Origin of the sequence: Streptomyces sp. NPDC093260 (genome assembly GCF_040683715.1) — a bacterium.
Lineage (GTDB): Bacteria > Actinomycetota > Actinomycetes > Streptomycetales > Streptomycetaceae > Streptomyces > Streptomyces sennicomposti.
This window is the reverse complement of record NZ_JBFBEK010000038.1, coordinates 1-56020: the sequence shown is the minus strand read 5'-3', so window position 1 is coordinate 56020 and position 56020 is coordinate 1. Positions and strand designations below refer to the sequence as shown.

Genomic DNA, 56020 nt, shown 5'->3' with positions numbered 1-56020 from the left:
CGACTTCGAAACCGACCGGGACCCCGACGGCGCCCTTCCCTTCGCGTGCCTGCTCTACCTCGCCGACCGGGCAGAAGGGGCCCGGTTCTGGTGGCACTACGCCGCCGGCGCCGGGAACGTCACCGCCGCCCTGTGCATCTACCTCCTGCATCTCCATCACGGAGACGTGCGGGACGCCCAGCACTGGGCCTCCCAGATCGACCTTCTCAACGACCAAGGGTGGGACAGCTACACGCCGGTGGCGCATCAAGCCCACGCCGGACACCGCGAAGCCCCGCCCGGCCCCAGTGTCCGCTACCGCCTTCCGGCCCCCTGCCCGACCGTCTCAGCACACGCGCTGAAAGACGCCGTCGACAATCTGCACACGCCGCACAACGCCGATCTCGGTCCAGTCCCCCAACCCATCCCAGCCCTGGCCAGCCACTGGGCGGGCCTCGTCACCTCATAGACGCCAGCCGAAGCAAACGCTCGTTTCCTCGTGACGCTCTGGCTGCCAGCCGGCGATGTCGCGCAGCAGGCTGCCCCACGGGCCGCCGACCAGGGCGGCATAGGCCCAGTGCGGGAGCAGGCCGGGGTTGGGGTCGCGGCCACCCCCTCTGTTCTTCGCCGCCTGCGCCCGCTTGATCACCTCGCGCTGCGCCCTACCGGACCGCGATTTCGGCTGGTTCCGGCGTCCAACCAGGCGGAGACGGGGCCGTCAGGACAGATGCTCCAGCTGGAGAACACCCGTTTCCCGCCCCGCCCGGAAAACGAGGCCGTACGTTCGGGCGAACCGGTTGGCCTCCGCCACTGAACCTCCCACCGAGCGCAGGTAGAGGGCGTAGGCCACCGACTCGATCTGCTCCGCGGTCAAGAACAGCGACCAGCGGTTGCCGGAGCGGTCGAACGCCGCGCCGCGTACCCGTTGCGCCAGGCCGTCAGCCGGCCGAACACGCAGCCGCTCACCGACCTGCACATATCGGCGCACCGCGTCCATCTCCGCCGGGCGAAGCTCGACCAGCTGCTCGCCGTCCGCGGGGCCGTCAGGGTTCGGTTCGGGGGCCTGGCCGGCGTCCGTGTAGGTGAGTACGTCGTGGCCGACAGCAGACAGCCGTGCCGCCCACCGGACAGGCCGGCCCTCGCGTGCGGAAAGCTCCGCGCGCATCTCCCGGTCGGCCAGCTCGACCAGCCCCTGCCCGGCCGCCGCGCCCACCGCCTGCTGGAGATTCGGCATCAGGTCGCCCAACAGCACCCAGCCCCACCGGGCCTCCCGCTCCCTCTCCCGCACTGCCCGCAGCGCGTCGATCCAAGCCTTCCGCTCCCGCACAGCCCACCCCCGCCTTTGCTTCTCCGACGCCTCCGCTGAACCGACGTTAGAAGCCGAACCCTGCTCGGCGCGTGGAAACACCGCAAAGACCACCGGCCCGGTGTGCACCTCACGACCGAGGTGCGCGGCCCGGCTCCCCGACAGCCCTACCGCGTCCTCGGCAATGGGCTCCATCTCAAGAACACGGCCGCTACAGCTGTGGTAGACGTGGTGCCGCGCACTCGCACTGAGGGAGGCCGCCGCTCACGGGCAGCAAGGCCGCCAGCGCGGCGCACTCGCCAGGGCCGACGTCCATGAGAGGCCGCCACGGCGCAACAGCCGCTCGGCGCGCGCCTCCGAGGCGGCCCGCTCCTGCGGTGCTAACCCGCCCGGTACTGCCGTTCCTACACCACTCGCCCGGGCGCCGGCGATGGGCACGTCAGGAGGCGCGGGGAAAAACGGCGGCAGGCCCGATGACGCCGGGCCCAAACTTGTCGCGGATGCGGTCCACGGCCTCTTCGGCGACCAGACGGGCTTCGCGGGCATGGTCGAGGCTGATCTGCTGGGCCACCTGGCCGGCGTCGACGGGGTCCCCGCCCTTCAACGTGATGCCGGTAAGGCGGCCGCGCTGCAGTCCGGCCGCGTCCATCAGCTGGTAAGCGATGGTCCGCAGGTCTTCGTCGTGGCCGGACGCTTCGGGCAGGCGGCGGGTCTTCTCCCACGTGGCGCCGCCGGCGAACCGCAGCGTCAGGGTCAGGGATCGGGCGGCCTGGCCGCGGCGGCGCAGCAGTCGGCCGAGCTGGACGACGAGGTCGAGGAGGGCGGCGCGGACGGCGGCGCCGTCCAGGGTGTGCTGGGTGAAGGCGTGGCGGACGCTGGCGGCCGGGGGCAGGGCGCGGGGGACGACCGGGCGGGGGTCGGTGCCGCGGGCGCGGTCGGCGGCCAGGCGTCCGGCTCTGCCTCCGAGGAGGCGTTGCACGGTGGCGGTGGGGACGGCGGCGAGCAGGCCGACGGTGTGGATGCCGTAGTCGTGCAGGGCTTCGGCCTGGCGCGGGCCGATCCCGTGCAGGGCCTCGACCGGCAGCGGCGCGAGCCACGCGTGGGCCTGGTCGGGGTCGACCGTGAGGACGCCGCCGGGCGGGGAGACCTGGGCGGAGGCGGTGGCGGCGACCGTGACGGTGGGGCCGATGCCGACCCGCACGTCGACCCCGAGACGAGACAGAGTGCGGATCCGCAGCACCTCCCCCAGCCTGCAGGCGTCCGTGCCGTGATAGCGCAGGGCGCCCTTCAGCTCCACCAGGGCCGCCGTCGGTGGCAGCGCCTGCACCACCGGGGACAGGTCCGCCAGCTGTTCCAGCACCTGGCGGTAGGTCTCCTCGGGCAGGCGGTCCGGGCAGCGCACATGCATCACCGTCGACGCTCCGCGCGCCGGTCCTGTCTCTACTGCCATCACGACCACCACCTCCCCCACTACGTTATCGAACAGAAAATCGAACACGCGAGATGAGGCCCAAGGTGGCACCGTTCGCCAGATAGGTGCTCAGAGCCTCAGAAAGGCCACGCGGACCTCCGGACGCTCTGGCCTTTCTGAGTACGAGACTGAGTAGGGCGACGGTGCCGTCGGCCTGGGTGACGGTGTTCGGATGGCTTCATGACACTGACTCCCTCCGCGGCTCCCGCGGCGTCCGCTTTCCGCCGCCGGTTCAGGGGCCTGGGGCTGTCCGTTGCCGGGGCCGTGGTGGTGTTCCTGCTCGCGGGGTCCGTCACTGGCTGCACCGCCATGGCCGGTGGTCCCGTCCGTTCCGAGGCGCAGTTTCTGCAGCACGTACGCGACACGCAGGCCGCCGGCGAGGACACGGTTCTCTTCCTGGGCTCGGATCCGGAGTCCGCGTTCCTGAGAAAGTCAACGGCCAGCTCATCCTGCGTGGACGACCTCGGTTTCGACGGGGATGGCACCTACCGGCATCAGCCGTCCGTCTCCTGGGCCCCGGATTTCAAGGGCGGCGACGCCGGGTACCGTGCGGCGGTCGCCAACCTTCGCAGGCAGTGGTCCGAGCGGGGCTGGAAGGTGACGACGGAGCCGGGGACCGACCCGGTCACCGGCAGAGCGACCGGCTTGCAAGAGATCCACACGACCGACGACCACGGCGTCGCGCTGTCGCTGGGCCCCGGCCGGCGTGCCGGCGAGGGACTGGTCGTCGCCGACGGCGGCTGCGTCCGCCACGACGGCTACTGGGACGCCTACGCCTGGAGCAGCTCCTGATGGGCCCGACCGCTCCGGTGACGTGTACACCGCTCTTCTCGCCGACGGTGTCCTGCGCGCCCGCTGGTGACCCCATCCGCACAGGGCGGACAGCCGGTGCTGTGCATAGAAGTCGTCCACCCAGGCCAAGCGTCGCGCTCAGCCACAGTTGATCGGGCAGCCGGATCACAGCTGCTTGTCATGGGCGCAGTTGCCCGCCCGGCCTGGAGCACCTGCGGGCGCGCCATGTGGCCGGCTCGCGCCGACCGCAAGATCGCCACCCTGCGCACACGGCAGGCCGAGGAAGACCACGCCCGCCGACTCCGGCCGCAACCGCTGGAGTGGATCGTCGGACTCTCGCCCCAGGGTCAGTTCTCCGAAGGAACCCGGGCGGCGATCTCCTTGGCCAGCCTGTCGGCCTCCTCCGACAGCGGCCCACCCTCAGCAGAGACCGTCACCAGCAGCCGCAGAAGATCATGCGCCTCCTCGAGAGTGAGCACGGCCAGCCGCTGCCCGGTGGTCCGCACCGGCGCGAAGTCCAGCTCCTGGAGCGCGAAGAGGTCGTCGTCTTCCATGACCGGGCAACGTACCCGGACCACCTACGGTCACGCACACGTCAGCCCCACGACGGCACGAACCCCTCCCGGCGAAGCGACCGGGAAGGGAGCACACTCGGCGACCGCGCCGCACCGGGGCACCGATGCCCGCCCGGAGGCTGTTTCCCACCGACGAACGACGATCAAAGCGCCTCAGCAGCCCCGCCGACCCCTGCCACGTCTGCACGGCCACCAGATCCCAGAGCACGGCGCCGGCCCTGAGGAGCTACGGGCTGGGGCCCGAGCACTCCACGGGTGCGCAGCTCGTCCAGGTCGGGGAGACGGATCTGCGGCAGGGCGGCGATGAGGTCGGCCTGAGCGGCGCTGATGGTGTGAGTGGGAGCTCCGGGGCCGGTGCCCAGGGAACGGCGGGCAGTCACGGTGATCATGGTAGGGGCAGCGGTTCTGCATGGGGGAGCTGATCGCCATCTCGGCTGCCCCCGGTTTCCGCGGTGGACAGCAGCGTCGCCTCGCCGGTGGGCGGTCATGGGTTTCCCGGTCGGTCGGCGGGTGCAGGCTCTCGGCCGCCGGGGCGGAGGCACTGCACGCAGGAGTTCCCACAGCGGGCGTGATCCCGCGGCCCATTGGCCGAGGACGCGTCCGGCTCGGACAGCGGGCGGCGGCATCACAGGCGAATAACGCGGTGAGCCCGTCTACCGGACAGCAGTGCGGACAGCAGCGCACCGGCGAGTGACTTTGTTCACCAGAACGGGTTCTGGCACGACTTCCGTGAAGCGGTCACGACTAGTGATCAGAGGGTGTTTCGAGTGCTTGGAGGATCTGTCGCACTTCCTGGCGCCACTGGTCGGCGTCGGCGCTGTCCACCCAGCCGGTTGCCATTTCAGATCCGTCCTGGAGAACCCGGTGCAGTGCGAGTCTCGCCGACGCCCGAAGGGAGGCCGGGAGTGCGGGCAGCGGTTGCCTGGGGCCGTCATCGGGGTCAATCACGATGGGGCTGTCCGGGAGGGTGCTGGCGACGAGGGCGCCAGCGGCAATGGCTTCGGCCCCGTCTCCGCCATCGACGCGTTCTCCCGAGTCGGTGACTCGGTGGAATGCCCGCTCCAGCACGTCAATGACCTGCTGGTGGGTGAGCCCCTCAAGTCCATCGACGAAGTCTGCGGCGAGGTCGCTGTCGAACGGGCCGGTTCCCCACGTTCCCATGCATGGCTCCTGATATGGCTGTCTCGGACGAAGACATGGTTCCAGGAGCCACTGACATCGGTCACGGTGCGAGGAGAACCCGCTTGCGGAGCAGTGCGAAGCCGGCGCGACCGAACATCTGTCGCTTGAGCATCTTGATCCGGTTGACGTGTCCTTCGACGACGCCGGAGTTCCAGGGCAGGGTCAGGCCGGCGATGACTGCGTTGCGGTCTCGGTCGATGCCAGCCGCGAGAGTGTGGAGGCTGGGAAGGTCGTCCTGGCGGACGGCGTCGAGCCACTGCGGAAGTCGTTCCCCCTGCCGCTCGGTGAGCATGTGGGCGAAGGACCGGACGTGACCGGTCAGGGCGTCGAGTTCAGGGCAGTTGGCAAGGACGGCCTTCAGCCGGAGCTGCTCGATCTCGGTCAGCGTCTCGGGTCGGCTGAGGATCCATCTCGTCACCACGCGGGGTGCCGGCGGTTGCGCGGTGACCGGCCGTGGCGAGGTGCGCTTCTCTCGCAGGTAGGCGCTGACCCGGCCGTAGCTGCCCCGATAGCCCAAGGGAACGATCTCCTCCCAGAGCTTCCAGGCGTTGGTGCAGCCCTCGTCCCAACGTTCGTCCAGGTAGGGCTTGTACTCGTCGAGAACGGAGGTCCTGTTGTGCTGCCACTGGCCGCAAAAGAGGTCTTCCGGCTTCGCAGCGTCGGCGAGGCTTTTGACGGTGCGGTGGGTCATGTTCAGCTGACGCCCGATGGAGCGGCGGCTGTGGCCGGCTTCCAGTAGCGCGTGGACCGTGGCGTGCCTGGCTCGGACACGGTTGGCGAACCGCTCACTCCGCCATGGAGAGTCCGCCTTCTCCCCTGGCGGCGCCGGTTCGTCGGCCTTCCCCTCGCGATCGGGGACCAGGACGCGAAGGCAATGGCGGTGGCGGGCGACAGCCCGCTCAGCGGCCTCCCCGAGGTTGTGCCACAGATGCCAGCGGTCGGCGACCTGCGTCGCCTGGGGTGCCCCGGCTGTGGCGCCTTCCGCGAAAAACGGCGCGCGGTCCCGGCAGACGATCTCGATCCCCGGTCGCTTCTCCAGCCATGCGGCCAGGCTGGACGCCTCCCGGTCAGGCAGCAGATCCACCGGCCGACGGGTTTCGACGTCGACGAGCACCGTGCCGTAGACCCGTCCTTTGCGCGTGGCGTACTCATCAACACCAACCACCCGCGGGGCCGGGACTTCGGGTTCGGGCAATCCATCGAGCAGCCGCAACACCGCGCTGCGGCTGATGGACACCCCGAAGGCCCGTGCCATCCGGGCGCCAGCCCGGCCGGCGAGGGCGAGACCTACCGCGGCGAGAGTCGACCGCAACCGCTCCGTCCACCTGCTGTGCCGCCGGGTCAGTCCCGGCATCTGCTCAGCGAACGTCCGCCGAGCACACGAAGAATCCGGACAGAAGAACCGCCGAACTCGCAGTTGTAGAACCACCAGACGTCCCCCACTCGGCACGTCCGCAGGAAACCGCAGGTAAGAGCTGTGCACCCGGGACGACTCGCTCCCACAGTCCGGGCATGCCGCCCCGGCCGCCGTACTGCAGACGTCGATGCGTAGCGCCTCGTGGCTCACGTCTAACGACAGCACGGACACGTCCGCGATGGACGGTAACAGCAGGCCCTCCAGACGGGGCGACATCTCTTCCACGACGCCGCACTGTCGACCACATCAAGATCGGCCCTGGTCATTTTCAGGCAACTTCCCGGGGCCTGACTGGAGCGTCAGCCGTCACTCAGCGTGCGCGCATCACGGAAAGCGAGCCAGAACCCGTTCTGGTGAACAAAGCCAGGCGAGCGCTCCTGGGACTGTAAGACGTTCGGTGTAACTCCCGATCATGGAAGATGCATCGATGACCAGTGAGAACGTGTCCGAGTCCAAGGCCGTGGAGCCCACCAAGGCTGCGTCGCCGAAGACCGTGGACGACCAGCTGATCGACCAGCTGGTGGGCCGCGCCCAGGCCGAGGGTCTGCAACTGACCGGCGAGGGCGGGCTGCTGCAGCAGCTGACCAAACGGCTGCTGGAGTCCGCCCTGGAGGGCGAGATCACCGACCACCTCGGCTATGACAAGCACGATCCGGCGGGCAAGAACGGCGGCAACTCCCGCAACGGCAAACGCTCCAAGACCGTGCTGACCGACGTGGGCCCGGTGGAGATAACCGTGCCCCGCGACCGCGACGGTTCCTTCGAACCGAAGATCGTCAAGAAGCGGCAGAAGCGCCTGACCGGCGTCGACGAGATGGTCATCTCACTCGCCGCGAAGGGCCTGACCACGGGCGAGGTCCAGGCCCACCTGGCCGAGGTCTATGGCGCCGAAGTCTCCCGCCAGACCATCTCCACCATCACCGACAAGGTCTTGGAGGGCATGGCCGAATGGCAGAGCCGCCCCCTCGACGCCGTCTACCCGGTGGTCTTCATCGACGCCATCCACGTGAAGATCCGCGACGGCGCGGTCGCCAACCGGCCCATCTATGTCGCCCTGGCCGTCACGGTCGAGGGCCGGCGGGAAATCCTCGGACTGTGGGCCGGTGACGGCGGCGAGGGCGCCAAGCACTGGCTGCACATCCTCACCGAGATCAGGAACCGCGGCGTCAGCGACGTGCTCATGCTGGTCTGCGACGGGCTCAAGGGCCTGCCCGAAGCGGTGGAGACCGTCTGGCCCCGGACGATCGTGCAGACCTGTGTCGTGCATCTGCTGCGGAACTCCTTCCGCTATGCCGCCCGCCAGGACTGGGACAAGATTGCCCGGCTTCTCAAGCCCGTCTACACGGCGCCGACCGAGGAGGCCGCCCTGGACCGGTTCGCCGAGTTCGCCGACGCCTGGGGCAGGAAGTATCCGGCGATCGTGAAGCTGTGGGAGAACGCCTGGGAGGAGTTCACCCCGTTCCTGCGGTTCGACACCGAGATCCGCCGCATCGTCTGCACGACGAACGCGATCGAATCGGTGAATGCGCGGATCCGACGGGCGGTCAAGGCCCGCGGGCACTTCCCCAACGAGCAGGCCGCCCTGAAGTGCGTCTACATGGCGATCATGTCCCTCGATCCCACCGGCAAGGGGCAGGCCCGCTGGACCATGCGCTGGAAGACCGCACTGAACGCCTTCGACATCACCTTCGACGGCCGCCTATCGGCGGCCCGTCAGTAACCTCACCTGCACCGATTACACCGCTCGTTTGACAGACCCGCGCTCCTGCAGCGCTCGCATACGTCAGTAGTGCTGCCCTCGGTAGACGCCGTCGGTGCCGGCGCCGCGGCTCCAGTCGCCGAAGCTCGTGTTGCCCAGCTCGAGGTTGGTGATGAAGGAGCCCGCTGCGGCGAGCGTGATCCTGAACGGGGCGTCGTCCTCGTCGGGCAGGTTGTTCACGGCCAGCAGCGGAAACTCCGGGGAGGTCAGGGTCTGTTCGTCGGCGATGAGGAGGAAGGGGCTGTCGGGCCAGTCCTCGTCGTCACGTGCGATCTGTGCCTGGAGCCGGCCGGGCGTGGAGCCGGTGTAGAGGGGGTTGTCGATGACGGTGAGCGACTCGTAGTGCTCCGAGCCGCCCTCGAGGGTTTGGAGCAGGCGCGCCCAGGATTCTGGCTGGCCGAAGGAGGTGCGGATCAGGAGTGGGCCGGCACTCTCCTCGATCGTGGGGGCGGCCGGCTGGGGTTCGGTGCCGGTGCGGTCGCCGGGGATGACCTGGATGAGGAAGCGGGGCTTTTTGCCGTCCGTCGAGCGGTCGGCGGCGTGGACGCGGACCAGGTAGGGGCCCGGTCCTGCGGTGGCGAGGTTCTCCTTGCGCACGGGTGTGTATCCGCTGTCGCACAGGGCGAGGAAGCCGGTCGAGGAGACCACGGTGGTCTCCTCGACCTCGTCCCAGCCGTCCTCGGCTCCGGGGTCTTCTCCGGCGTAGAGGGTGACGACGGGGTTCTCCAGGGTGCTGCCGGCGTCGATGTGCAGCCAGTCCTTCCCCGCCGACAGGAGTCCTCGGCCGTGCGGCTGGGGGCCGCCGGTGTCGGGGTCCGTGACGGTGAGGTCGCCCCACTCCTTCATCTTCAAGGGGCGGGTGCGGCCCTGCAGGTGGGGCCAGGTCGGGCGTGGCATGGAGATCCCCCGTCGTCTGTGCGGTGCCTGCCGGTCAGGTGGTGCCTGGGATCAGTGTGGCAGGCGCTGGTGCGGTGCCGGGTCTACTTGATGTGGACGTAGTAGGCGTCGCCGTTCAGGACGCGCTGGCTCTTGTAGAAGCCGCCGAGGCGGGCGCCGGCGCTGCGGTTGTCGCCGGCGGAGATGATGCGGGTGCTGCCGCGGCGGGGGTTGCCGCCTTCCTTGCTGGCGGCGAAGGGGTACTCGTCGCAGTCGTACTTCTGGGGGTTGGGGTTGTGGACCTTGGCGCACATGGCCTTGCGGTGGGCGGCGATGGTCTTGGCGTCGGTGATGCGGTGCAGGGGTGTGGAGGCGCCCGGGTGGCCGGTGATCTTGCGCTGGGCGTCGTAGATGTGGCTCGCGGACTGCTTCACCTGGGCGTCGGTGCGGGAGAGGGTGAAGGTGGGGGCGAAGGAGGGGAAGACGCAGCCGGGGTTCTTGGTGCGCTTGGTGGGGCCCCAGAACGTGTCGTCGCAGCGGTACTTGGCGGAGTTGTAGGTGAAGCCGCCGGGGGTGTAGCCGGGCTTGGTGAACGTGAACCGGTAGGAGGCCGGGCTGGTGAGCTGCTTCTTCTTCGCGACGCTCGCGGCGTAGCCGACGGTGCCCTTATGGGCGGGGCCGAGGGTGGAGCCCTGGGGGAACTTGACCGCGGTCTTGAAGCCCTTGCCGCCCCCGACCGACACGCTCATGCGGACGCCGCCGGCGTTGACGAGCGTGGCCTTGCCGACGGTGAAGCTCTCGCCCCACTTGAGCTTGCTGGTCTGCAAGGTCATGGAGTGTTTGATGTCGAAGGTCGCGGAGCCGACTGTCGGCGTACACGTGAACGTGCATAGCCGCGTACGGATGAACGTGCAGAGTTCTTGATGTGCTGAGCGCTGCGGTTCGGCACTCTGCTGCCTGTAGTTCGAGGTCGCAGAAAGGGGTGGCCCGTGGTCCTGGATCCGGAACGCTGGCTGGAACTGCGGCGCTTTCGCGGCCTGGTCGAGTCCGGAGCCATGAGCCTGTCGGAGGTCGCCAAGGAGACCGGTCTCAACTGGCGAACGGTCAGCAAATACTTGTCCGCCGACGGGCCCGTGTCGCCGCCACGCCGGTCGCCGAACGGGCGGTCGCGGACGAGGGTGATCGACGAGTTTGCGCCGCTGGTCGACTCGATGCTGCGGGCGGAGATCCTGATGAAGGCCGCGGTGATCCACGAGCGGCTCGCAGGCGAGTACGGCTTCACCGGCAACTACCAGCGGACCAAGCTCTACGTTCAGGAAGCCCGCCCGAGGATCGCCGAGGAACTCGGCATCTCGCCGAAGGAACTGGCGGGCATGCACCGCCGCTTCGAAGTGATCCCGGGCGCCCAGGCTCAGGTGGACTGGGGCGACGAGGGCAAGATCCTCGCCCACATGGGCATCGCGAAGGTCTACTCCTTCCACATGACGCTGTCGTACTCCCGCGACCCGTTCTGCTGCTTCACCACCGGTCAGGATCTGCAGACCTTCTTCGACTGCCACCGCCGGGCGTTTGCCCATTTCGGCGGGGTGCCGATGACGATCGTTTACGACCGGACCAAGACCGTCGTGCGCCGGCACGTCGCCCCGGGCGAGGCGGTCCCGCTGCACCCGGAGGCGGTCGGCTTCGCCGGCCACTACGACTTCGACATCGACGTGCTGGCCGCCTACCGGCCCACCGGCAAGGGCCGCGTCGAATGCCAAGTGCTGATCGTCCGCGACCACGTCCTGTCCGGCCGGGCCTTTTCCTCCGTGGAGGAGATGGACGCCGCCTTCGCCGCCTGGGTGCCGCAGCGGCGGGCCCAGATCCACAAGACGCACCGGGAGGTCATCGGCGAGCGGGCGGCCCGCGACCACGCCGCTCTCAAGCCGCTGCCGCCGACCCCGTATCTGGTGGCCGAGCGGCATCTGCGGCCGGTCGGCAAGGACTGCCTGGTCGCCTTCGGCGGCAACCTCTACTCGGTGCCCGCCCGCAAGGTCCGCCCCCGGCAGCTGGTCGAGGTCCGGTCCACAAAGTCGCAGGTCATGCTGCACTCCACCGCCCCAGACGCCGGCGGCGAGACGCTGCTGGCCACACACCCCCGCGCGGTCGGCCGCGGTGTCCGCGTCGTCGAGGAGATGCACTGGGACGGCCTGCCCACCGGCAAGGGCCGCCGCACCACCACCGGCGATGTCCCACCCCAGCCCCGCCGCGAACAGCCGCTGGGCGAGGAAGCCGGACCGCTCCAGGCCCTGCTGAACCGGGCCGCGGCAACCCGCGTCGAGGTCGGCCGCCGTCCGCTGTCGGTCTATGACGAGCTGACCGGCACCCGCCCCTTCACCACCCACCCGAGCACGAGGGAAACGTCTTGAGCGAGCTGGTCAGCACCCGCATCCGCACCACGGCCGGCAAGCTCGGCCTGCCCCACCTCACCGAAACCATCAACGAGTACATCCGGCGGGCCGACGAAGGAAAGATGGGCTACCTCGACTTCCTCGACCTGGTGCTGTCCGAGGAACTCGCCGTCCGCGACGACCGCCGCTTCCGCCAGGGCCTGCGGCTCTCCCGACTCCCACACCACAAAACGATCGACGAGTACGACTTCGCCTTCCAGCCCGACCTCGACCCTCGCAAGGTCAAGGACCTGGCCACCCTGTCCTTCGTGGAAGCCAAGGCCAACGCCGCCCTGCTGGGCCCGCCCGGGGTCGGCAAGACGCACATCGCCGTCGCTCTCGCGGTCGCGGCCTGCCGGGCCGGCTACTCGATCTACTTCACCAGCCTCGACGACATGGTCCGCAACCTCAAAGCAGCCGAAGCCGCGGGCCGACTCCTCAACAAACTCGGCACCTACCTGCGGCCCAGCGTCCTTGTCGTCGATGAGGTCGGCTACCAGCCCCTCGAACGCGCCGAGGCGAACCTGGTCTTCCAGGTCATCTCGAAGCGTTACGAGAAAGGCTCGATCATCCTGACCTCGAACAAAACGTTCAGCGAATGGGGACAGGTGTTCGGCGATGAAGTCCTCGCCACCGCCATCCTCGACCGCCTCCTCCACCACTGCGAGGTCATCTCCATCAACGGCCCCAGCTACCGGCTGAAGAACCGCCTCAAGGCCATCGAGCGAGAAACCGACGTGGCCTGACCCGGCTCCGGTTCCTACCCAGGCTCCTCGCCCGGCGGGATGAAGGCGTCGGCGCCATCAGCATCCTCGACATGCCCGTGGGCGTCGACCGTGATGGCCGTCGCCCGCCCCTGCGACGTGATGAGCCAGGCAAGCACCTGTTCCGTCAGCGGTGTTCCTCCTGGACCCTCATCGTTCCAGTGCACCCGCCACCCTCCACCAGGCACCGCGGCCACGACCTGCTCGGCCCGCTCCAGATGAGAGAAGTCTTCGTAGTCCGTCACCGGGCGCAGGGCACCACGCTTGGGATCGACGACCAATGCAGTCCCAGTCGCCTGGTCCCAGCCTTCTACGCGCACCATGCGACCGATCTCGGTGTCAGTGCCGTTGAAGATGGCAGTCCAGCCGGTCTGATTGAAGTAACGAAGAGACACCGCCCCATCATCTCTAACCACGAGGCAAGCCCTTCGAGCGGCCGCTTGCTCTGCACGTTCATCCGTACCTGGCTCTGCACATAAGCGAGTACGCCGACACCGACCGGCTTGCCGTTCTGCAGCAGGTTGACCCGGGCGCCGATGTCCATGCACATACTCGTGCGGGTGATCGTGATGGTGTTCAGGCGGCAGCTCGCCGCCGCCGCGGTGGAGACGAACGCGGTCTTCACCGGAGCGGCCTGCGTGACCGTGATGCTGTACTTGACTGGCGCGGCCTGCGCGCCGGCCGCACTGATACCGGCGCCGGTCACAAGGAGCGCGGTGAGAGCTGTTCCGATGGCCACGTTCCGTGGCGCGCTGGTCCGCATGAGCATGTCCCCTCGTTGACGAAGAACGGCACCGGGTCAGGGCAGCCGTCCGTGCGGCGGACACACTAAGCGCACCAACGCCCCCATGTTCACGCTTTGTTGGTGATGTGCGCGTTTTTGGACAGGCTGAGGCTCTGCCTCCGCATATGGCGGTAAAGGACTGCTTCGTGCACCAGTCCGGAAAGAACTGCCCCACAGGTCCGACAGACACCACCGAGGAGCAATGCTCAGATCCTGTGGATCGGCCACGGGAGGACGTACCTTCCCGGGCGATTGATCGATAGGTCACCGAGCAAGACCGACGTTCGCGGCGTCGGTCGGGAAGGCACCTTCATGCTCACCGCAGTCAATGAAGACGGCGCCACGCGAGATGGGTCGTCGCTGCTGGACGAGATCGTCCGGGAGGGCGCCCGCAGGATGCTGGCCGCCGCGCTGGAAGCCGAGGTCAACGCATACATCGCCGAGGTGGCCGACCAGCGGGACGAGAACGGGCGGCGGCTGGTAGTGCGCAACGGCTATCACCAGCCGAGGAAGGTCACCACCGCGGCCGGGAGCGTGGAGGTGAAGGCCCCGCGGGTGAACGACAAGCGCACCGACCTCGAGACGGGCGAACGCAGGCGGTTCTCCTCGGCGATCCTGCCGCCTTGGGCCCGGAAGTCCCCGAAGATCAGCGAGGTGTTGCCGCTGCTCTACCTGCATGGGTTGTCGTCTGGGGACTTCGCGCCCGCACTGGAGCAGTTTCTCGGCAGTTCGGCCGGGCTGTCGCCGGCCACGGTCACGCGGCTGACGGCCCAATGGCAGGCCGACCACGCTGCCTTCATGGACCGCGATCTGTCGGCCACGGACTATGTGTACGTGTGGGCCGACGGCATTCACCTGCGCATACGCCTGGAGGAGGCCAAGGCTGCCGTGCTGGTGGTGATGGGGGTGCGGGCGGATGGCACCAAGGAGCTGATCACGCTGGCCGACGGATATCGCGAGTCGACGGAGGCGTGGGCGGGCCTGCTACGCGACTGTGCCCGCCGGGGGATGCGCGCCCCGGTGCTGGCCGTCGGGGACGGCGCGCTCGGCTTCTGGAAGGCCCTGGCCGAGGTGTTCCCCGACACTCGCGAACAAAGATGCTGGGTTCACAAAACCGCAAATGTTCTCGATTCCCTGCCGAAGTCGGCCCAGCCCGCGGCCAAGCGCGCCATCCAGGACATCTACAACGCCGAGAACAAGGAGCAGGCCCGCAAAGCTGTCGCCATATTCGCCAAGCAGTACAACGCGAAGTACCCCAAGGCGGTCAAGAAGATCGTGGACGATGAGGACGAGCTGCTGGCGTTCTACGACTTCCCCGCCGAGCACTGGATTCATCTGCGGACTACGAATCCCATCGAGTCGACGTTCGCCACCGTGCGGCTGCGGACCAAGGTGACGAAGGGTGCCGGCAGCCGGGCCGCCGGGCTGGCGATGGTTTTCAAGCTGGTCGAGTCAGCCCAGGCCCGCTGGCGGGCTGTGAACGCACCCCACCTCGTCGCTCTGGTCCGTGCCGGGGCGCGCTTCGAACGCGGCCACCTCGTCGAACGCCCCGAGACCCTCTCGGCGTGAGCAGCCTCAGCCGATCCGCAGAAGCCGGGAGGATCTCAGGCACTCGTGCGCCGTATGTGCAGGTGGCCATCGCGGGGGAAGGAGGGCGGTGCCGCGGGCAGGATGGTGTCGAAGTCGTAGCGGCTCTTCTGTGCAACCCGGCACGATGCCAGGTTGTCCACCTGGTGCAGGAGTTCGAGACGCTCCAGCCCGTCGGCTTGGAAGGTCTCGAAGGCCCAGCTGGTGAGTGCCTCCAGAGCGCGGGAGGCCACTCCCCGCCCACGAGCGTGCGCCGCGGTCCAGTAGCCCACTTCGGCCGCCGGTTTGCCGGAGGCGACTTCCTTGAGGACCACGTTGCCCACCAACTGCTCGCGAACTGAACCGGGTTGTGCCTCAAGGACGGCGAAGCCGAACCGGTTCCCCGCTGCCCAGCCCTGCTGCTGAGCCTGCACCCAGCGTGCCCCGTCGGCATCGTTGTCCACGACAGAGCTCACCCACTGGCGCAGTGCGGGATCCCGGCTCACCTCGACCAATGCGGCAATGTCCTCCATGCGCCAGGGGCGAAGAACGAGAGCGGGAGAGACCGGCGACGCGGCCACCTGAAGTACGACAGGGGTACTCATCAACCGATCATATGCGGCGGCGTTTCCACCCGACGCCAGCCGTGTCCACCCCGTGCTGCCTTGCGACCGCCCCGTCATTGCTGTGTCCGGACGCGCAGAGCCTGGACGGACCAATCGAACACTGGAGCCAGACTCTCCGGGGCCGGCCAGCCGTTGACCACTGCGAGCAGCTGGAGGTATCGCTCCCTGCGTGGGTCGTTCACGCTCTCCAGCCGAGTCGCCAGCCGACGGCGAAGCTCGACGTCGTCGGGGCGGCCGAGGAGGTGCGCGTAGTGCCTCGTGAACTCCGCGACGATCGGATCAGCCTGAGGCGAGGCCGGGTCGATGCCCGCGGTCAGGGCCCGGCCGGCCTGGTCACGGACGACTGCGGCGATGTCGCGGCGCGGGCCCATCATGTCGCTTCGGGCCTGCTCGGCTGCCTGGTCCTCGGCCATCCGCCGCACGACGGCGCGGAAATCCGGGTCCAGGGACATTTCGGCCAGCTCCACCCACGCCTGGACCTGCTCTGCCTCCGGGTTGTCGGGCAACTCGGGGGTCATCGAGCGCATGACCCCCGCGAATGCGGGGGCGGCGTAAAGACCGCCGAAGACGGCGTAGAGGAAGTCGTCGGTCAGACGTCTGCGTTCGTCCTCGGAAAGCTGGGCCAGCCGGTGCATGAGTTCCGTCTCCTCAGGTGTGGACCCGCGCTCGGCCACCGCCGTCAGCACCGCGCGCCGCAGGCGCAGGACGCGGATCTGCACTGCCAGTGCTTCGGCGTGCGCCGCGGCGACCTCAGGAAGCGAGAGCTCGCGGTCCACGACCTTGCGGATCGTGGGAAGGTCCAATCCCAGCTCGCGCAGGGTCCGCACGAGGTCCAGGCGTGCGACGACGTCGATGCTGTAGAGGCGGTAGCCGGCCGGGCTGCGGTCCGTCGGCGCCACGATTCCGCGATCGGAGTAGAACCGAATGGTCTTGACCGTGAGACCGGTCCGTCGAGCGAGTTCGCCGATCGAGTAGAGCGTGTCGCCGTCCATGTCCCCACCTTTGTGTCTCCCCCTACTGGAGACTCAAGTCCCTTCGCCTGCCAGCAGGCAACCACTCCTCATCCACAAGTCTTGACAATTCCTCCGTTCAGTCCGAGCTGTCTGAAGATGTACTTGATCGGGGGAGCACACTCCGGTGGCGCCTCCGGTCAACGTGGCAGAGCCATGCGGCATCACCCACCGGGCCCGTCACGGATCCGACGCTTCTTCTCGCTCAGGAGAGCAGGGTGTCTTCAACCTGCACCAGAGCGGACCGCGGCAGGTGCGGCGCGAGCACGGGCACCTCCTGGGACTCCTTGCCGGATCCGCGTAAGCGTCCGTCGCCTCCACAACGGGTCATCGAAGTCACGCTGGCCGTCTGGATACCGGCCGGGCCGGATGCCGTCGAGGCGGTTACCGCGGAGCGGCGATGAAGACGGGCGGACCGCGGGGCCTGTTGAGCGAGGCGACCGTGCATGGCTGAAAAAGCGATTTCCGATCGGATAGTGACTGGTAGAAAAGAGATGTAGCCGATTTCTTTTATGCCGCGTCCGGGCCGGGTGGTGCCTCCGCACCGGACGTACCCGCGGCGCGCCCGCCCCGGACGCCGTGCACCCCGTCCTCTGGCGCCGACCTCGCTCGTGGTCCGGTCGGCGCCTTGTTCGTACGTACGCGCCGCACCCGGCCGCTACGGGACGTCACCAACGGCTCGAGGCGGCTCGCACACCCGCGGTACCGCCGGGCCGCCTCGTTCCGACCGCCTCTGCGAGGACGGAGAGAGGGCCCTGACGCGCACATCGGCAGCCGGGCGTGACCGGCAGGGGTCCTGCGGGCCCCCTTGGGAGAAGCGGTGAAGGAGGGACCGTCGTGCCACGCCGTCATGGCCACAACGCCGCGCTCCGGGGCCTGTTGAGCGAGGCGGGCATGAGCGCTGCGGAACTGGCCAGAAACGTCAATCGCCTGGCGGCCGGCGAGGGTCTGACACTGCACTACGACCGCACCACCGTCGCTCACTGGCTCTCGGGATCACGTCCCCGTGATCCCGTCCCCCAACTCGTGGCCGAGGTACTGACCCGCGGCATCGGCCGGCTGGTCAGCGCCGCGGAGACCGGCCTGGCCGACGCCCCTTCACAGATATCCGGCGACGGATCGGACGAGTACCGCGCCGATCCCCTGCTGCGCCTGGTGACTTTGGCCAGGACGGACGTCGATCCGGTACGCCGTGTGCGGCTGGCGCGCTTGGTATTCCGCCAGCACGGTGTCCCGGACACGGACATCCGGGACATGCTCGAAACCCCCGGCCCCGCCTCGCTGCGAGCCGGGATCGGCGGCCCAGACGTGCAGCGGGTCCGGTTCGTGATGTCCCAGTTCGCCATCGGCTGGCCGCGCTACGGAGGCGGTCACGCCCGCGCGGCCCTGGCCTCCTACCTCGGCGACGACATGGGCCGCCTGCTGGCGCAGCCCGCGCCTTCGGCCGAGCGACGGGCGCTGCTGTCGGCTGCGGCCCAACTCGTCCATGTCCTGGGGGACATGTCGGCGGACGCCGGCCTTCAGGGGCTCGCCCAGCGGTACTACCTGATCGCCCTCGACATCGCCGCCGGAGCCGCGGACAGCCGGACACGCGCCATCACGCTGAGGACGATGAGCGTCCAGGCGGTCCGTCTGTCAGCACCGCGGCACGCGGCCGACCTCGCCGACGCGGCGGTCACCTCGGCCAGGGGGCAGTCCGGTGACCTTCAGGCGTTCGTCTTGGCGCAAAGGGCCTACGTGCGGGCCCTGGCAGGCGAACGCCGCAGCGCCTACCGGGACCTCGACGATGCCGAACGGCAGCTTGGCTCCTCCGTCGTTCACGACGACCCCTTCCTCCGGTACCCGCGAGCCGGCTTCGCCTACCGCAAGGGACACACCCTCCACCGGCTCGGAGACACGGAGCCCGCTCTGGACGCCCTGCGGTACGCGGCGGCCCGGCGTCCCCTCCATGAACACCGCACCAGGGCACTCGGTCAAGCGCGCCTGACACTGGTACTGCTGGGGCAGGGGCGGGTGGACGAGGCATGCGAGACGGGCCGGCTCTTCGGCGAGGAACACCGCTTCCTGCGTTCCCATCGCTCCTCTCTCATGCTGCGGGAGATACGGGCGCGGCTCACGCCGTACCGGCGGGTGCCCGAGGCGGCGGACCTGCTGCAGCGCCTCGCGGCGCTCGCCCGCACGACGCCCGGCCCCTGACTCCCCTCCGAAAAGGCCCGTCGCGGCAGCGCGGGGCGACGCGGAAAGACGCCTGTCCGATCCGTCACCGCGCGACGACGGGCCACGGGTGCGCCCGCGCCCGCAGGCCCGGCGTGTTCCCGAACACCGCGTGCGCGGCGGGCGGGTCCGGACGGCGCGGCCCCGGCAGAGCGCGCGGTTCGTGGCTTCTCCCCGCCGCCGTCGAACGAGGGAGCCGATAGGGCCGCATCGACGCGTCACCCGCTGAACCGGAGGCCACCGGACCGCGTCCGACGTCGCCCCGTCCGGCGTCGCCCCGTACGTCGGCGAGGGTTCGAGGCGGGTCAGGCGGGTCAGGCGGGCCCGTCGGAGCCGGTCCCCGCTCCGCCTTCCGCCCCCGACGCCGCCTGTCCCCCGTGTGGTTGCCCGGCCCGGCCGGTCTCGGACGGACCGGCGTGCGCGTGCCGGCGCGCCCGCTCGGTCGCGGCGGCGCGCAGGGCGAGGCCGGCGACGCGGTCGAAGAGCGGATCGTTCATGGGACCACCCTGTGACGCAGGACAGACGACCGCGCGGTGTGGGATGCCGTACGGGTGAGGGGGCCGCGCGGGGGCTGACGCGGGGCGCGCGTTCAACGCGTTCACGCTTCATCGGCACCGTGCGGGTGTGCGCCGCACGCCCCCGGGGAGTCGGTACAGGGTCCGAGGGAGCGCCGCCCGGCGCTCCGCCTGGGTGCCGGTGCCGATGGGGCGTGGGTGACATGTCGGCATGGCCTCTGCAGGGAAGCGGCGGTGCCCTTTCGCCCCCTCCCCGTCGGCGTGACGGAACGTCCGGAACGGAGTACCGGCCATGACCATGCAAGAACAGGTGAGCGGTGCGGGACATGCGGGAGCGAGGCCCGGCAGTGTGCACCGCGCCCGCCGGACGGCGGCCCGCGACGCGGTGTACGGACCGCCGCCGGGCTTCGGCGGGGCCGCGGACCGTCGCGGCTCGTCGGTCTCCGCTCGTGACCCGGACGGCCGGCGTCGTGCCTGACGCGACCCAGCCCGTCACGACTGTCGTCTCCCGATCCGAGGAGTCCCCTCCATGCCTGCCACCGAGTTCATCGACACCGTGGGAATCAACCTCCCCGAGCACCTGAGTGCCAACGAGTTCCTTTCCCTCGCCCGTGAGGGGATGATCGAGGAGAAGCACCTGCGGAACTTCGCCCTCGCCGAGTTCCAGTCCCAGGAGGCCGAGTTCACGGCGTACGGCCTGTTGCTGGCCCGCTACCCGCACGAGGTGCCCGGCGGGTTCTTCTCCTTCGTCGCGCACGAGCTGATGCGGGCCCGGCACCGGATGGTGACCGGTCTCGCGCCCGCGCTGCGCCTCTCGCCCGACGAGATGCGCCGTGCTCCCCGACTGGAACCGGTGCGGCGCTTCACCGAGTTCATCTCCTGGGTCGCTCTGCACGCCGGAGCGGCGGAAGCCGCTCTCGTGGCACGCACCGACTTCACCCTGTGGTGCAACACCTGTGCCGTTCTGGCCGACGTCCTGAGCGAGGCGAAGCAGGTTCCCGAGGCCGCGATCGAGTACATCGGCGCCTACCGCGAGAACCCTCCGGAGGTGGCGGACGGCGTCCTGGAGGTCATCGAGTACGGCAGGGCGCGCGACGAACCCGAAGAGTGCATCACGCGCAGTGCGGTGCGGATGGAACCGGCGCTGCGGTCCTGGTGGCGGGCGGTCGCCACGGCCGGATGAGGGCCTCGGGAACGAGCACGGTCGGACGGGGTCACGTACGGGAGGAAGTGGATATGGGCCGCGAGATCGGACGAGTGGCATTCACGGAAGAGGAGTACGCACGGTTCCGCATCCGCCTGGCGGACTGCCTCACCGCGCTGGAGAAGCTGGTGGTCCGGCCCGGGTTCGGACAGGTGCCGAGCACGTTGGGCGCCGAACTGGAGCTGTCGCTCGCCGGGCCGGACGGCCGTCCCGTTCCGGTGAACGCGGCCGTACGCGAGGGACTGGGTGACGACGGTCTCGCCCTGGAAGTGACCCGATTCAACCTCGAGGCCAACCTGGAGCCGGTTCCTCTGCGGGGGCGTCCGTTCACGGAGCTGGCCGCTCAGGCATCCCGGGCGCTGGCGCGGATCACCGCCTGGTCGCTGCCGCGCCACGGCGCCCGGGCGGTACCGATCGGGACGCTGCCCACGCTGACACCGGCCGACCTGACGGCACGGGCGCTGACCGACCTGCCGCGCTACCACGCGCTGGAACGCGCCTGGGCCCGGCGGCGTCCCGCGCCGTTCCCGCTGTGCGTGGGGGACGGCGAGCAGGGACTGCTGCGGGCCGAGTCCGTGGCGGTCCAGGGCGCGGCCTGTTCCTGGCAGGTGCACCTGACCGTGGCCCCGGACCTCTTCTGCCCCACGTACAACGCCGCCCAGCTCGCCACCGGACCGGCTCTGGCCGCCGCGGGCAATTCGCCCTTCCCGCTGGGCCGGCGCGGCTGGCAGGAAGCCCGTATCGCGGTGTACGAACAGGGCTTCGGGGAGCGTGGCGCGAGCTGCCGCGGGGCTTCACGGCCGCGGGTCGGTTTCGGGCACGCCTGGCTGCGGGGTGGTCCGCTCGCGGCGTTCGAGGAAGCCGTGCGCGGCTACGACGTCCTGCTTCCGGCGGTTCCCCCGGCCGAGGACGAAGGCGTCTCGCCGGACGGCTGCCCCTCGCTGGAGGAACTGCGCCTGCACGTGAGCACCGTGTGGCCGTGGAACCGGCCGGTGTACGACCCGCTCGGACACCTGCGGATCGAATTCAGGGCACTCCCCTCCGGGCCGACCCCGCTCGACATGGCGGCGAACACGGCGTTCCTGGTCGGTCTCACCCTCTCCCTGGCCGCCGAGGGCCGCGATGTGGCCGGAGAGCTTCCCTTCTCCCACGCCAGGGAGAACTTCTACCGGGCTGCGCGTGACGGTCTGCGGGCGAGCCTGTGGTGGCCCTCACCCGGCTCGGCGCCCCGGAGACACGAGGCGGGTGCCCTGGTGGAAGAGCTGCTGCCGCAGGCACGGGACGGACTGGTCATCGCCGGGGTGGACGCCGCCGAGGCGGATGCCCTGCTGGACCTGCTGGACCGCCGGACGGCGTCGGGGCGTACCGGGGCGTGGTGGCAGCAGCGGACACTGGAGGCACTGAGCCGACGGGAGCAGTGCTCCCCGGAGACCGACCGGGAGACGGCCGGGCTCACCGCCACGGCACCGGAACGAGACGTGATCCCGCCCGCACCGGAAGGCGCCACCGCGATACGGACGGCCGGTCAGGCCGGGCGGACCGGTGACAGGGGCGCACGCGTCACCGGTGCGGGCCGGCCCGACCCGCTCCTCGAGGAGCTGACGGTGCGCTACGCCCGGCTCGCCGAGGCAGCCCGCCCCGTGCACACCTGGAACCTTCCCGCCCTTCCCCGACGGAGTCAGCGATGAGCCCCGGCACACCCCCGCCCGCCAGCGACTTGCAGGTCGACTTCCCCTTCGACTACGCCGCGCACGTCGGTGGCGGCCGTCGCATGGGACGGCTGCCCGAGGGGGCCGCGGGCGCACGCGTCGCCGTGATCGGAGCGGGCGGCAGCGGACTGGCGGCCGCCTACGAGCTGCTGCGAGCGGGCTGCCGGCCCGTCGTGTACGAGGCCGAACGGAGCCAGGACGGGCCGGGGGGCCGGCGCCTGGGCGGCCGCATGTACAGCCGGCGACTCGACGAGGCGGACAGCGCCGTCGTGGAACTGGGCTGCCTGCGGTTCCCCGAATCGGCACGGTTGCTGCGCCAGTACGGTCACACGTTCGGCGTACGGCTGGAGCCCTTCCGTGACAACTACGCGGCTCCCACGCCGTTGACCGTGCTCGACGTCGACGGCCGGCAGTACCCGACGAAGAGCCTGGAGGACCTGTACAGCCTCAACGAGGAGTTCCGCGAGGCGCACACACGCTGGCAGCGGGCGCTTGCCCGCATCGGTTTCCTCCAGATCCAGCGGGACGTCGCCGCCCGTGACCTCGGCGCGGTGCGCCGCCGCTGGCGCACGGTGCTGACCAGGTTCGAGATGTGGTCCTTCTACCGCTTCCTGCGCGACCCGGAAGGCGCGGGCCTGAACCATGACCAGGCACGGTTGCTGGGCACCGCCGGGATAGGACCCGCGGTCTGGGACGCCTTCTTCGAGCTCAGCGTGATCGAGATCCTGCGCCTGCTGCTGAGCACCGAAGGAAGCGGACTGCTCTACGCGCCGGACGGCGTCAGCCGCCTGGCCGAGGGCTTCTGGGCACACCGCACCACCGGCCCCGACGGGCGTACCCACAGTCTGGAGGCCGCCAACGAGGGTGCGTTGCGTCCTGCGGTGCGCGCCATCGACGTCGAACCGGACGCCGCTCGCGGAGTCGTGGTGCGCAGCGAGGACGGGCGCAGCGAACGGTACGCGGCCGCCGTGTTCACCCCCCAGTTGCGTCTGCTGGAGACCGGCGTGGAGGTGCGTTCCACCGCCGCTCACACCCCCGCGCTCGGCCCGCGCCTGTGGCGGGCCATCCGCCGGCTGCACTACTGGCAGTCCTCCAAGACCGCGCTCGTGGTGGACAGTCCCTTCTGGGAGGGCACGTCCATGGACGGGGTCACCCTCACCGACCGGCTGCCGAGGGCCGCCTACACCGTGGACTACGGCCCACCGCGCGGACCCGGGGGCCGGCGCGGTGTGGTGGACCTCAGCTTCACCTGGGCGCAGGACGCCATGAAGGTGGCGCCCTCCGCCCCGGAGGAACGTCTCGCCCTCTTCGTCCGCGATCTCGCCGCCATCCACCCCGAGGTGGCCGACGAGCTGCGCGCCCACACCGACACGGCGGCGACGGTGACGGTGTCGTGGGAGAACAAGCGCAACTTCCGCGGTCTGAGCCGCTTCTCGTGTCCGGGCGACCACCCCTACCAACGTGATCTGTTCGCCCACTTCATGAAGGACTTCAACGGCACGGCGGCCGTACCGGGAGAACCGCCGAACGCCCTCTTCCTGGCCGGTGACGACACCTCGTGGTCCCCGGGCTGGCTCGACCACGCGCTCGCCTCCGGCCTGAACGCCGCCTGGGGAGTCCTGCGGCAACTCGGCGCCCGGCCGGAACCGGGCAACCCCGGCCCCGGCGACCTGTGGGACGACCCCCGGTACACACCGCTCACCGTTTCCTGACCAAGGACACCGCCAGGCCCTCGAGGCGCCCTGCCCACAGTGGCCGGTCCCCGCCCGCCCGACCCGCCCCCGCACCGCCGTCCCGGAGGTATCCATGCACGCACCCCCCGTCAGAGACCTGCTGCTGCGGCCCGACCGCGTGTGGGACGCGGTCGCGGACACACCGGTGGACGGCCTGTCCGTCCTCGTACGCGACGGCCGGATCGCCGAGATCGGACACGCCCTCCCGGCCGGCCCGGAGACGGACGTCGTCGAGATGCCCGGCTGCACCCTCCTGCCAGGGTTCATCGACTGCCACGTCCATCTCCTGGACGAAGCCGCGGAGACGGCACCCGCCGCCTACCAGACCCTCACCGCGGTGCCCGTCCTGCGCGCACTCCTGCACCGCGGCTTCACCACCGTGCGGGACCTGGGCAGCGCCCACCTGCCCCTGAACGTGTCCTTGCGCCAGGCGGTCGAGGACGGCCTCGTCGAGGGACCTCGCATTCTGGCGGCGCCCAACATCCTGTCGCCCCGCGGAGGCCACGGGGACAAACAGCCCGACCTCGCGCTGCGGTACGGGCACCAGATCGGCACGCTGGCCGAAGGCGTCGAAGGGCTGCGCCGCGCGGTGCGCGAGCAGTCCCGGGCCGGCGCCGACTGGATCAAGTTCGCGGGCGGTGGCGGTTTCTCCTCACCCGTGGACAGCCCCACCAGCACCGCGTACTCGAGCACGGAGATGCACGCCATCGTCTCCACCGCCGGCGATCTGGGACTTCCCTGCGCGGCGCACCTCTTCACCGACCGTGCCATCCTGCGCGCCGTCGAGGCCGGAGTGCGCAGTGTGGAACACGGCTGCTTCGCCACCGCGCCGACCTACCGGGTGATGGAGGAGGCCGGTGTGTTCCTGGTGCCGACCCAGTACGCCCAGACGTACTTCCTCGACCGGCTGGACGACGACGACTTCTGGGACGGCTCCACGGCTACCGTCCGCGCCAACTACCGGGCACACGCCGAGGCACTGCGCGAAGGACTGCTGCGTCCCGCCCGGACGAACGTGAAGACGGCCTTCGGCACCGACGCCGGGATGTTCCCCCACGCGGAGAACTGGCGCGAGTTCCCCACCATGCTCGCCCACGGATACACCGCCCTGCGTGCCCTGAGGGCGGCCACCTGCGTCGCCGCGGACCTTCTCGACCGCCCCGACCTGGGCACGATCACCCCCGGCGCCACGGCCGACGTCGTCGCTCTCGAAGGCGACCCGTTCCAGGACATCACCGCCACCGGCCGCAGCCGGTACGTCTTCCAGCGGGGCCGGATGGTCACCGGACCGTCCGGCCCGGTCCCGGTGGCTCCGCGCCCGGTGGCGCCTCGCCCCTCATCCCACCGATCGAACACGGGAGATCACATGAAGGCCGAACAACTCATCGAAGCGATGAAACCGGACGTCGAACGGTTCGTCAGCGGAAACCGGCTCGTCGAACTCGCCCGCACCGGAGAGATAGAAACCGAACACTTCAAGCGCATCGTGCTCGCCGAGTACCAGTGCCAGGAAGCCGAACTCTCCACGTACGCGCTGCTGGTGTCCCGGCACCGCCACGAGATCCCGGCCACCCTGTTCTCCTTCGCCCTGCACACCATCGCCACCGCTCGCGGTCTGCTGCGCGAAGCCGCCTCGTCCGTCGGTCTCACCGGTGGCGACATCCCGCCGGTACCGGTCAACCAGGGTCTCTTCCGGGTCGTGCGCGACCTCACCTGGATGGGCACCCAGGCAGGCCCCGCCGAAGCCGCCCTCTATCTCCACACGGACCTCTCCACCTGGTGCACCCTCTTCTCCGGCCTCGTCTCCGCCGCACGCCGGCTGCCGGACGTCCCCCGTCCCGTCCTCACCTACATGGAGAGCTGGGGCGACCGGCCGCCGCCCGAGGTCGCCGAGGGAACTCTCCGGGTGCTCGAGTACGGCCTCGATCGGGGAGAGGAACCGGACCGCGTCCTCCACACCGCCCGGCAGCTGGGGGTGCTTGTCGAACCGTACTGGTCCTACGTCGCCGGGGGTTGAAGGGAGGGGGCACCGCCGCGGGGACGGCCTCCGACGTCCCCCGTGACGCTTCCGGTGCCGTCCACGCTGCCCGTCGGTGCCGCCGTCCGGCGCCACGACCCCGGACGGCGGGATTTCACCAGCGACAACTGCTCAGGTGCCCACCCGGAGATCCTCTCCGCGCTCCACGTGGCCAACGGCGGCCATCAGCAGGCCTACGGCACGGACCGCTACACCGCTCACCTGGAGGACACCTTCCGCCGTCACTTCGGGCCCGACGCACAGGTGTTCGCCGTCTTCAACGGAACCGGAGCCAACATCATCGCGCTCCAGGCCGTCACCAGCCGCTGGGGAGCGGTGATCTGCGCCGAGCAGGCCCACCTGAACGAGGACGAGGGGGGTGGTCCGGAGCACATGGCGGGGCTGAAGTTGCTCGGCGTGCCCGCCGTGGACGGCAAACTGAGCCCGGAAGTGATCGACAGGACGGTGGCGGAGGCGAACGACGTGCACTCCGCCCCGCCCCGGACCCTTTCCTTGGCCCAGGCCACGGAACTGGGTACCTGCTACACCCTCGCGGAGATCCGTGACCTGACCGCCCGTGCGCACGCCCATGGCCTCGCCGTGCACATGGACGGCGCGCGCCTCGCGAACGCGGCGGTGTCCCTGGGAGTCCCCCTGTCCGCCTGCACGACGGACGCGGGGGTCGACATCCTGTCCTTCGGCGGCACGAAGAACGGACTGCTGTTCGGGGAATGCGTGGTGGCCCTGGACCCGTCCCGGGTGTCGGGCATGCCGTATCTGCGCAAACGCTCCGCGCAGCTCGCCTCCAAAATGCGTTTCCTCTCCGTCCAGTTCGAGGCGCTCCTCGACGGGGACCTGTGGGAGCGGAACGCGAGGCGCGCGAACGCGATGGCCACCCGGCTGGAAATCCACCTGTCCCGTGTGGAGGGAGTGGCGGTCAGCCGTCCGGTCGAGTCCAACGCGGTGTTCGCGACGCTGCATCAGGCGGCCCGCGCCCGTCTTGCGGACCGCTACACGCTCTACCTCAATGACGAAAGCCGCGGCGAGGTACGGCTGATGTGCTCCTACGACACCACGGAGGAGGACGTCGACGACTTCGCCGCCGCTGCCGAGGCGGCGATCAGGCGGGCCTGAGGCGCAGCCGCCGCCGGTCACGTGCGCCGTGTCGCCGAGTCGTGTCACACGGCCCCGGCCTGCCGGGACGTGCGCGAACAGCCCGCGCACCGGACCCGGCTCACGCGCCCACGACCTGACATCACCGACGTCCTCACCCACAACCGCACCAGCGGCCGGCCGCCCCCCTTCCGCTCACGGTCGCTGTGGCGAAGGCGTTACATCGCCGTGACGCCCACAGCGAAGTGAATCGGCAGGCTTCGTGGTGTCAGGAGTTCGGGGCGGCGGCCCCACGTACGACAGCGAGACACGGAGAGCCGACCATGGGTAAGTCCACCAAGTTCGTGATGGCAGTTGCCGGCGTTGCACTGGCAGGAATCGCCGCTACGGGTGTCGCGCAGGCATCCACCACCGCGCTCTCGGCCAACTCCGGCGCGCCGTCCTCGTGCCGCCCCGCCAACCTCAGGACGAAGATCACGCCGGACACCGCCAGCTCCGGGCACCGTCACTACCGCGTCACGCTGACCGCCGCCCCGAAGACCAGCGCCTGCCAGCTGGCCGGCTCCCCTCGCGACGTGAAGTTCTACAACAACGGCTCGCTCAAGGGCATCACCGCGAAGTCCTACGGCCCGCAGAACACTAAAGTGACCTTCGGTCCCGGCCACCCCGTCCACTTCGACATCCAGGTACCCAACGCGTCCAAGGGCGCGACCGCCAACCGGGTCGTCTTCACCCTCAAGACCCCCGGCGGCGGGATCATCCCGGGCAACCAGGAGGCCGACGGCAAGCTGTCCGTCGACTTCGGCACCCAGATCGGCCCCGTACAGCCCGGCGCCTGACCGACACCACAAGCAAGGACCGACCGCGTGCGGCCCGCCACCGTCGGTGACGCTGATGGTCAGTTCCGCCCCGCCGGATGTCATCCGGCGGGGCGGAGTGCTGCGAGGGGGCTGGTCCGGGTGGGGGGCTCTGCTTTGGCCGGTGAGGTGGGCGTCGATGCGGGCTGGGTTGGTGGCAGCGCCGGTGAGCTAGTTCTGGAGACTGGTCCTGGTCAGGCCGCGATAGCCGGATCTGCACAGGCCGCAGCGCAGGACGCCTTGGGAGATGGTCCCTCGATGCCGGCACGGATCCGGTAGCTGCCCCCCGCATCATGCAGCATGCCGCTCGCCGGAGAGTTCCCGGTGAGCGGCATGCTGACACGGTAGATGTTTCAGTTGGTGCAGGTGTCCAGCATCGACGACGCGGCGCTCGCGCGCGGACCTGCTCATGCTGGAGGTGATGGCTCTGGCCAGCCGTGTTTTGGTGGCGAGGCCCCTCTCGTCGGGGATCTTCGCTGTGTGGCAGCGGAAGTTACAGGAGAAGGGGGCCATACTCCATGCGTCAAATTAGTATACGCGTTCGATTTTCTGGGCAGGTCGGCACGCAGGAGCCGCGGCGGCGGCCGCCCCAGCATCGTCAGGCTGGGAGACGAAGGTGGTCACACAGACGGGCTGCCCGGTCCTGTCGCTCCCCCACCCACCTCCGTTCTACTGGCGGTAGAGTGGGTGTATGGGAGAGAAGGACACCAGCATCAAGACGACGCGAGACGTCCGCGACCGCCTTAGGGTCTTGGCCAGCGAACGCGGTACCACCATGAACGACCTTCTGGCGGAGCTGGTGGCGCGCGAGCTGACTGAGGAGGAAAAGGAGCAGCGCGCGCAGCAGGCCTTGGAGGAGATCCGGCGGACGACCGGGGTGACCGTTTCTGACAGCGCGCGGACTCGAGCTCGTGCCTTCCTGCAGAGCCTCGGACAGGAGCACCACGCCGCGTGATCCGGGTCCTGCTCGACCACACCTGTATCAAGGCGCTCGCCGAAGGCGACGAATTCCTCAATGGCCTGTACGTGGAGGCCAGCTACGGATACGCCGAGATCGTGATTCCCGCCCTGTCCGCCGCGGTCGCCGAGCGTGAACGACCGGGCGCCGGTCAGCACATCCTGCAGCGCCGCTTCACCACGGCAGTCGACTTCACCGCGGCCCACGCCCTGGTAGCCGGCACCTGGCGCCAGGCGGACTGGCGAGTGCTGCATCCCGCATCTGCGGTGATCGTCGCACAACAGGCAGGACAGGACGCCACCCTGCTGTCCTTGGACACCGACCTGTACGCGGGCACCGGCGTCAGCCCGCTCAATCCCATGAGCCCCTGACCAGGCTGCTGCTAGCCGACCGTGCGCATGCCGAGGGCAATCCACTCCGCGCGAGGCGCTTCAAAGACGCGGTCCTCGTCCGCGGTGAGAGGGTCCACTCCGCGGGCAGAGGCTTACTGATCGTTTCAGAATGCCGTCCGGTATCGCCGGAGGCAGATGATGCTGCAATACCAGTGGCGTCGGTAACCTGCCCGCCCCGCGGTCGTCACGCGAACGAGGTCATCGGCGGGTCGGGAAGCCGTGGTGGCGGGCAGTGGCCGTGACGGCCAGGGCGAGGGTTAGCAGTGTCAGAGCCGACCAGGGCAGCGAGCGCGGGCCGGTGTGGTCGAGGAGGGGACCGCCGGCAAATGCGGCGGCGATGCCAAGGTTCCAGCAGGTGGCCAGGAGGGACTGGGCAAGATCGGCGGCCGTGCCCGCGGCGTCGGCGACGGCGGTCTGCAGCAAGGTGGCGGCGCCGCCGAAGCCGAAGCCCCAGACCGTGGCGGCGCCGTAGAGGGGCCAGGACGCGGAGGTGAGCAGGGCGGCGGCGAGGACGGTGCTGGCGAATGAGAGGAGCCCGCAGGCGGCGAGGGTCAGGGTGCGCAGGTGCCGGTCGATCAGCGCCCCGGTGCCGAGGACGCTGACCAGCGAGGACAGGCCGAGGACCAGCAGCACGGTGTCGGTCCGCCCTGCGAGGTTCAGCGGTTCGAGCAGTGCGGCGACGTAGGTGTATAGCAGGTTGCGGGCGAGGACGAAGGCCGCGGTGACGCCCAGGACGGCTGCCACGCCGGGGATCCGCAGCACCTTCCGCAGTGGCAGCCGGTCGTGCTCGTCACGGCCGGGAACGGCCGGGGCGCTGACGGCGATCCAGCCGACCAGGGCCAGCGCGATCACGTTCATCAGCCCGAAGGCGACCCGCCACCCGGCAGCACCGGCGAGCAGGGTGCCGGCCGGCACCCTCACCGAGAGGGCGACGGTCGAGCCGCTCATCGGCACCGCCATCGCCCGTCCGCGCTGCTCCGGCGCCACGATGCTGCGAGCGTACCCGGCCAGGAGAGCCCAGAGCAGCCCGGCGACCAGGCCCGCCGCGAAGCGCGCGGCCATGGGGCGGGGACCTTCACGGTGTTGCGATCTTCGCCTCGATGGTGTCCGCGAAGACGAACGCGAGTGGCGCCAGGCCCTCCCGGCCGCGGTTGACGCCGCCCTCGGTGTCGTCGGGCTCGGACCAGCGGCATGGCTACCTGGCTTGAGCAGGCGTCAGCCGCGGCGCCATCCGCACGGCCGTCGCCGGCGGGGCCAGGGCCAGATCACGGAGGGTACGCACACCCACCGTATTCGAGCGTCACGCACTGCCATGAGGTGGCGGCCTTTACGCGTACCTCGGTCTTCGTGACGTCGGCCCGGCCGCGGCGGTCCCAGCCGTCAATGCGGCCCAGGGTGGTGCCGGAGCAGCTGGAGCGCACGAGCGCTTGCGCCGAACGGGTGACATCTCGCTCTGCGGATGCACGTTCGGGTGCCTGAGTTGATCCTCGATGGTGCGCTTGCCGGCCTGGGCTTCCCGACCGAGGCCCCGGCGATGGTGGGCGCGCTGGACCGGAAAGGAGCTGCTCATGACGAGTCGCATCGCACGCAACCTCGCCGCCGGGCTCACGGCGGCGATGCTGGTCACGGGCGCAGGGGCCGTAGCGACAGGTACCGCATCCGCGGCGCCGTCGCCCACGACGGCACGCCACGCCGCGCCGACCGTCGACAAGAAGTGCCACACGGTCAAGGGCCACTACCGGACGGTCACCGCTCACGGCAAGACCAAGCGGGTCTGGGTCAAGCCCCACCAGGTCTGCACCAAGAAGTAGCCGCTCGAGTTGCTGCCGGAGGCACGCCCGCCGACCCAGCGGGTCGGCGGGCGGACGCCACGGCACCGCGCCCCCTCCTGCCCCACTGCCTGGACGCATACCTGACCGGGGTGGGCGAATCGCCGGCGCAAACGTACCGGCGGCCCAGGGGGGGCGGCCGACTCGCCCCAGACCTGCGCTGCCCGGACACGTGGGAGGAGTTGGGCGCGTGTGCCGCGGGGTCCGCGTGCCCGCGACCGTCCCTTGGCGACCGGACGACCGGCCAGTTGTATTGGCCCGCAGGGTTGTTCACACGGTTGATCGGTGGCTGGCCTCCGAATGCGGTGTGGCAGCGGTGGTGGTTGCAGGTGTGCAGGAAGTCTGCCAGGTCGTCGGTGCGTTCGGTGTTGCTGGAGGGGGACTCGCTTGCGGAGGAGCGCGAAGCCAGCGAGGCCGAACTTCTGACGTTTGAGCACCTTGATCCGGCACTCAACGTTTCCGCTTCACGGAGAGTGAGCCAGAGACTCACTTCGGGAGGCGCCAAAGAATCGAACGGTCCGCGACCTACGGTCTACAGGACAACTGCTCAGTCCCACCATTCGTTGCCGGGGTGCCAGCGCCGCACCCGCTCCTCGAAGCCCCATGCCTGGTCGCCAGGCACCAAGGTGGCGCCGACGTAGGCGATCATCCACACCTCGCCGCGACGGAGGCTGCTGGTCAGCAGGAGCAAAATCGATTGCCCGTGGAGGCCGGCGTGAAGATGGAGCGCATCGTAGGCAAGGCCGCCGGCTGACGACCCGCGCCGCGCGCCCCGCCCCACCGGCCCTCCAGGCGGCCCGTGCGCGGCGGGGCCGTTCGGCGCACTCGGTGCGGCCCGGCCGGGGGCGGCGTGGCGGCCGGAGCCCTCGAAGGCGGTGACCGCTCCCGTCCCGGGGCCCGGGCGAAAGGCCGGCACAGAGGCTTCGGGCCGGCCCGGCCCGCGCGCCTGCGCCGCTGGGGCCGGTCCGCGGACCTTTGCCCCCATGGCCCGCTCACCGTCCGGGTCATTTCGCCGGCAACGTGACAACTCGCAGGAAATCGCCAGTTGACCTGCCGCACGACTTCGGCCGACTGCCGCTCGGCGAGTGGCGGCGTGATGGCCGGCGAAGGCAGGCTGTGCCCATGGTGACGATCTCCATACAGGCGAACCTGACAGACGCGAAGTCTTGGACCTGTCGGGTTCCAAAAGCCCTGCACACGTGCTGACTTGCGTGTTCGCCAGCTATCGTGACCTTCGTCAGGCCACATTGCGGTACTCGTGGATGAGCCCGCCGAGGATGTCGTGGCGCTTGATCCGCTGCGTGGGGAACGGGATGACGTCGGGATCGTCGGCAGGGGCACGAAGTTGCAGCGCGCGGTGCGGCCGTCCGCAGTTGTAGTGGCGAGCGTACTGGGCGAGCACATGCCGCAGGTGCTGCTCGTTGTAGATCAGCAGCCGGTCAGTGCATTCGGCTCGTACGGTGCGTATGAACCTCTCCGCGTGGGCGTTCATCCGAGGGGTCTGCGGCGCACTCTTCAAGATCTCGATGCCGTCGGCGGTGAAGACGGCGTCGAAGGCCTGGGTGTAGCGGCTGTCGCGGTCGCGCAGCAGGTAGCGGAAGCCGGAGGCCCGGTCGCCGGCCAGGAGGTTTCTCGCGAGCTGGGTGGCCCAGGCCGCGGTGGGGTGAACCGTGACGCCGAGGATGTACACGGCACGCGTGCCGACCTCCATGACCGCGAACACGTACAGCCGTCTCAAGGTCACGGTGTCGACGTGAAAGAAGTCCGCAGCCAGGAGCCCAGAGGCTGGGACGCGGAGGAACTCGCGCCACGTGGGTCCCGCGCCGGGGCCACGTCGGAGTGCGGGACCGAGGCCGGCGCTGCGGAGGGTACGCCGGATGGTTGAGGCGCCCTACTCGGCGGCCGAGGCGCCGCAGCTCGCCCTGGATGCGGGTCGAGCCCCACGTGGGGTTCTCGTGGGCCAGACGCAGGATCAGGGCGGTGAGCTCCTCAGGGATCGGCGGTCGGCCGGTGCGCGCGGGATTCTGCTTCCACTTCCAGCGCAGCAGACGTCGGTGCCAGGCCAGAAGGGTGCCGGGGGGTGACCAGGCGGTGCCGGCGCAGCCTGCCTGGTAGGCGTCGGGCGAGAGCTGCGAGCACGGCGCGGTCCGGCCAGGCGAGGCGCGGCCGGGCGCCGAGCTGTCGGCGCAGCACCGCGACCTCGTGGCGCAGCGCAAGCAGCTCGACGTTCTTGGACCCCTCCGATCACGACAACAGCAGGAACAGCCCGAGAAGCTTCAGGAAGACCAGGTACAGCACGCGCAGCGCCATGCCACCCGAGCCTGCCATGATCGACCGGGACTGCAAAATACCTGTCCAAAAGCTATGCGCTACTTCTGGCACCCCACAGGCTCACCAACCGAGTCCCGCCCGGGCCAGCCGGTCCAGAGCTTCGTCGAGTACGGTCGCCGGCTGTCCGAGGAAGAGGCGCACGTACGCCTCCGCCGAGTCGCCCGGCCGGCCCGGGAGTCCGTACGAGCTGGTCATGCTGCCCGCCCCAGGCAGGACCCCGGCCGTCAGGCACAGTCGCCGATAGTGGGCCTCCGAGCCGTCCCGCGCGAACCGTGGCGGCACCCGGAACCGCAGATAGGCGGTGCATGTTCCCGGGTGCACAGCGTCCGCAGGGAAGCCGAGACCGTGCCGCAGGCGCTGGGCGACCTGCCGCCGGGCCACGGTGTACGCACACCTTAGGCGGTTCACGAACGCCTCGGGTTCGTCGGTCCGCAGCCAGGCGGCCATCGCCGCCTGCAGGGGCAGCGCGCACCCGTAGGAACGCTCCTGCATGACCCGGGCCAGACCCGCCAGGGTCGCCGGTGGGGCGGTGAGGGCCCCGATCCCCCAGCCGTTGCAGTGGAACTGCTTGCCGAGGGTCCTGGTGGCCAGCCACGGGATCGCGCCCCGCCGCGTCTCCTCCAGGAGGATGCGCAGGGCGTTGGTGGGCGGCTCGCCGGGAGCGTGGACCGCGTAGTACGCGTCGTCGAGCAGGACCGCCGCGCGGTGTGTGACGGCCGCCCCGGCGATGCTCCTGACCGTGCCGGCCGCCCAGTCGGTGCCGGTGGGGTTGTGCTGTGGATTGAGGACGAGCAGGGAACCGCGTCCCGCGCGGTCCAGCAGCGACCAAATCTCCGCGGCGTCGGGCTGCCAGCCCCGGGCGGGACGCAGGTGGTACGGGAACAGTCGGTAGCCGAGCGGGGCGAGTACGCCTCCGTAGTCCCAGCCCGGTGCGGGGACGAGCGCCGCAGGTGCCGGCTCCGGTGCCCGGCCGTCGCCGAGCAGCAGTCGGCCGAAGTCCGCCATGGCGGCCCGCGTGCCGCTCTGGCTGACGGCCACGTCGTACCTGCCGTCGTCGGCCGCCGGCAGGTGGTGGGTCCGGGTGACGTAGGCCCGCAGGACCTCCCGCAGGGCCGGCAGTCCGTACGGGGACAGGGTGTAGCCGTGTGCGTGGGCGGGCAGGGTGCGGGCCAGCGCGGCCGCCAGTCCGGGGGCGATGCCGTTCCATGTCTCGCCCAGGCTCAGGTAGAGGAGGTCGCGGACATCTCCTCCGTGCGCCTGGTACCGGCGTATGAGACGTGCGTCCTCGTGGTCGTTGGGGAGTGTGCCGCTGTCCAGGACGGACTGTGTGGGTTCCATGGGCTATCCCGTGGCCGTCGGTGGACGCCGAGCACAGGCCCGGGTCAGGGCGGTGAGTTTAGGGGGCGTCAGCGTGATGCCGAACTCTTCGAGGACTTCAGGAAGTTGGTCCGGGGTGATCCGGTCGGTGCGCTGCTGCGACGACGTGGCACGGGTGAGTGTGTCGCCCCGCAGCTGGAGCCGGCTGCCGGTGGTCAGTCGTTGCAGGAGCGGCGCTTTGCGGAGCATGGACCTGGGGTGGGTGCTGAGGAAGTGGTGGGCGACGGTGAAGTCCATGGGGTGCCGGGGCTCGTGTGTGAACGCGTACAGCGGCGTCCATCCGCCGGACGTCCGGATGTCGACGCTCCACTGGAAGTGGTCGTGGGCGACGACCCGGAACCGCCGGCCGTACTGCGTCGCCTCTGCTCCATGCCGGGCCGGCAGCGGGTCTAGGTAGCCGCCGGAGCCGAACCCGACGTCACAGAGCCACTCCTCGCCCCCGATCCGCGCCTTGAGCAGCATGTGGGTGCGGGGCCGAGGACCGACGCCGCCGAGCAGGACGCGCGCCGCGAGCCGCTCGACGGGCACTCCGAGGCACTCCAGGGCGAGGCCGAACAGCAGGTTGTGTTCGTGGCAGCAGCCACCGCGACGGTGACGGCACATCTTGTCCACGATGGCCTCGGGTTCGAGACCGACCGGCGTGCCGAGTACGAGGTCGATGTTGTCGAAGGGGATGCTGGCCAGATGGGCACGGTGCAGCTCGCACACGTCGTCGAACGCAGGGCTTCTCCTCCCGGGTTCGCCGGTCCGCGCGAGGCGGCGCAGGTCCACGCGGCACAGATAGGCGTCGAGATCGAGGCGTTCGGCGCCCCAGTCGGACGCGGGGGCGAAGCCCGGGTGACCGAAGTGTGTCATGGGATCTCCGGGGCTGCGAGACGGACGGCGGCCAGGTGCCGCTCGCACCGGCGGCCGAGGTCGAGCAGGTGCCGGTCGTGGTGGCGTGGTGCGTCCAGCAGCAGTCCGACGGGGAGCCCGGCGCCCGTGCGCCCGGCGGGCAGGGTCAGCGACGGCCACCCCCAGACCGATGCGGGAGCGGTGTTGCGGATGTAGGTGGTGAAGGTCTCCACCTGCCGGCTGCCGACCCTCACCCACGAGCCGGTCCCGAGCGGTGGCGCCGACGTGACCGTGGTGGGGGACAGGAACGCCGCGGCTCCGCTGCGCCGGAGTGCCCGCCGGGCGGCCTGGGCGGTCCTGCGGGCCACCTCACGTGCGGCACGCCGCCGGCCGGGGTCGATGACCGGGCCGTGAAGCAGCGGGGTCAGGACGGCCCGGACGTCCGGTGAGGCGATGGACTGGAGCACCGTCTCGCACGTCAGCGGGGAGCCGTGGCCGCGCAGGTAGTCCTCCAGCGCCGTCCGTGTCTCAGCCAGCGGCACGGCGAGCGCCGCGCCCAGCAGTTCGGCCGGGTCGTACAGCGGTTCCGGCAGATCCCGCAGCGTCCACCCCGCCGCCCGCAGCACGTCGCACGCCGCCTCCGCCGCACGCGCTACCTCCGGGTCGAGGTCCGTCCAGGCCGTCGCGCGGGGCATCGCGAGCACCGGAGGTGCCGGGAACGGCGGTGGCGTGACAGGCACGAGGGCGCCGCAGAGCACCGCGTCGAACAGGCGCAGGTCGTCGACGCCGCGGGCGATGACCCCGACCGTGTCCCGGGTGGGGGACACCGGGACGACCCCTCTGCCCGGGTAGCGGCCCGTGCTGGGGCGGAAGCCGGCGACACCGCAGAGGGCCGCCGGAATGCGGACGGAGCCCCCGGTGTCCGTGCCCAGCCCGGCGGGGACGATCCCGGCGGCCACGGCCGCCGCAGTGCCGGAACTGCTTCCGCCGGCCAGTCTGTCGCGGTGCGCCGGATTGCGGGCGGTCAGGCGGTCGGTGTGCGCGCCGGTCACCCCGTAGGCGAGTTCGTGCATGGTCGTCTTGCCCATCAGTCCGGCGCCGGCCTCCGCGCAGCGCTGCCAGACGGCCGAGTGCCGGCGCGGCGAGTGGTGGCGCAGGGCGGGGGTGCAGGCCGTCGTGGGGATGCCCGCCACGTCGATGTTGTCCTTCACCGCCAGGGGTATGCCGCCGAGCGGACCCCGCAGGCGGGACTCGGCGGGTGGCACGGTGTCGGTGCTGGGCAGGAAGGCGCACAGTTCGGCCAGGTGTGTGCGGTGCCCGGTCAGCTCCGCGAGGTATTCGGCGGCGGAGATGTCGCCCTGGTGCATCGCCGCGCGGGCCTGTGTGACCGTCCACAGGTGCGGTGGTGTCATGAGGTGGCCCCGTCGGTTGGTTCCGTCCGTGGTCCAGCCGGCTCCGCCGGTCCCTCGCAAAGGAGTTCCGGATGGTGGTCGGCCAGGTACGGCCGCAGCAGCCGCAGGGTGTCGGCGAACGCCGCGGTGAACGCGTCCACGGCCGATGCCTGGGTCACGATGTGCTGGCACATCAGCCCGTGCCGTGCCGTCAGGAACCCCTCGTTGAGTAGGTTCAGGTGTACGAGGGCCCGCAGCCGGTCCCTGTTCCGGCGTGCCGCCGCGCTGCCGGCGGCGTCCGTGGGCGGCACGGCACCGAAGTGGAAGTAGCTCAGGCCGCCCTCGCCGACGGCCCTCCCGAGCACGCCGGCCTCCCGGGCCGCCAAGTCGAGGCCGCGGCGCAGTCGCTCACCGAGACGGTCCAGGTGTGCGATCTCCGCGTCGCCGAAGGTCTCCAGCGCGGCGATGCCGGCGGCCAGGGACAGGCTGTTCCCGCCGAACGCGCTCGCGTGGTAGACGGGTCGCGGCCGCGCGGGGTCGAAGAGGGACATGATGTCCGCCCTGCCCCCGAACACGCCGAGGGGCAGGCCCCCTCCCACGATCTTGCTGAGAGTGCAGAGATCGGGCCGTACCCCGTGTTTGACCTGCCAGGGACCCAGCCGGAAGGTGGCGCATTCGTCGAAGATCAGCAAGGCTCCCTCCCGCGAGGTGAGCCGGCGTACCTCCTGGAGGTAGCCGGGGCGGGCGGGGATGCCGCCGCCCACCCCGAGCACGGGCTCCACGATCATTCCGGCCACCCGGCCGCGAAGCCGGGACAGCACGTCCGCGACGGCCTCCGCGTCGTTAAAGGGAACGGTCACCACGGACCGCAGCACGGTCTCTGGCACGCCGGGTGCCAGGTCCACGCGCGGCAGATCGGGCAGCAGCTGGGGGTGGGTCTCCCCACCGGTCAGGAAGGCGCTGACATGGCCCCAGTCGTGCGTGCCGTGGTATCCGCCGTCGATCTTCACGATGATGTCCCGGCCGGTGTACGCACGGGCCGTCCGCAGCGCCCACATAGTGGCTTCTGTGCCCGAGTTGCAGTAGCGCAGGCGTTCCAGCGCTGGTACCCGCGCCCGCAGCTGATCGGCGTGCCGGTACTGAAGGGTGCTGGGCCCGCCCAGGGCGGTGCCGTGCTGAATCTGGCGGGTCACGGCCCCGGTCAGCGCCGCGTGGTCGTGCCCGTGGGTGAGGGCGCCGTAATTGGCCACCATGTCGTGGTACCAGCGGCCGTCGAGGTCTTGGACCCGGGCACCCTCACCGCGGTCGAAGTACAGCGGATGGGGGGTGTAGGTCGTCATGGTCCGTGTGTCGCCCCCCGGCAGGGAGCCCGCCGCCGCTTCGAAGGCCCGCGCCGAGGCGGGGCTCAGGGCGCGGTAGCGCTCGGTGATCTGTTCGGCCACGTGCCGGCCCCGTGTCATGCTGTCGCCTCTCTGCGGGTGTGGAGTGGGTTCCCCGCTCCTCCACCCCACCAGGGAGGGGCGCCTGTCGGCAGCACCGACCGCGCCTCCCACAGTTCGGGGAAGAAGCGGTGTTCGGCCGACCGTCGCAGCCAGTCGACACCGGTGGTGCCGCCGGTGCCGGGTTTGTTGCCGATGGTGCGCTCCACCAAAAGCAGGTGGAGCGAGCGCCAGCGGCCGAACGCGTGGGCGACGTCCATGAGCGTCTCGCCGAGCCGGAACAGGTCGCTGGCGGGGCCGTGCTCCTGGTAGACGCGAGCCCAGGCCCGGCGTACGGCGTCGGCGTCCCGAGCGCCGTCACTGGTGTCGCCGGGCAGGACACCGCGCCGGTGCAGCAGCCCCAGTGCCTCGTCGTACAGGCTGCTCCGGTACAACGCGCGGTGGACGGACTCCGCTACGCCGCCCACGTCCGCGTGCCTGCGCGCCATGGCTTCCGATTTCCGACCCAGCGAGAATTCCAGCATCCGGTACATGTAGGAATCGATGCCGGAGGCGGATCCCAACTGCTCCCGGAACGCGTCGAACTCGGCGGGTGAGATGGTGGCGAGAACGTCCCAGGTCCTGGCCAGCAGTCCGAGTCCGGCGGCTGCCCGGTGGAGGTTCCAGGACGCCTCGTCGGCTTGGTCGACGACGAGGGACAGGCGGGCCGCCGACACCTCTTCGTACACCAGCTTGAAGAGCAGTTCCTTCGCCTGGCCGATCAGGTAGAAGGTCATTTCCGCGGGGTGGCCGGTGCGCGGATGCTGTAGTGAGAGCAGGATGTCGATGCTTTGGTAGTCGATGTACTCCGTCTTCGCCGAGCCGCGTGTTCTCGCCGCTTCGTGGAGTTGCACAAAACGGCGCGGCAGATGGGCGGCGGAGCGGGCGTCGCTGTACTGATCGCCGAAACGGCGATCGTATGCGGCGAACAGCCCGGGGTCGTCGTGCAGGAACAGGATGTCGTGGAGCGCCATGCGGCGAATGGCGAACAGCGGACGAGGCGCGCGGGACACGGCGAACGACGCGTTCCACGCCGAGGGTTCCGGGCAGCGGGGATGGAACTGGCCGATCATCAGGCCGCGATGTACGGCTTCGCCCTTCACCCGGCGCTGCGCCTCGTCGAGCAGGGGCCAGTGATGTCCGGGCATGTCACGCAGGGCGGTGACCAGTGAACTGATCGACTCCTTGCCCTCGGGCCAGCCATGTCCGGCGTAGGAGTCCAGCTGGCGGCGCATGGCGTCCGCTATCCCGGTCCAGCCGCCGGCGGTGTCGTAATCTATTATTTCGAGGGTGAGGCTTCCCGCACGCAGGGCGGGTTCGACGAACGGGCAGACACTGCCCTCCCTGCCGAGGTCCGGGTGTGGCCGTGACAGGAATTCCGTGAACCATGTGCGAATGTCCTGGAGGTCGTCGCTTGGCTCGTCGGCTGGGGAGACGGGATCACGCCCCGTGTTCTGAATCATCATCAGCTCTTTTCTAGGCTGGATGCGCGACTACCCGAGGACAGCCGCACGAGACGGGCACTTCCGGTCAGGTACTCCCGGCGAACAAAGAGACCACTGCCGGGTACCGGGAAATGAGTGAATATCCGCGCGCCTCGCGCGGCACGGCCGGGTGTTCCGGTACCAAGTGCGGCACGGCCGTCCCGGCCGGAACCCACCACACCCAGGACAGAGTGGCGCGCTCGGGGCGGCGGCCGTCTCAGCCGCCGGTGACCGTACGGCCGTCCGTACCTCCGGCCTACACCGGCCCTTCAGCCGACCCGGCAGAGAAGGCCGGTGCAGAAGGTGCGTCCGAGCGGGAGATCCGCTCGGGTCGATGTGCGCGGTGCGGGCCTGCCGACGGAATGCGCCGCCGGCAGGCCCGCACCGCGCTCGGCAGCGTCGGCGGCCGTCACCGGGACCACAACCGCAACACCCATGACCACACCAACGACCGAGCCGGCCAGTAGTCACGGCAAGCACCGTTGGGCCACCACCCTGGTCGAACGCACCACCCGCGCCCCCGGGCAACCCGGCGTAGACGCTGCTACCTCGACATGCGCCATGACCCCCAAGCACCAAGGCCCCGACATCTACCGGGCCGCCGACCGGCGCTCTCCTGCTTCAGGAGAGCGGGCGCCCCGTGCCGGAGTCCGCGCTTCGACCGCCACCGCTGTCCGCCGTCTCCCTCGTGCCGCAGGTGAAGTTTCCCCATGATCTCGGACACGTGATCGTTATGCCGCAAGGACGGGCTGATGCCGCTGCCTGGTCTCGGCCGGGGTGAGGTAGCCGAAAGTCCGATGCTTGCGCAGGCGGCGGCGGTTGTAGAAGGTCTCGATGAAGGAGACGACCTCGGCTCGGGCGGTGGCCCGGTCGGGCCAGGTGCGGGTGCCGATCTCTTCTTTGAGCAGGGCCCAGAAGCTCTCCGCGGCGGCGTTGTCGAAGCATGATCCGGTGCGTCCGCAGCTCTGCCGCAGCCCCAACTCTCGTATCCGCTCTCGGAACTGGGTCGACGTATAGGGTGGTGAACGTGACGACGTCCCCTGACCCCGCTGCTCCCGGTCCTGTGCCAGTGCGGGTCGTGCTGCCTGCCGACCCGCTGCTGGGGCATCCCGAGCAGGAGATCGTTGCGCGGTTGTGGAGGCGGCGGCAGACCGAGACCGGCTGGGTGTTCCAGGTGGGCCTGCCCTCGTACGAGGGCAGCGAGGCCGGCACCGTGCAGGCCGCGGAGTACCGGGTATGGGTCCGCGCCCCTGAGCATGCGCGGCCGGTCGACGGCGTCGACTACGACCAGGTCCCCACCGACCGCCTGGAAGCGTCGGCATGGCAGCGCGCCTACCGGCTGTGCCGGGCCCACGTCGGGGCGGGCGGCCCGCTCCCCCAGGCCGCGGGGCAGGTCATCGTGCAGGGCGAAGACCTCGGAGGCTTCCATCTCGGGGCCGGTGGGGTGGCGCAGGTGGGGGAACCAGACCACCGCCATCTGCGCGCGCTGCCGGGCGAGATCCCACCACAGGGCACGGAGGCTCGGCCAGCTCCGTCACGACGTGGACGGCCCCGTCCTCGCCCGGCTTGTTGAGCGCCAGGACCACGGCGCCGGCCTGGTCCTGCCAGAAGTGCCACGGCCCCCCGTCCGCAGAAGCCTGCCCGGTGAGCGGAGCGAGGGAGGCGTACTGCGAGAAGGCGTCGATCCCGTCCTGCCCGGCGCCGGCTGTATGTCACGTTTCTCCTGGTCCGCCGTGCTGGTCGTGGGGGATGAGCTGGCTGCGGTCGAGGCCGAGCTGGGTGAGCTGACGCCCGTCCGTGGAACTGGAGTGGGGGGCAATCCGTTACTGGGCGCCGAGCTCGCGGAGCAGAGCCTTGTAGTCGTCCGGGTGCTTGTTCCGCAGGACGTCCATCCACACCCGGGCCCCTTGTTTGAACGTCTCCGGCTTCATCTTCTGGTGGAGATGGTGCACGCAGTAGACGGCATCGTCGTACGGGAGCCGCTTCGGCTGCTCGGACTGCGCGGCTTCCGGCTGCGCGGGGCTGACCTCCGTTGTGCTGGTGCGCGGCTCCGGGATGGATTCGGCGGCCTGCTCGCGCTCGGCGGACGGTGCAGATGGTCCGGGCGTGGACGGAGTGGATGAGGGAGCGGCTGGGCTCGCAGGCTCCTCCGGGATTATCACGCCGTGATACTCGGCGGGGCCTGTCGACCGTTCCACGACCTCCTGCGACCGTGTCTCCGCCTTCCTGCGTGCCGCTTCCGCCCGTTCGTCCGCCTTGGCCTTCTGCTCCTCGGGGGAAAGCTTGCCGAGGTTGCGGACGTGTTCGACCTTGCGCTCCCCGGTTACCAGGTCCTTCTGGAGTTCGGGCGTTAGCTTCAGCAGCGACAGCTTGCTGGAGATGGTGTTCTGCGGAATGCCCAGCCGCTTGGCGGCCTTGGTCTGGGAACCGTAGTAGTCGACCAGACTCTTCAGGGCATGCGCCTCTTCGAGGTCGGTCATGTCGTCGCGGTGGTAGTTCGCGACGAACGCGGCCTCGAGGAGGGTTTCATCGGTGGCGACGCGGCCATTGTCGACGCGCACCGGGATGGTGGCCAGTCCGACGCGACGGGCGGCCTCGAGGCGGCGGTGGCCGTCGACGACGATGTACTGGGCTCCATCGTCGAGGTCGTCGGCGCGGTCCGGCCGGTTGCGCAGGTAGGCGTCGATCGTGGCGACGGCGATGGGGATGATGATGCCAATCTCGCGGACGGTCTGCACCGTCTCGTCGAGGTTGCGCAGATGGTTGCGCGGGTTGTCGGGGTTGTCGCTGATGAGGGTGACTGGTAGTTCGGTGATGGCTGCCGTGGTTGCCTCGTCGCCCGAGATGGTCTGGTCGATGAGGTTGCGTCGGGAGGACCGGGCGCCGCGGACCGCGCCGAAGGCGGGTGCTGATCCCAGGGTGTCTGCCTTGCTCAACGGGTTGCTCCCCTCGCTACCTGTCGCATGGCTTCCGCTTGGTCACTGTGGGGGGCGTAGCTCAGCAGGGGCATGCGCTTGCGGACTGCTTCGCGCTGCTCCTTGAGGTCGCCGATGACGGAGAGGACCTTGGGGTCGCCGAGGGACTTCCAGTTGTCCAGGGAGGATGTGGCGACGTAGCCGCGGCGGGAGTCGTACAGGTTCACCACTAGCCCGAGGTAGTCGACCTCGAGGGAGAGGTCTTCGCAGAGGTCTTCGATCTGCTGGGCGAGCATGCCGTAGGCGGTGGCTGACGAGTCCTCGGCGAGGACGGGGATGATGACGCCGGATACTCCGGCGGGTTCGCCGCGGCGTCGGCGTCCGTAGTAGAGGGCGGCGTCCATGGCGATGCCGAGGCTGGGCGGGCAGTCGATGATGATGACGTCGTAGTCGGCTTCCAGCGGGCGCAGGGCCAGTTCGAGGGCTGCCTCTTTCTGGAAGCCGCGCTTCTGCATCGCTACGACGGCGATCTTCGCGTCGAGGAGGAACCCGTCGAAGCAGGCGGGCAGTACGTGCAGGCGCTTCTCGAACCGTGGGTCCTCTATCGTCACGACGAGGTCCCGCAGATCGCCGCCGCCTTCGCCGCACATGTGGGAGACCAGGCTGTCGTGGTCCGGCTCGATCTGTGGAACTCCCAGCTGTTCGCTCAGGTGGCCTTGGGGGTCGAAGTCGACGATGAGGACGCGCTTGCCCGCTTCGGCGTAGGCCTGGCCGATGCCGGCGGAGATGGCGGTCTTGCCCACCCCGCCCTTCTGGTTGCCGACGATCTTCCGTTCGGGGTCGGTTCCGCGGGCGCCGTGCTGCGGGGACGGGTTCGCGTCGAGCCAGTCGCGGATGGACTGGGCGAGGCCCTGGGTGTAGGAGACGCCGCGGTCGGCGCAGGTCTCTTTGAACTGCTCGTACAGGCCCGGCGGGAGCCAGGTGGAGAACGACTTGGCGCCGGTGGTGTCCATCTCCGTGCCCGTGCTGGTGGTCTGGCGCCAGTCGTTGATGGCCGCTTCGACGGCGTCCTGGATGTCCAGACTGAGCTCGGCGGCGCGGATCTTGAGTGCTTGCTGGAGCGCCGAGGGCAGCTTGGACGCTACCTTTTCCCGGTCTCCTTCGGGGTATGGAGAAGGCATGACGTCAGCATACTGACTTCTGGTGGCGCAGTGGCACCCGGTTTGCAAGTTCTGACACAGTTTCACCCGGCCGCTACAGAACCGCGATTATCACGGCGTGATAATCGCTGAGCATCATCGCCGCCCTGCTGCCCGCAGCTCGCCCCCTGAACGGTGTCGAGTGCGAGGGACCGCCAGACGCGCCAAACCGTCGGTGACCGACCGCTGATGCCGACCCCTGATACACGGCGGGTGGGTAACCCGGTGGGGCGCCGAAGCAGTCAGCGAGTGCGCTGACCAGCCGGCAGGACGCCGACGCCACGGAGGAGATTGGCTGCGAGGCGAAGACCCGTCTGATGTCCCTCCATTCACGTGGTCGCCGATGCCTTCATGCGCTACAAAAGCTCGCGTGGGGAGCGATCGGAACGAGATCAGCGGGGGTGTTTTCTTCGGCCCCGTAGTGCAGGCCAGGTCCATCGAGAACCTGGTGCTGCCGACGCCGGCGGTAACCGCGATGGCATCACTGCCTCCGGCGCCGGAAGCCTTCGTGGGACGCACCCATCTTCTGCGCGAGCTCCTGGAAGCCGTACGCCCCCAAAAGGCACCGCCACGGCCGCCGGGCCGGCTACGTACGTCGGCGGGGTGGGAGTGGCGGCGACGGGTCCGCGCCTGGTCCGACGGCCGGACCGTCGTCCTGCTCACCGGGCCGCCGGGCGTGGGCAAGACGGCTCTCGCCCTGCTCGTCTGCCAGGAGACGGAGAGGCGTGGGTGGTACCGGCACCAGCTCTATCTCGACCTGCGCAGCCATGAGAACGCCTCATTCCGCCCGGACGTCTCGGGCGCACTGGGCGCTCTGCTGCGGGCACTGGGCGTCTCTGCCGACAGCATCGGCCACACCATGCAGGAGCGCGCGGCGCAGTACCGCAGCCGTATGAGGGAGCTCGCGCAGCAAGGGCACCCGGTTCTCCTGGTATTGGACAACGCCGCTTCGAGGGAGCAGGTGGAGGCGCTGCTGCCGCCGCACCCACGCAACTGCACTCTGGTCGTCGGCAGGCGCCGGCTGTCCGGAGGAGGACTGACAGGCGCGCGACAGCACGACGTCCCCGTCTTCAGTGCCGAAGAGTCCGTCACCTTCCTCCAGCTGGCGTTGAGCCGGTCCCGGCCCGGAGACGAAAGAGCGACCGATGTGGCGGAGCTGCGTTCCCTGGCCGGGCTCTGCGGCCGCTTCGCGCTCGCCCTGGCCCTCGTGGCCGCCGAACTCGTGTCTCATCCCCACATGTCGCCGGCAGCACTTGTGGCCCGGCTGCGGACGGCCGCGGGGCTGCTCGACCTCGGCTCGGAGTCCGAGCCCGGTGCGGGTGCTCCTGCCGGTTCCGGTCCCGGCCCCGTGCGGGCCGCTCTGGCCCTGTCCTACGACCGTCTCACCCCTGAGCAGGCCAGGCTGTTCCGTCTGGGGGCGCTGCACCCGGGGACGTCCTTCCACACCGAGCAGGCCGCGGCGCTGGTGGGTGGCACAACCGACGAGACCGCCGAGAGACTGCGCGCGCTGGCGACTGCCGGCCTGCTCGCCGAAAGCAGCCGGCAGGACGACCGGTACCAGTACCACGACCTGTTACGCGAATACGCCCGTGAGCGCACCGAGCAGCAGGACTCCGACGCGGACCGGCGCGAAGCCGCCCGACGGCTGATACAGCACTATGCGCTCACGGCTCGACGAGCCGACGCCGCGCTCCGCGGCACCTGCGGACCGGACACCCGCTTCACTGACCGGGTGTCCGCCAGACGCTGGTTCGACATCGAGCACCCCGCTCTGGTCGGAGCCGTCCAACTGGGAGCTGCCTCCGGTCTCCCGGCCGAGACCGCGGCTCTGGCGGTCGGGCTGACCGCCTATTTCGACCTGCGCAAGCGCTGGGACGAGTGGAGGACCACACACGAACTCGCCGCCGACTGCGCACGCCAGGCCGGCGACCGGGCACGTGAAGGCCTCCTCCTGGGACACCTCGGCCGTGTTCATGCCCAGCAGCGCAGATACGACCAGGCACTGCTCGCCTATGGCCGGTCACGCGCGGCCTATCGGGCGGCCGGTGATGTCAGAGGTGCACATCTCGTCCTCGGCCGTATGCTGCGCGTGCTTCAGGACACCCGCGCCCAGGGCGTCCCGCTGCAAGAGGCGATCCGCCGGTATGAGAGTGCCGCGGGCGGCCTCAGCGAAGCCGACGACCCCGAGACGTTGGCCAACATCCTGAACAACCTCGGCAACCTTCAATTCGCCGAAAGCTCCTACGCCGAGGCCGCGAAGTGCCACGAGCGGGCGCTGCGGATCCGGGTGGGACGCGGCGACCGGCGCGGCGCGGCTCAATCCTTGGTCAACCTCGGCAACGCACTGCGCGCCGGCAACGCATCGCAGCAGGCAGTCGAGCCCTATGAGCACGCCGCTCAGACGTTTCGCGAGATCGACGACCGTTACAGCCAGGCCCAGGCCCTGGAGAACCTGGGTCTGGCCCACCTCGACTCCGGAAACGTCCGGGCCTGCCGACATGCCTGGCGTGACGCAGCCGCCTGCTTCACCGAAGCCGGACACCCCACCGAGGCGGCAAGGGTGACCGGCTCTATCTGGTCCCTGAGCCGATGGCGGCGCAAACAGGCCCTCCCGGGGCTCCTGCGTCGGGCCGGCACGAACTACCACGTGCCGCGGGAAGGCGGGGACAGCCCGACCGGTACCGACCCCCTACACGGCGACCGCGTACGCGTGGGAGGGGACCTCGGGTCCGGGACCACGCCGATCTCCTCGGTGGATGGCGCGCCCTCCGGGGACGCCTCCGCGGCACAGGCTGACGGCCAGAGGACCGGGGACCCGGAGCCGGGTCCGGAACCAGGCGCTGCCGAGACCACTCACGAAGCCCACGTCATTGACGCGCTGGGCGGGGGAGCGCACGAGGTCGCGCATGAAGGAGGGGAAGTCACGCATGAAGGAGGGGAGGAAGTCGCGCATGACGATCCACACGGTGAAGGCGGCGACGAGCACATCGACGTCGACCACACACCCCCCGTGGATGACTTCGGCGATGAGCAATACGGCGATCCGGACGGCGACATGGGAAACGAACACGAGCCCGAGTGGGACGACGACTAGGACGCTTCCCAGACAGGGGGGCAGTCCGCAGGGCAGGGCCGCGGGCACACGCGACGCTTCGCCGCTTCGCGGTCAGGTGCGAGAGACGGAAGGTGGTACGGCGTGGATCCGATTTCGGTGACGCTGCTCGGCGCGCTTGCGGGAGGCGCCGGCGGTGAGTTCGGACGGCAGGCATGGGCGGGACTGACCGCCTTGGTGCGTCGACCGTCCGGCGGCGGCCAGGGGGTGCCTGCCCAGGCGCCGTCAGCCAGCTCCGGTGAGGCGGAGCTGGTCCGACTTCAGCAGGCCCCCTCGGACGTGGCACGCGCCCAGGCGCTGAGCACCGCTCTGGCGGTGCGCGCCGCACTGGACGCCGAGTTCTCCGCCGCGCTGCAGCAGTGGCGTGAGCAGGCGGAGCGGGTACGGACCGGCGACAACCAGAACACCATCACGGGCGGCACCCAATACGGGCCGGTGGTACAGGGCCACACCTTCTCCCACCTGTCCTTCACCACCTCCACTCCCCCTCCGCCCGACTCCGATACCGACGCCGGGACAGGGTCGGCGCGGGACTGACCCAGTCCGCCCGGGCCGGCGGCCCCTACTCAGTGCCTCTCCGTAGACCCGCTGGCTCCGTACCTGAGTTATCACGCCGTGATAGCCGCGCCCCGTGACGGCGCAGCCAGGTCGCATTATCACGGCGTGATAATCACGTCCGTCAGCCTTCTCCGGCTACGCCGAGCGCGCGGAGCCGGCCGCTGGTCAGCTGACCGGTTCATGTGTGGGATCCGATGCAGGATGTGCTCCACGCCGGGTGCCGCGATATGGCCGGTTACCTGAAGGCGTGAGCATGACGCCGCTGCGGCGATGGGGCCAGGCCTGTCGCGGGCGCTGCGCTCAGCGCGGCACCGTGGGCCGACCCATCCGGCAACTAGGAAACTTGGGCGGTGAGCAGCCCCACCGCTCGTTGGCCTCTTGAGGGCTGTCCCGCACTGATACACACACTCGCCGACTTCGCCTGCTCCCCGAACACTCCACGAGGCGCCGGCGACGTCGTTGACGGCCTTTCAGTGGCTATGTAACCGGAGCCACGAGAAGTCGTGCTCCCTAGGCCGACCCGAGGGTTGACGTGGTGCAGAAGCCCGGACCCTCGATGGTGGGTGGTCACGTACGCCTGATTCAGCTCGCTCTGTTCGTCGTCTACCCAGGCGAAAGGGCGGCCGCCTGCATAGTTCACCAGCGGGCCGGTCGTCCAGTGGACTCCATTAGGGCGTTCCTGCAGCAAAACGTCGCCGAAGTCGACGAAGGGAAGTTCTGGAAGGCCGAGCACCGATGCGATCCAGCGGTTGGCGTCGCCCATCCATGTGGCGGCCCAGCACAGCTCGAAGCCGAGCCGGAGCAGGGCTCGCCCGTGGATTGAGCCAGACTCGCGGCGCATCTCCCGCTGTGGGCGGACGCCGCCAGCTGCGGGCCCTGCCACCCCCGCAACGACTCGCACTGAGATCACCGCACGTCGTCGGGGCCTCGGCAGACCACAGCCAGGGCCCCGACGACATGTCCCAGGGTGAGATTCGACCGAAGCGCCACACCGTCCGCAGGGGCCCGCCAGGATGGGGCGGGTGACCACCTCCATCACAGACCTCTGGCATCACTACGGCCGCACCCGCTACGCCACCGACCGCGCCGTGCCCGACCGCTTCTTCTGGAGCTGGGGCCAGGACGACGGACCCGAAGCGAACATCCTCGGCGACCTCACCGGGCGCTGTGTCGGCGACCTCGGCTCCGGGGCCGCCCGGCACGCCGCCCACCTGGTCGTCCACCACCGGCCCGCCCGGGTCACCGCCATCGATGCCTCGCCCGCCCAGCACGCCATGGCCAGCGACCTGTACGGCCATCTCGCACCGAGCCTGCGCCTGGTCAACTCCGACGTCACTCAGCACCTGCACGCCATGGCCGACACGTACGACGTGCTCTACAGCGTCTTCGGCGCCGCCGACTTCACCGACCCGCACGACCTGCTGCCGGCGGCAGCCTCGGCGTTGCGCCCCGGCGGCCGGCTGGTGTTCTCCACCCTCGCCCACCACCTCGGCGGCACGCCCGCCCACACCGACGTGCGGCACAGCGACATCAGCGCTAAGACCCCGGACGGCAGGGCGGCCACCATGCGCCGCTGGATCCTCCAGGAGCAGGTGTGGACCAAACTCCTCGACGGAGCCGGCCTCACCCGGACCAGCATCGAGAGACTGCCCGGCGGAACCGGACCCCGCGCCGCCGACACCCTCTTGGTGACTGCGTTCCGCACGGAGCGTCCGACCGTCTGACACGCCCCGCCAGAAGAGTCGTGAGTAGCTGGCGTACAGAAAGTGCCGATGAGAACGATCACGGCTCGTGACGCGCCGCTCCTCGAGGCAGCTTCCTCGGCCAGATGGAGGCCCTGCATTCGAGGTCACACTTTGTCAGGTGTGACTCAATGTCGGTGGTCGAAGGATGGGCAGAGAGGTGCTTACGACCTTGGGAGCGATTGGCCTGGGAAGGCTGGGCGCCTGGCTCGGTGGACGGGTACGCATGAGATCTTTCTTTTCATGAGTACACCACCAGACGGACTGCCTATCTACCGAGTCTTGACCGGCCCGGACGACGCCGCGTTCTGCCATCGTGTGAGCGAAGCGATAGCTCTTGGCTACGAACTGCACGAGGGCCCTGCGGTCACTTTCAACGGTGAGAGGGTCATCGTCGCTCAAGCGGTGGTATGGCCAGCACGGCCGTAGGACTTGTGGTCGCGGTCCGCCCGTGACCGAGAAGGACCGTACGGGTCAGGCGAGTTGTGACGCTTGCCTGGTCCCGTGCGGCTTGTTCCCATCCTGGCCTGTCCGGAGTCTCCTGCGCACACTTCGGCGAGTTGCTTGAAGAACTTGCTCCGCGTTGGGAGGCTGCGCCTGAGTCGGCGCTGCGCCAGCGGCGCGGCAGGACCGGCGTCGGGCGGCAAGTGCCGGACCGAAGCGGCGGCTGGTCTTCCTGGACCAGCTGCTGGTTGCGCTGGTGCACCTGCGGCTCGGCTTGCCGCATGCGGCGCTCGCCGAGCTGTAAGTGGTGGGCCGCTCCACCATCTCGAACGCGGTCCGCGAGGTCCGGCCGCTTTTGGCGGCCCGCGGCTTCGCCGTCCGCGACCGCCCCGGCATCCGTTTGCGCACGCTGGAAAGCCTGTTCGCCTACGCCGACGCTCAGGGCGTCGAGCTGCGAATCGACGGCACCGAGGTCTAGGGCCGCCGTTTGAAAGCCGGCCGTCCGGGCCGCAAGGCCTTCGTGTCTGGCAAGAAGAAGCAGAACACGATCAAGACCAAGATCTTCAACGACGCCAGTGCCGCACCCTGTTCAGCGGTGTGGTCCGGCCCGACCGCATGCACGACCAGACCGCCGGGCGCAGCGAGAGCATCGCCGAACAGTTCCGCCAGTACCCCGATGTCAAGGCCAAGATCGACGGGGGCTACCGCGGGCTGGCCAACGAGATTCCTGACCAGGACGACGCCCCAAGGCGAGCATCACGTCTGGCGCGAGTGACGTCGCCAGCAGTCCTCGGCACGGATCCATGTCGAGCACACCAACGTCGAGTACAAATAGTGGCGGCCCCTGCAGCGGTTCACCGGTCGCCGCGAGACCTACACGGAGACCCACCTCGCCATTGCCGGCCTGGTCTCCGACCGCTCCGCCTGCAGGCCCACGCGACGCAAGTCCGGCACCGAACTCGTGCTCACCCGGCAGGCCGCCCGCTGATCACCCTCAGCCGACCCGTCACGAGCATGGCCCGATCTCAATCGCTCCCAAGGTCGTTAGTCTCGCCTGCTGGAAGGCCAGGTCTTCATGTACGTGAGGTCAATGAGAAACGACTGGAGGATCGTCTCTCATTGACCTCACGTACATGAGTGCCGTTCGGTGAGGTCGCGGCCCGGTACGGCACCTCGACGTTGCACAGCTGGCGGCGGCTGGGACGGCCGTGTTCGCGCTGCGGACCGCTACCGTCTCGTTGACGACGCTGCCCGAGCAAACGCGCGTCATCCACACCGGCTTGTCCTCACGCTTGGGCTGCGTCCCCTGCGGCGGAGTCATCGCACGGCTCGGGTCAGACGGACACTTCTGACGGACGGGCCGGACGCCATCAACACACGCGCATCGCCTACTCCGGCGCCAACCAACCGGCGGCGTCGATGTAGACGGACAGGAGACAAGGCGTCTTCCGCATGGAGAAGCGATCCGACTCTCGAGTCGGATCGCTTCTCCATGCGGTCAGCTCAGCTACCGACAGCGCGCAGGTGCCGTCCGGCCGGGCCTCGGTCTTCGAATATCTGCGGGACCAGTCGGTACAGCTTCACGCTGCCGATACTGCCGGTCTCCTCCATCCAGCCGGCCGCGACGAGTTCCTTCCGCGTCCTGCTGAACACGGGAGCCGTCATGCCCGCTGTCTCCGCCATCTCCGAGGCTTTGATCATCACGGTGCCGTCGGGCCGCTGGTTCGAGGAGGCGTAGAGCATGACGACGAGCCGCTGGTTCGGGTTCAGCACGCGCCCGGTCTTGCGGAGCAGGTACTGGACGTCCTCTGCGTCGTGGATCCTCATCAGTTCTCGTCCTTCTTGCGACGGCGCCGGTCGCGGGGCTCGCGTACCTTCGTCTCCGGCGGATTCCAGTTTTTCACCGCTTCCCGGTGTGCGAAACCGGTGCCGATGAAGGCAAGGTATGGCGTGCACCGGTAGAAGGTCGTGCGTCCGAGGGAGCCCGCCTCGACCAGCAGGCGCGCCTTTTTGAGCACCCTCACCGCTCTCGACAGAGCGTCCGGGCTCATACCGAGTTCTGTCGCGATATCGGCGCCCGTCCGCATGATGGCTTCCTCGCTGATCTCGGTGGCGAACCAGTACCAGACGAGGACGCGGAACTCGCGGTCGGTCAGTCCCGACGAGGCAGAGGCCAGCTCCCGGCCCTTGCGGATGCCCAGGTTGATGTGAGCACCGCCGTCGAAGGCGTAGGGGCTGCGGGGGATCTCTTCGAACTCGCCCGTTTCCTCGTTGAGGCGGCCGAGGATCTTCCGCGCCTCCTGTGCCATCTGGGGCCCACGTCCCTCCAGGTTGATGTGCCGTCGGTCAAGCGATCCGACTCGGGGAGCGGTTCGCTTACCAAGAAGGACATTACCAGATTGGTAAGCGAACCGTTCCCGGAGTCGGATCGGTGTGCTGGATGAGCACTGATCACACTGGTAATTGATCCGACTCCAGAGTCGGATCATCCCGACTGTGGGATCGGATCATCCCGACTCCAGAGTCGGGATGATCCGATTGCCGAGTAGGGTTACCCGATCCCGCAATCGGATCACTCTTGACGTTTTCGCAGGTCAGAGGCGTGCGGAGGCTTCGTCCTCTTATTGCTGATAAAGCATGTAGCACCCGTGCGGCGCCGTACGGGTTGCCCTGCGGGCCGTCGCGTTCCGCGCCGGTCCTCGGGCGCGTCGGCTCATGCAGGATGGGAAGGAGCGGGCGGCCTGAGGCGGGGGCAAAGGCAACAACAGCTACGGACCTGGTCTCCGGACGTGGCTGAGGCGCACACGCGTGCGTGCTCAGTCGGCATTCCGCATCGTCGTGGCGGGCTGTCTGTGGCTATGGTCCGACCGGGATTTTGGGTCGGAATCTCCTGCGGTCGCTGTCAGCGGTTGCTTCGGTCGACCTGCACGACGCTCCGGACCACGTGCGGCCGTGAACGGCGTCTCGCACGACGCCGTGCCCACCGACTACTTGAAGCCGCCCTCGCCCGTCCAGGAAACGCTGGGGCTCCGGCGGCCGTCAGGCTGGGTGCTGGCGAAGACCGACAGCCGCGGGCCCGGCCGGGGTGGTGTCGTGCACGCCGTGGACTGTGACGAGGCGCCGGCTGGAGCGCCAGCGTTGCCTCTGGACCGGGCGCTGGATGCAGCCGAGCAGCCGGGGGTCCGGTTGTGCTCACTATGCGGCGCGGCCGCGATAGGGCGCACATGTACCCGTACAAATGCCGTACGGATCGCGTTCGGAGGGTGGAGGTCGGGTGTTTGGCCGAATTAGTGGCTGTTTCTCACGAACGCGCACCGGTCCGAGCCGCTGGTCACGAACGTCGAGACCATGGCGAAGGAGAAGAATCGGACCGGCGGACTTGGGCGATGCGGGTGCTGCTGTGGCGGCACGCGCTCGTGAGTATCCCGCTGTACCCGCACCACGCGGGCGACTGCTGGCCCCAGCAGTCGCCCGACGACGACGACTTGCGCTTCTGGCTGCCGATCTTCGTGCCGCTTGCCGCGTTCGGCTTCACCATCATGTCCGGCACCTCCTGGTGGTGGAGCACCGAGGATCGTCGGTCTTCGTCGTCGCCCTGTCCCTGATGGCCGGCTTCTTCGGCTCCGCGCACCAGGACGTCGTCGCCGTGCTGCTGACCATGATGGTCGCGATCCTCGGCATCGTCGGCCTGTGGCTCCTGCCGGCCGCCCTGTCACCGCGGCTGCCCGACACCTTGCGCCCGAAGAAGTCGCTGGCGGCCCCGGCCTGACGATGCCCCGAAGGAGAACGTGATGAGACTCGTCTGGCCGGCCGCGATCTGTGCGCTCGCCGTCGAGCGGCGGAGGTCAGAGGACGGTGCCGTGCAGGGCGCGGCGGTCACCGGACATCGCGTAGCGGCGGGCGGCGTGGCCGTGCTCGAGGGGCTCCCCGATCTCCTCACAGAGCAGAGCGAGGACGTCGGCCGCGTCGGTGTCTGACAGGTAGGTCGGCGCGACTTCGAGCATCAGCTCGCCGATCGCGTGGGTGCTGGCGGCGAGTTCGTCGACAACGCGGCGCAGCGCGGCGACGGTCGGGTCCGCCGACGCGTCGTCGGACGGCGGGGGCGGCGCGGTTCAGATGTCACGGACGGCCTGGCGGACCACCGCGCGCACCGTGGCCTCATCGAGGGCCTGGAGGCCGTTGTGAGCGAGCGCGGCGAGGCGGCGGGTGATCTCCGCGACGTCACCGCTACGGCCGGAGACGGCGCGGGACGTCTCGGTGCCGGCGGTGACCGCGCCGTGGATCGCGGTGAGGGAGTGGGCGACGTCGGGCAGCCGGTACGCCTGCGCGCGGCTGATGCCGAACTCCACGGCGCAGTACGACTCCCAGGTGCCGTGCCCGAGCGGCACCCCGGACGCGGGCGGTGTGCGCGTCGCGGACCCGGGCGGCGAGCACCGCCATGGAGCACCGGACGTCGTCCATCGCCTCGCGCAGCTCGGCCGTCACCTCCCGGGCGCGGGACGCGGTCAGCGGCGGCCGCGCCCGTTCGGTGCCGTGCTCCTGGTCCTCGTTGTGCTCGCCCACGACTCCATCGTCCTGCGCGCCGGCGGGCTCCACCAGGGCGCGCGGAAGCGTGGTGCGCGAGTGCCACCTCACACCCTCACGGCCTCATAGCTCACCTCGTCTACCTGGGGAAACAGGCTGTGAGGCTCATAGGTCTCACAGCGTGACACCGGGTGCGGTGGCTGCGGGGATGTCCTCTGACGCCGAACCTGGATCGTTTGCCAGGGAAGTTGGACAACCACTACGTTCCTGCCACTGATGTTGGATCGAGAGGGCTGGGGGTAGGGGGGCACCGGCTCTTGCGTACGGGGAGGCCGTGTGATCAGCCTTTGAGCTGGACTTTTTGAGCTCGGGCGTCAGAGGCGTCAGCCCCTGGGATAGGTGCGGAGCACGGCGTTCGAGTCCGTGGAGCCGGTCCGTGACTTTCGCTGAACCATGGGCGCGGGTGGCTGATCAGAAGCTATTCCGTGTCTCCGACGTGATCTCATCCGGGTGGTTTAGTGGCATGACAGTGGCTGTAGGCCTCTCCGCCCACCTCGAGATCACCATCGTCCGTGAGCCAAGGCACAGCAGCCATCTAAACTTCCGGTTCCCAGAGCAGAGAGGACGACCTGTCAGATGGCAGCGCCGGACGATACGACATCCCGCCCGCCGAGTGGTGACCCTCAGCCCTCCGACCCGCCGCCAGAAGGCAGCAGTGAGCGCAGGTCCCTGCGTCGACGCATCGCCGATGGCTGGCACGGCTTGGGGACTGCAGGTAGAGCAACCGTGATTGGCGGCGTGGCTGCTGCGGTGGTCGGAGGCTTCTTCACCCTCTCCAATACCGTCCTGGACCACTCACTCGGTAGCGGCGACAAGCCTGGCGGGGATCAAACCACGGCTTCGGCGCCCACCCCCAGTGAAAGCAGCACCGCCAAGCCTTCTCCCTCTGAGGCCACATCCAGCGCCGTTGCCGAAGGACCCAAGACCTACACAGTGGACTATTCAGATCGGAAGATGAGCCTGACCCTGCCAGCCGGTTATGACGTGAGCGCCGTTGACTTCGACGCCCCTTCGGTGAGGATCTACGGCGATGACGAGTACGCCGCCCTTACGGACGATGCGGCTACTCGGGGCGAGACCGCAGCCCCAGATCTGATCTACCACGATCATGCCGATGGGCACCTCGAAGTCGGGGACAAGCGGCCCGCAGTCCAGATGGATGACGTGCCCCCGACGACACCGGAAGAGTGCGCTGCGCAGGCCGAAACCGGCGGGTTCAACAGCCTGAGCCTGAAGAATTGGCCAGTGGAAGCGAAGAGCGGGTTCTGCCTCGTCACCGATCAGGGCAACGTAGTCCGAGTGGAGATCACCCGGCTCACGGGCGGGTACCGCAGCGAAAGTCACACTGGCGAAAGCCCCGCAGAAAGGATCGACTTCACCGCCACGATGTGGAAGGCGACCTAGCCTCGATCTTGCATGACGGTCCGCCGACGGAGTCGGTGGACCGTTTTCGTACCGTGGGCTGTGGCGGGGCAGGCTGAGGTCCCGAGTGTC

The 56020-nt window shown here is 69.6% G+C and carries 54 protein-coding genes and 3 pseudogenes (1 of these 57 cut by a window edge); 27 read left to right on the top strand and 30 right to left on the bottom strand.

What is annotated here, in order from left to right; genetic code table 11:
• A protein-coding gene (locus AB0N63_RS32810) for a hypothetical protein (protein ID WP_365534928.1) crosses the window boundary here: on the top strand, nt 1–448 show its 3' portion. The gene continues 266 nt to the left of window position 1, outside the view; only the last 448 of its 714 coding nucleotides appear in the window; its start codon lies off the left edge, out of view; its stop codon occupies nt 446–448.
• Between the two features lie 249 nt (nt 449–697).
• On the opposite strand, the gene AB0N63_RS32805 is transcribed toward AB0N63_RS32810, so the two are convergent.
• Complete coding sequence (locus AB0N63_RS32805; RefSeq protein ID WP_365534927.1) at nt 698–1480, bottom strand: DUF6417 family protein; 783 nt, start codon at nt 1478–1480, stop codon at nt 698–700.
• A gap of 244 nt (nt 1481–1724) precedes the next feature.
• Nucleotides 1725–2735 (bottom strand): hypothetical protein, encoded by a 1011-nt coding sequence (locus AB0N63_RS32800; RefSeq protein WP_365534925.1) that lies wholly within the window; start codon nt 2733–2735, stop codon nt 1725–1727.
• 201 nt (nt 2736–2936) lie between these two features.
• On the opposite strand from AB0N63_RS32800, the gene AB0N63_RS32795 reads away from it, so the two are divergent.
• Complete coding sequence (locus AB0N63_RS32795) at nt 2937–3548, top strand: hypothetical protein (protein WP_365534922.1); 612 nt, start codon at nt 2937–2939, stop codon at nt 3546–3548.
• 347 nt (nt 3549–3895) lie between these two features.
• Here the strand turns inward: AB0N63_RS32795 and AB0N63_RS32790 are convergent, their stop codons facing one another.
• The 3 genes from AB0N63_RS32790 to AB0N63_RS32780 form a co-directional block, all read right to left on the bottom strand.
• Nucleotides 3896–4102, bottom strand: coding sequence for a DUF6417 family protein (locus AB0N63_RS32790; protein WP_365534920.1), 207 nt, complete (start codon nt 4100–4102; stop codon nt 3896–3898).
• Between the two features lie 765 nt (nt 4103–4867).
• Complete coding sequence (locus AB0N63_RS32785) at nt 4868–5284, bottom strand: DUF4259 domain-containing protein (RefSeq protein WP_322502040.1); 417 nt, start codon at nt 5282–5284, stop codon at nt 4868–4870.
• Nucleotides 5285–5345: 61 nt separating this feature from the next.
• Nucleotides 5346–6938: an ISL3 family transposase gene (locus AB0N63_RS32780; protein ID WP_365534945.1), complete on the bottom strand. Its 1593-nt coding sequence runs from the start codon at nt 6936–6938 to the stop codon at nt 5346–5348.
• 211 nt (nt 6939–7149) lie between these two features.
• Between AB0N63_RS32780 and AB0N63_RS32775 the strand changes: the two genes are divergently transcribed.
• Nucleotides 7150–8442, top strand: coding sequence for an IS256 family transposase (locus AB0N63_RS32775; RefSeq protein ID WP_365534917.1), 1293 nt, complete (start codon nt 7150–7152; stop codon nt 8440–8442).
• Between the two features lie 63 nt (nt 8443–8505).
• Here AB0N63_RS32775 and AB0N63_RS32770 read toward each other — a convergent pair whose 3' ends face one another.
• Complete coding sequence (locus AB0N63_RS32770; RefSeq protein ID WP_365534915.1) at nt 8506–9378, bottom strand: hypothetical protein; 873 nt, start codon at nt 9376–9378, stop codon at nt 8506–8508.
• Between the two features lie 83 nt (nt 9379–9461).
• Nucleotides 9462–10190: a NucA/NucB deoxyribonuclease domain-containing protein gene (locus tag AB0N63_RS32765; RefSeq protein WP_365534913.1), complete on the bottom strand. Its 729-nt coding sequence runs from the start codon at nt 10188–10190 to the stop codon at nt 9462–9464.
• Between the two features lie 156 nt (nt 10191–10346).
• Here AB0N63_RS32765 and istA point away from each other — a divergent pair, with 156 nt between their 5' ends.
• Both istA and istB read left to right on the top strand, forming a co-directional pair.
• Nucleotides 10347–11765 (top strand): IS21 family transposase, encoded by a 1419-nt coding sequence (gene istA / locus AB0N63_RS32760; protein ID WP_365534911.1) that lies wholly within the window; start codon nt 10347–10349, stop codon nt 11763–11765.
• The gene (istB, locus tag AB0N63_RS32755; protein ID WP_365534909.1) at nt 11762–12532 is read left to right on the top strand and encodes an IS21-like element helper ATPase IstB; all 771 of its coding nucleotides are present in this window, start codon (nt 11762–11764) and stop codon (nt 12530–12532) included. Before istA ends, istB begins: the two co-directional genes overlap by 4 nt.
• Before the next feature lie 14 nt (nt 12533–12546).
• Here the strand turns inward: istB and AB0N63_RS32750 are convergent, their stop codons facing one another.
• Nucleotides 12547–12945, bottom strand: coding sequence for a hypothetical protein (locus AB0N63_RS32750; protein ID WP_365534906.1), 399 nt, complete (start codon nt 12943–12945; stop codon nt 12547–12549).
• Between the two features lie 165 nt (nt 12946–13110).
• Between AB0N63_RS32750 and AB0N63_RS32745 the strand changes: the two genes are divergently transcribed.
• Both AB0N63_RS32745 and AB0N63_RS32740 read left to right on the top strand, forming a co-directional pair.
• Nucleotides 13111–13332 carry a hypothetical protein gene (locus tag AB0N63_RS32745; protein ID WP_365534903.1) on the top strand — a complete coding sequence of 74 codons (222 nt, stop codon included), beginning with the start codon at nt 13111–13113 and terminating at the stop codon, nt 13330–13332.
• A gap of 314 nt (nt 13333–13646) precedes the next feature.
• Nucleotides 13647–14903, top strand: coding sequence for an IS256 family transposase (locus tag AB0N63_RS32740; protein ID WP_365534901.1), 1257 nt, complete (start codon nt 13647–13649; stop codon nt 14901–14903).
• Nucleotides 14904–14938: 35 nt separating this feature from the next.
• Here the strand turns inward: AB0N63_RS32740 and AB0N63_RS32735 are convergent, their stop codons facing one another.
• Together AB0N63_RS32735 and AB0N63_RS32730 are read right to left on the bottom strand one after the other, a co-directional pair.
• Nucleotides 14939–15505 carry a GNAT family N-acetyltransferase gene (locus AB0N63_RS32735; protein ID WP_365534899.1) on the bottom strand — a complete coding sequence of 189 codons (567 nt, stop codon included), beginning with the start codon at nt 15503–15505 and terminating at the stop codon, nt 14939–14941.
• A 74-nt stretch (nt 15506–15579) separates the two neighbouring features.
• Entirely contained in the window at nt 15580–16518 is a 939-nt protein-coding gene (locus tag AB0N63_RS32730; protein WP_365534897.1) for a MerR family transcriptional regulator, read from the bottom strand.
• A gap of 855 nt (nt 16519–17373) precedes the next feature.
• On the opposite strand from AB0N63_RS32730, the gene AB0N63_RS32725 reads away from it, so the two are divergent.
• Entirely contained in the window at nt 17374–18732 is a 1359-nt protein-coding gene (locus tag AB0N63_RS32725) for a hypothetical protein (protein WP_365534895.1), read from the top strand.
• A gap of 332 nt (nt 18733–19064) precedes the next feature.
• Here the strand turns inward: AB0N63_RS32725 and AB0N63_RS32720 are convergent, their stop codons facing one another.
• A complete protein-coding gene (locus AB0N63_RS32720) occupies nt 19065–19247 on the bottom strand; it encodes a hypothetical protein (protein ID WP_365534892.1) in 183 nt (60 codons plus the stop codon).
• Between the two features lie 547 nt (nt 19248–19794).
• Between AB0N63_RS32720 and AB0N63_RS32715 the strand changes: the two genes are divergently transcribed.
• From AB0N63_RS32715 to AB0N63_RS32690, 6 genes are all read left to right on the top strand, one after another.
• On the top strand, nt 19795–20448 hold the full coding sequence (locus tag AB0N63_RS32715) for a hypothetical protein (protein WP_365534890.1): 654 nt from the start codon (nt 19795–19797) through the stop codon (nt 20446–20448).
• 74 nt (nt 20449–20522) lie between these two features.
• Nucleotides 20523–22157 carry a glutamate--cysteine ligase gene (locus tag AB0N63_RS32710; RefSeq protein WP_365534888.1) on the top strand — a complete coding sequence of 545 codons (1635 nt, stop codon included), beginning with the start codon at nt 20523–20525 and terminating at the stop codon, nt 22155–22157.
• Entirely contained in the window at nt 22154–23890 is a 1737-nt protein-coding gene (locus AB0N63_RS32705) for an FAD-dependent oxidoreductase (protein WP_365534885.1), read from the top strand. The genes AB0N63_RS32710 and AB0N63_RS32705 overlap by 4 nt, the downstream gene beginning before the upstream one ends.
• A 94-nt stretch (nt 23891–23984) precedes the next feature.
• Nucleotides 23985–25928 (top strand): amidohydrolase family protein, encoded by a 1944-nt coding sequence (locus tag AB0N63_RS32700; protein ID WP_365534883.1) that lies wholly within the window; start codon nt 23985–23987, stop codon nt 25926–25928.
• A gap of 42 nt (nt 25929–25970) precedes the next feature.
• Nucleotides 25971–27062, top strand: a complete 1092-nt coding sequence (locus AB0N63_RS32695) for a low specificity L-threonine aldolase (protein WP_365534881.1) — start codon at nt 25971–25973, stop codon at nt 27060–27062.
• A 302-nt stretch (nt 27063–27364) separates the two neighbouring features.
• A complete protein-coding gene (locus AB0N63_RS32690; protein WP_365534879.1) occupies nt 27365–27880 on the top strand; it encodes a DUF4232 domain-containing protein in 516 nt (171 codons plus the stop codon).
• Nucleotides 27881–28006: 126 nt separating this feature from the next.
• Here AB0N63_RS32690 and AB0N63_RS32685 read toward each other — a convergent pair.
• Nucleotides 28007–28176 (bottom strand): annotated as a pseudogene (locus AB0N63_RS32685) (IS5/IS1182 family transposase); the annotation flags it as partial.
• Nucleotides 28177–28589: 413 nt separating this feature from the next.
• Here AB0N63_RS32685 and AB0N63_RS32680 point away from each other — a divergent pair.
• Both AB0N63_RS32680 and AB0N63_RS32675 read left to right on the top strand, forming a co-directional pair.
• Nucleotides 28590–28853, top strand: coding sequence for a hypothetical protein (locus AB0N63_RS32680; protein ID WP_365534877.1), 264 nt, complete (start codon nt 28590–28592; stop codon nt 28851–28853).
• On the top strand, nt 28850–29227 hold the full coding sequence (locus AB0N63_RS32675) for a PIN domain-containing protein (RefSeq protein WP_365534876.1): 378 nt from the start codon (nt 28850–28852) through the stop codon (nt 29225–29227). The genes AB0N63_RS32680 and AB0N63_RS32675 overlap by 4 nt, the downstream gene beginning before the upstream one ends.
• Nucleotides 29228–29446: 219 nt before the next feature.
• On the opposite strand, the gene AB0N63_RS32670 is transcribed toward AB0N63_RS32675, so the two are convergent.
• The gene (locus AB0N63_RS32670) at nt 29447–30310 is read right to left on the bottom strand and encodes an MFS transporter (RefSeq protein WP_365534874.1); all 864 of its coding nucleotides are present in this window, start codon (nt 30308–30310) and stop codon (nt 29447–29449) included.
• A gap of 506 nt (nt 30311–30816) precedes the next feature.
• Here AB0N63_RS32670 and AB0N63_RS32665 point away from each other — a divergent pair.
• The gene (locus tag AB0N63_RS32665) at nt 30817–31059 is read left to right on the top strand and encodes a hypothetical protein (protein WP_365534873.1); all 243 of its coding nucleotides are present in this window, start codon (nt 30817–30819) and stop codon (nt 31057–31059) included.
• Nucleotides 31060–31327: 268 nt separating this feature from the next.
• Here the strand turns inward: AB0N63_RS32665 and AB0N63_RS32660 are convergent.
• From AB0N63_RS32660 to AB0N63_RS32615, 10 genes and pseudogenes are all read right to left on the bottom strand, one after another.
• Nucleotides 31328–31453, bottom strand: a pseudogene (locus AB0N63_RS32660) (IS481 family transposase); the annotation flags it as partial.
• A gap of 171 nt (nt 31454–31624) precedes the next feature.
• Nucleotides 31625–31768: a hypothetical protein gene (locus tag AB0N63_RS32655; protein ID WP_365534871.1), complete on the bottom strand. Its 144-nt coding sequence runs from the start codon at nt 31766–31768 to the stop codon at nt 31625–31627.
• A gap of 546 nt (nt 31769–32314) precedes the next feature.
• On the bottom strand, nt 32315–32821 hold the full coding sequence (locus tag AB0N63_RS32650; protein ID WP_365534869.1) for an integrase core domain-containing protein: 507 nt from the start codon (nt 32819–32821) through the stop codon (nt 32315–32317).
• A gap of 500 nt (nt 32822–33321) precedes the next feature.
• The gene (locus AB0N63_RS32645) at nt 33322–33459 is read right to left on the bottom strand and encodes a hypothetical protein (RefSeq protein ID WP_365534867.1); all 138 of its coding nucleotides are present in this window, start codon (nt 33457–33459) and stop codon (nt 33322–33324) included.
• 9 nt (nt 33460–33468) lie between these two features.
• The gene (locus AB0N63_RS32640) at nt 33469–34746 is read right to left on the bottom strand and encodes a pyridoxal phosphate-dependent aminotransferase (protein WP_365534864.1); all 1278 of its coding nucleotides are present in this window, start codon (nt 34744–34746) and stop codon (nt 33469–33471) included.
• A 3-nt stretch (nt 34747–34749) separates the two neighbouring features.
• Nucleotides 34750–35640 carry an arylamine N-acetyltransferase gene (locus AB0N63_RS32635; protein ID WP_365534863.1) on the bottom strand — a complete coding sequence of 297 codons (891 nt, stop codon included), beginning with the start codon at nt 35638–35640 and terminating at the stop codon, nt 34750–34752.
• The gene (locus AB0N63_RS32630) at nt 35637–37031 is read right to left on the bottom strand and encodes an amidase family protein (protein WP_365534861.1); all 1395 of its coding nucleotides are present in this window, start codon (nt 37029–37031) and stop codon (nt 35637–35639) included. Before AB0N63_RS32630 ends, AB0N63_RS32635 begins: the two co-directional genes overlap by 4 nt.
• Nucleotides 37028–38452 carry an aminotransferase class III-fold pyridoxal phosphate-dependent enzyme gene (locus tag AB0N63_RS32625; RefSeq protein ID WP_365534859.1) on the bottom strand — a complete coding sequence of 475 codons (1425 nt, stop codon included), beginning with the start codon at nt 38450–38452 and terminating at the stop codon, nt 37028–37030. Before AB0N63_RS32625 ends, AB0N63_RS32630 begins: the two co-directional genes overlap by 4 nt.
• A 14-nt stretch (nt 38453–38466) precedes the next feature.
• Nucleotides 38467–39954, bottom strand: a complete 1488-nt coding sequence (locus tag AB0N63_RS32620) for a tryptophan 2,3-dioxygenase family protein (RefSeq protein ID WP_365534857.1) — start codon at nt 39952–39954, stop codon at nt 38467–38469.
• A gap of 749 nt (nt 39955–40703) precedes the next feature.
• Nucleotides 40704–40952, bottom strand: coding sequence for an integrase core domain-containing protein (locus AB0N63_RS32615; RefSeq protein WP_365534854.1), 249 nt, complete (start codon nt 40950–40952; stop codon nt 40704–40706).
• 83 nt (nt 40953–41035) lie between these two features.
• Between AB0N63_RS32615 and AB0N63_RS32610 the strand changes: the two genes are divergently transcribed.
• A complete protein-coding gene (locus AB0N63_RS32610) occupies nt 41036–41545 on the top strand; it encodes a hypothetical protein (protein ID WP_365534944.1) in 510 nt (169 codons plus the stop codon).
• 250 nt (nt 41546–41795) lie between these two features.
• Here AB0N63_RS32610 and AB0N63_RS32605 read toward each other — a convergent pair whose 3' ends face one another.
• Together AB0N63_RS32605 and AB0N63_RS32600 are read right to left on the bottom strand one after the other, a co-directional pair.
• A complete protein-coding gene (locus AB0N63_RS32605; protein WP_365534853.1) occupies nt 41796–42908 on the bottom strand; it encodes a ParB/RepB/Spo0J family partition protein in 1113 nt (370 codons plus the stop codon).
• Nucleotides 42905–44068, bottom strand: coding sequence for a ParA family protein (locus AB0N63_RS32600; protein ID WP_365534851.1), 1164 nt, complete (start codon nt 44066–44068; stop codon nt 42905–42907). Before AB0N63_RS32600 ends, AB0N63_RS32605 begins: the two co-directional genes overlap by 4 nt.
• Before the next feature lie 388 nt (nt 44069–44456).
• On the opposite strand from AB0N63_RS32600, the gene AB0N63_RS32595 reads away from it, so the two are divergent.
• Entirely contained in the window at nt 44457–47180 is a 2724-nt protein-coding gene (locus tag AB0N63_RS32595; protein WP_365534849.1) for a tetratricopeptide repeat protein, read from the top strand.
• A 102-nt stretch (nt 47181–47282) separates the two neighbouring features.
• Complete coding sequence (locus tag AB0N63_RS32590) at nt 47283–47735, top strand: hypothetical protein (protein WP_365534846.1); 453 nt, start codon at nt 47283–47285, stop codon at nt 47733–47735.
• A 355-nt stretch (nt 47736–48090) separates the two neighbouring features.
• Here the strand turns inward: AB0N63_RS32590 and AB0N63_RS32585 are convergent.
• A pseudogene (locus AB0N63_RS32585) lies at nt 48091–48573 on the bottom strand (hypothetical protein); the annotation flags it as partial.
• A 205-nt stretch (nt 48574–48778) separates the two neighbouring features.
• Here AB0N63_RS32585 and AB0N63_RS32580 point away from each other — a divergent pair.
• The 3 genes from AB0N63_RS32580 (at nt 48779) to AB0N63_RS32570 (ending at nt 50420) form a co-directional block, all read left to right on the top strand.
• Nucleotides 48779–49480, top strand: coding sequence for a class I SAM-dependent methyltransferase (locus AB0N63_RS32580; RefSeq protein WP_365534844.1), 702 nt, complete (start codon nt 48779–48781; stop codon nt 49478–49480).
• Nucleotides 49481–49741: 261 nt separating this feature from the next.
• Nucleotides 49742–49927, top strand: coding sequence for a DUF1737 domain-containing protein (locus AB0N63_RS32575; RefSeq protein WP_365534842.1), 186 nt, complete (start codon nt 49742–49744; stop codon nt 49925–49927).
• 322 nt (nt 49928–50249) lie between these two features.
• Nucleotides 50250–50420, top strand: a complete 171-nt coding sequence (locus AB0N63_RS32570; RefSeq protein WP_365534840.1) for a hypothetical protein — start codon at nt 50250–50252, stop codon at nt 50418–50420.
• Between the two features lie 1025 nt (nt 50421–51445).
• Here AB0N63_RS32570 and AB0N63_RS32565 read toward each other — a convergent pair.
• On the bottom strand, nt 51446–51769 hold the full coding sequence (locus AB0N63_RS32565) for a replication initiation protein, RepL2 (protein ID WP_365534838.1): 324 nt from the start codon (nt 51767–51769) through the stop codon (nt 51446–51448).
• Nucleotides 51769–52251, bottom strand: a complete 483-nt coding sequence (locus AB0N63_RS32560) for a helix-turn-helix domain-containing protein (protein ID WP_365534836.1) — start codon at nt 52249–52251, stop codon at nt 51769–51771. The genes AB0N63_RS32565 and AB0N63_RS32560 overlap by 1 nt, the downstream gene beginning before the upstream one ends.
• Nucleotides 52252–52750: 499 nt before the next feature.
• On the opposite strand from AB0N63_RS32560, the gene AB0N63_RS32555 reads away from it, so the two are divergent.
• From AB0N63_RS32555 to AB0N63_RS32545, 3 genes are all read left to right on the top strand, one after another.
• Nucleotides 52751–53233 carry a DUF6233 domain-containing protein gene (locus AB0N63_RS32555; RefSeq protein ID WP_365534833.1) on the top strand — a complete coding sequence of 161 codons (483 nt, stop codon included), beginning with the start codon at nt 52751–52753 and terminating at the stop codon, nt 53231–53233.
• Between the two features lie 95 nt (nt 53234–53328).
• Nucleotides 53329–53547 (top strand): hypothetical protein, encoded by a 219-nt coding sequence (locus AB0N63_RS32550; protein ID WP_365534832.1) that lies wholly within the window; start codon nt 53329–53331, stop codon nt 53545–53547.
• Nucleotides 53547–53711: a hypothetical protein gene (locus AB0N63_RS32545; RefSeq protein WP_365534830.1), complete on the top strand. Its 165-nt coding sequence runs from the start codon at nt 53547–53549 to the stop codon at nt 53709–53711. The genes AB0N63_RS32550 and AB0N63_RS32545 overlap by 1 nt, the downstream gene beginning before the upstream one ends.
• A gap of 76 nt (nt 53712–53787) precedes the next feature.
• On the opposite strand, the gene AB0N63_RS32540 is transcribed toward AB0N63_RS32545, so the two are convergent.
• Together AB0N63_RS32540 and AB0N63_RS32535 are read right to left on the bottom strand one after the other, a co-directional pair.
• Nucleotides 53788–53946: a hypothetical protein gene (locus AB0N63_RS32540; RefSeq protein WP_365534829.1), complete on the bottom strand. Its 159-nt coding sequence runs from the start codon at nt 53944–53946 to the stop codon at nt 53788–53790.
• Between the two features lie 108 nt (nt 53947–54054).
• On the bottom strand, nt 54055–54330 hold the full coding sequence (locus AB0N63_RS32535) for a hypothetical protein (protein WP_365534827.1): 276 nt from the start codon (nt 54328–54330) through the stop codon (nt 54055–54057).
• Nucleotides 54331–55252: 922 nt separating this feature from the next.
• On the opposite strand from AB0N63_RS32535, the gene AB0N63_RS32530 reads away from it, so the two are divergent.
• Entirely contained in the window at nt 55253–55930 is a 678-nt protein-coding gene (locus tag AB0N63_RS32530; RefSeq protein ID WP_365534825.1) for a hypothetical protein, read from the top strand.
• Nucleotides 55931–56020 lie beyond the last annotated feature (90 nt).

Bases quoted from the DNA above. Each gene is read 5' to 3' on its own strand.
- AB0N63_RS32805 (WP_365534927.1), bottom strand. From the start codon at position 1,480: ATGGAGCCCATTGCCGAGGACGCGGTAGGGCTGTCGGGGAGCCGGGCC.
- AB0N63_RS32800 (WP_365534925.1), bottom strand. From the start codon at position 2,735: ATGGCAGTAGAGACAGGACCGGCGCGCGGAGCGTCGACGGTGATGCAT.
- AB0N63_RS32795 (WP_365534922.1), top strand. From the start codon at position 2,937: ATGACACTGACTCCCTCCGCGGCTCCCGCGGCGTCCGCTTTCCGCCGC.
- AB0N63_RS32790 (WP_365534920.1), bottom strand. From the start codon at position 4,102: ATGGAAGACGACGACCTCTTCGCGCTCCAGGAGCTGGACTTCGCGCCG.
- AB0N63_RS32785 (WP_322502040.1), bottom strand. From the start codon at position 5,284: ATGGGAACGTGGGGAACCGGCCCGTTCGACAGCGACCTCGCCGCAGAC.
- AB0N63_RS32780 (WP_365534945.1), bottom strand. From the start codon at position 6,938: ATGTCGCCCCGTCTGGAGGGCCTGCTGTTACCGTCCATCGCGGACGTG.
- AB0N63_RS32775 (WP_365534917.1), top strand. From the start codon at position 7,150: ATGACCAGTGAGAACGTGTCCGAGTCCAAGGCCGTGGAGCCCACCAAG.
- AB0N63_RS32770 (WP_365534915.1), bottom strand. From the start codon at position 9,378: ATGCCACGCCCGACCTGGCCCCACCTGCAGGGCCGCACCCGCCCCTTG.
- AB0N63_RS32765 (WP_365534913.1), bottom strand. From the start codon at position 10,190: ATGACCTTGCAGACCAGCAAGCTCAAGTGGGGCGAGAGCTTCACCGTC.
- AB0N63_RS32740 (WP_365534901.1), top strand. From the start codon at position 13,647: ATGCTCACCGCAGTCAATGAAGACGGCGCCACGCGAGATGGGTCGTCG.
- AB0N63_RS32735 (WP_365534899.1), bottom strand. From the start codon at position 15,505: ATGAGTACCCCTGTCGTACTTCAGGTGGCCGCGTCGCCGGTCTCTCCC.
- AB0N63_RS32730 (WP_365534897.1), bottom strand. From the start codon at position 16,518: ATGGACGGCGACACGCTCTACTCGATCGGCGAACTCGCTCGACGGACC.
- AB0N63_RS32720 (WP_365534892.1), bottom strand. From the start codon at position 19,247: ATGAACGATCCGCTCTTCGACCGCGTCGCCGGCCTCGCCCTGCGCGCC.
- AB0N63_RS32715 (WP_365534890.1), top strand. From the start codon at position 19,795: ATGCCTGCCACCGAGTTCATCGACACCGTGGGAATCAACCTCCCCGAG.
- AB0N63_RS32705 (WP_365534885.1), top strand. From the start codon at position 22,154: ATGAGCCCCGGCACACCCCCGCCCGCCAGCGACTTGCAGGTCGACTTC.
- AB0N63_RS32700 (WP_365534883.1), top strand. From the start codon at position 23,985: ATGCACGCACCCCCCGTCAGAGACCTGCTGCTGCGGCCCGACCGCGTG.
- AB0N63_RS32690 (WP_365534879.1), top strand. From the start codon at position 27,365: ATGGGTAAGTCCACCAAGTTCGTGATGGCAGTTGCCGGCGTTGCACTG.
- AB0N63_RS32680 (WP_365534877.1), top strand. From the start codon at position 28,590: ATGGGAGAGAAGGACACCAGCATCAAGACGACGCGAGACGTCCGCGAC.
- AB0N63_RS32670 (WP_365534874.1), bottom strand. From the start codon at position 30,310: ATGGCCGCGCGCTTCGCGGCGGGCCTGGTCGCCGGGCTGCTCTGGGCT.
- AB0N63_RS32665 (WP_365534873.1), top strand. From the start codon at position 30,817: ATGACGAGTCGCATCGCACGCAACCTCGCCGCCGGGCTCACGGCGGCG.
- AB0N63_RS32640 (WP_365534864.1), bottom strand. From the start codon at position 34,746: ATGGAACCCACACAGTCCGTCCTGGACAGCGGCACACTCCCCAACGAC.
- AB0N63_RS32635 (WP_365534863.1), bottom strand. From the start codon at position 35,640: ATGACACACTTCGGTCACCCGGGCTTCGCCCCCGCGTCCGACTGGGGC.
- AB0N63_RS32630 (WP_365534861.1), bottom strand. From the start codon at position 37,031: ATGACACCACCGCACCTGTGGACGGTCACACAGGCCCGCGCGGCGATG.
- AB0N63_RS32620 (WP_365534857.1), bottom strand. From the start codon at position 39,954: ATGATGATTCAGAACACGGGGCGTGATCCCGTCTCCCCAGCCGACGAG.
- AB0N63_RS32600 (WP_365534851.1), bottom strand. From the start codon at position 44,068: ATGCCTTCTCCATACCCCGAAGGAGACCGGGAAAAGGTAGCGTCCAAG.
- AB0N63_RS32575 (WP_365534842.1), top strand. From the start codon at position 49,742: ATGAGTACACCACCAGACGGACTGCCTATCTACCGAGTCTTGACCGGC.
- AB0N63_RS32565 (WP_365534838.1), bottom strand. From the start codon at position 51,769: ATGAGGATCCACGACGCAGAGGACGTCCAGTACCTGCTCCGCAAGACC.
- AB0N63_RS32560 (WP_365534836.1), bottom strand. From the start codon at position 52,251: ATGGCACAGGAGGCGCGGAAGATCCTCGGCCGCCTCAACGAGGAAACG.
- AB0N63_RS32550 (WP_365534832.1), top strand. From the start codon at position 53,329: ATGCGGGTGCTGCTGTGGCGGCACGCGCTCGTGAGTATCCCGCTGTAC.
- AB0N63_RS32545 (WP_365534830.1), top strand. From the start codon at position 53,547: ATGGCCGGCTTCTTCGGCTCCGCGCACCAGGACGTCGTCGCCGTGCTG.
- AB0N63_RS32540 (WP_365534829.1), bottom strand. From the start codon at position 53,946: ATGCTCGAAGTCGCGCCGACCTACCTGTCAGACACCGACGCGGCCGAC.